Below are 55,684 nucleotides of genomic sequence, written 5' to 3'. Positions count from 1 at the left end.
CGCCAGGGCGCCATCGGAAAGCAGCCGGCCGGTCAGATCGTCCTCATCGAGCTGACGCCGCACCTCGGCATCGAAGGCCGCGGCAAAGGCCCCGAAGTTCTCCTGCGGCAGCGACAGGCCAGCCGCCATCGCATGCCCGCCGAACTTGCTGATCAACCCCGGATGCTTGGCCGCCACCGCGTCCAGCGCATCGCGCACATGGAAGCCCGGCACCGAACGGGCCGAGCCTTTCAGCACGCCGTCACCGGCATCGGCGAAGGCGATGGTCGGGCGGTGGTAGCGCTCCTTCATCCGTGAAGCGAGGATGCCGATCACGCCCTGGTGCCAGTCCGGCTCGAACAGACAGAGGCCGAACGGCATGGCCTCGAGCGGCAAATCTTTGAGCTGGGCCAGCGCTTCGCGCTGCATGCCTTGCTCGATGGCCTTGCGATCCTGATTCAGTTGATCGAGCTGCACCGCCATCTCGCGCGCCAGCACTTCGTCGTCACAGAGCAGGCACTCGATGCCGAGACTCATGTCGTCCAGCCGCCCGGCCGCGTTCAAGCGTGGGCCGAGGATGAAGCCAAGGTCGGTGGCGGTGATGCGCTCGGGCTGGCGCCCCGCCACTTCCAGGATCGCCCGCAAACCCGGCCGCGCTCGCCCAGCACGAATACGCGCCAAGCCCTGATGCACCAAGATGCGGTTGTTGGCATCCAGCGGCACCACGTCGGCAACGCTGCCGAGCGCGACCAGATCGAGCAGCTCGGCCAGGTTCGGCTCTTGCAGCTGAGTCCGCTTGAACCAGTCCAGCTCACGCAGCCGCGCGCGCAGCGCCAGCAGCACATAGAAGATCACCCCGACACCGGCCAGCGCCTTACTCGGGAAGTCGCAGCCAGGCTGGTTGGGGTTGACTATGGCATCCGCCGCAGGCAGCTCATGGCCGGGCAAGTGGTGATCGGTGACCAGCACGCTCAGGCCTGCGGCTTTTGCCGCCGCGACTCCTTCGACGCTGGAAATACCGTTGTCCACGGTCACCAGCAGTTGCGGCTGGCGCTCCAGCGCCACCGCGACGATCTCCGGGGTCAGGCCGTAGCCGTACTCGAAACGATTCGGCACCAGGTAGTCGACATGCGCCGCACCGAGCTGGCGCAGGCCGAGCAGGCCGACCGTGCTGGCGGTGGCACCATCGGCATCGAAGTCGCCGACGATCAAGATGCGCTGACCCTGCTCCAGCGCCAGCACCAGCAAGTCGATGGCAGCGTCGATGCCTTTGAGCTGCCGATAGGGAATCAGCCGCGCCAGGCCTTTATCCAGCTCAGCGGCCGACTGCACGCCCCGGGCGGCGTAGAGGCGGGTCAACAAGGGCGGCAGATCGCCAAGGTTGGGCAAGATTTGCGGCAGCTGGCGAGGTTCTATACGCATTGTTTTCCTAATAGACAGCTATTCACAGATCACTGAAAGCGTAGCGAGCGAAGGGAAGACAAGGCAAAAACAGGCGAGGAAGCGGAGTTGACTGCAGTCAATGAGCATGACTCGCTTCGCTCACCCCTGCGGGGCCGCGCTAAAGCGCGTTGGCCGCAAGCGGCCTGCCGACCTTGGCTGTGCAGTATTACGCGCGCAGCCCGCAGTAGCTTTCAGCCGCGATCACCCATCAGCCATTCGAGTTGCACTTCATGCTGGCCACGATCGTCGGTGACGAAAATCGTGCCTTCGCTGATCATCACCGCCCAGCTGATGCTGCGCGGCATGTCTTTGGCCAGCGCCTCCAGGGCTTCCTGCGGCACGGTGGCGATATTGACGTTTTTCAGCGTCTTGACCGCATCGACCACCTTGCTCTGCCACACGCGCACGCTGCCATAGGCCAGCAGGCTGGTGCGCTCGGTGCGGCGCGAGCACCAGGTCAGGCGGTCGACATCCGGCAGGCCGACTTCGATCCAGTGCAGCACGCGCCCATCCAGGCTCTTTTCCCACAGCGCCGGCTCATCCACGTCGGACAGGCCGCGGCCGAACGCCAGTTGCTCGTTGTACCAAAGCGCATAGGCCAGCAGGCGCACGGTCATACGCTCTTCGGTTTCGGACGGGTGGCGGGCGATGGTCAGACGCGACGTCGCATACACCCCGCGGTCCAGGTCGGTGAGATTGAGGTCGACTTTATAGGTCGTGGAAGGCTGGGCCATGAACGGGCTTCTAGATGCGGGGAAAGGCGGCAAGTCTACCCCAAGCGACCCGTGCAGGTTAGAGTCGCGGCCACTGTCTGATGCACGGGTACACCCATGAACCTTGCCACCAAACCCCTCGCCGGCCTGAAAGTCATCGAGCTCGGCACCCTGATCGCCGGCCCGTTTGCCTCGCGCATCTGTGCCGAATTCGGCGCCGAGGTGATCAAAGTCGAATCGCCGGATGGCGGCGACCCGCTGCGCAAATGGCGCAAGCTCTACGAGGGCACCTCGCTGTGGTGGTTCGTGCAGGCGCGCAACAAGAAGTCGCTGACCCTGAACCTCAAGCACCCGGCCGGCCAGGCCATCCTCAAACAGCTGCTGAGCGAAGCGGACATCCTGATCGAAAACTTCCGCCCCGGCGTGCTGGAAAAGCTCGGCCTCGGCTGGGATGTGCTCCACGCCCTGAACCCGAAACTGGTGATGGTGCGCCTTTCCGGCTTCGGCCAAACCGGCCCGATGAAGGATCAACCCGGCTTCGGTGCGGTCGGCGAAGCCATGGGCGGACTGCGCTATATCACCGGTTTCGAGGATAGGCCGCCGGTGCGCACCGGCATCTCCATCGGCGACTCGATTGCCGCCCTCTGGGGCGTGATAGGTGCTTTGATGGCGCTGCGCCACCGCGAAGTGAATGGCGGCCAGGGCCAGGTGGTCGATGTCGCGCTGTACGAGGCGATCTTCGCCATGATGGAAAGCCTGGTGCCGGAGTTCGACGTGTTCGGCTTCGTGCGGGAGAGGACGGGCAATATCATGCCCGGCATTACCCCCTCCTCGATCCACACCAGCTTGGATGGCAAGCATGTGCAGATCGGCGCCAACGGTGACGCGATCTTCAAACGCTTTATGCTCGCCATCGGTCGCCAGGACCTGGCGGATGACCCGACCCTCGCCAGCAACGACGGCCGCGATGCGCGCCGCGATGAGCTGTACGGAGTGATCGACCGCTGGGTCGGCTCGCTGCCGTTGGACGCGGTGTTGAGCACGCTGAGCACCGCTGAGGTCCCGGCCAGTCGCATCTACTCAGCGGAAGATATGTTCGCCGACCCGCAGTTTCTCGCTCGCGAGATGTTTCTGTCCGCCAAGCTGCCGGATGGCAAGCCCTTCAAGATGCCGGGGATAGTGCCCAAACTGTCGGAGACACCGGGCTCGGCCGACTGGGTGGGGCCGGAATTGGGTGAGCACAATGCCGAGGTGCTGGAGGCACTGGGTTACAATACAGAACGAATCGCCGCCCTGCGCAGCGAAGGCGCCATCTAACAGCCGATCCGCGTTTTCTTGGGAAGCGAATAACCCGTAGGCTGGGTAGAACGCAGTGACAAAACGGCAGGAAAGCCGTTTTGCACAGCTTTAGCTGCCCGCAGGGCGAGGTGCATGGATGCACCTCATGAAACCCAGCTGGGTTTCGCCAGAAAAACGGCTCTACCCAGCCTACGCACTGAACCACAAAAAAGGCCGGCACCTTTCGGCAGCCGGCCTTTTTTGTGGTTCAGGTACTGCTACTTACAACGGCTTGCCGCGGTTGCCATGCTGGCTGACGAAGGCCTGAATCGCCTTCAGGTCATTGGCCAATACGGTGCAACGCTCTGCCCGCTCGAACAGGTCGGTCAGGTGCGCCGGCAGTACCGGGGCCTGGCCGACGCCGGCCTTAACCACCGCTTCGGGGAATTTCACCGGGTGGGCGGTGCCGAGCACCACCATCGGGGTGGCCAGGCTGCGGCGGCAATCGCGCGCGGCTTTGACGCCGATGGCGGTGTGCGGGTCGAGCAGCTCGCCGCACTCGGCATAGACCTGGGCGATGGTTTCGCAGGTTTCTGCGTCGTTGACCGCCAGGGAATCGAACAGCTTGCGCGCCTCGACCCAGCGATCTTCCTCGACACTGAAACCACCGCCCTGTTTGAACGTCGCCATCAGCTCAGCGATAGCGGCGCCGTTGCGGCCGTGCAGGTCGAACAGCAGGCGCTCGAAGTTCGACGACACCATGATGTCCATCGACGGCGACAGGGTCGGGTGCAGGGTGTCCTTCACGTACTGATTGCCGCTCATGAAGCGGTGCAGGATGTCGTTGCGGTTGGTCGCGACTATCAGCTGGCTGATCGGCAGGCCCATGTTGCGTGCCAGGTAGCCGGCGAAAATGTCGCCGAAGTTGCCGGTCGGCACCGAGAACGCAATGGAGCGCGCCGGACCGCCGAGCTGCAAGGCGGCATGGAAGTAGTAGACGATCTGGGCCATGATCCGCGCCCAGTTGATCGAGTTCACCGCCACCAGCCGCGTGCCTTTGAGGAAGCCTTGGTCGGCGAAGCTGTCCTTGACCATCTCCTGGCAGTCGTCGAAGTTGCCTTCGACGGCGATGTTGTGGATGTTCTCGCCGAGGATGGTGGTCATCTGCCGGCGCTGCACGTCCGAGACCCGGTTGTGCGGGTGGAGGATGAAGATGTCAACGTTGTCGCAACGACGGCAACCTTCGATGGCCGCCGAGCCGGTATCACCGGAGGTGGCGCCGAGGATCACCACGCGCTCGCCGCGCTTCTCCAGCACGTAATCGAGCAGGCGGCCGAGCAGCTGCAGGGCGAAGTCCTTGAACGCCAGGGTCGGGCCATGGAACAGCTCCAGCACCCATTCGTTGCCATTCAACTGGCGCAGCGGCGCCACGGCGTTGTGGGCGAACACGCCCCCGCCTGAAGAATAGGTTTCTTCCAGGATCTTCTTGAAGTCGGCATCCGGGATGCTGCCGGTGACGAACGGGCGCATCACCCGGAACGCCAGTTCGTGGTACGGCAGACCGGCCCACGAGGCGATCTCTTCAACGCTGAAGCGCGGCAGGTTCTCCGGCACATACAGGCCGCCGTCGCTGGCCAAGCCAGCGAGCAACACATCTTCGAAATTCAGGGCCGGAGCCTGGCCGCGGGTACTGATATAACGCATGACCTTTCCTCTTAAACAGAGCGTCTCTTAAATCAAGTGCCGCTTAATTCAACTGCTCGACACGGATCCGTACCACGCTGCCGACCACATCGCTGAGGGCTTCCAGGGCGGCGATGGCATCGTTCATGCGTTGTTCTTGCACGCGATGCGTGACCAGGATCATCGGCACCAGGCCGTCGTGCTCTTCGACCTCCTTCTGCATGATCGATTCGATGTTGATCCCGCGCTCGGAGAGGATGGTCGCCACCTGGGCCAGCACACCCGGGTGATCCTTGGCCTGGATGCGCAGGTAGTAGGCGCTTTCGCAGGCCTCGATCGGCAGGATCGGGTGGTCGGACAGCGAATCCGGCTGGAAGGCCAGGTGCGGTACGCGGTTTTCCGGGTCGGTGGTCAGCGCCCGCACCACGTCGACCAGATCGGCCACCACCGACGAAGCGGTCGGCTCCATGCCGGCGCCGGCGCCGTAGAACAGGGTGCTGCCGGCGGCGTCGCCATTGACCATCACCGCGTTCATCACGCCGTTGACGTTGGCGATCAGGCGGTCGGCCGGAATCAGGGTCGGGTGCACGCGCAGCTCGATGCCGGCGGCGGTGCTACGCGCCACGCCCAGGTGCTTGATGCGGTAGCCCAAGGCTTCGGCGTAGTTGACGTCGGCGGTGGTCAGCTGGGTGATGCCTTCGGTGTAGGCCTTGTCGAACTGCAGCGGGATACCAAAGGCAATCGAGGCGAGGATGGTCAGCTTGTGCGCGGCATCGATACCTTCGACGTCGAAGGTCGGGTCGGCTTCGGCATAGCCAAGTTCCTGAGCTTCTTTCAGCACGTCTTCGAAGGCGCGGCCCTTCTCGCGCATTTCGGTGAGGATGAAGTTGCCGGTACCGTTGATGATCCCAGCCACCCAGTTGATGCGGTTGCCGGCCAGGCCCTCGCGAATCGCCTTGATCACCGGGATGCCGCCGGCCACCGCGGCTTCGAAGGCGACTATGACGCCCTTCTCGCGGGCCTTGGCGAAGATTTCGTTGCCGTGTACGGCGATCAGCGCCTTGTTCGCGGTGACCACGTGCTTGCCGTTTTCGATGGCCTTGAGCACCAGTTCGCGAGCGATGGTGTAGCCACCGATCAGCTCGATGACCACCTCGATCTCGGGGTTGCTGGCGACCTCGAAGACATCGTGGGTAATGGGTGTACCGGTAATGTCGCACTGGGGGTTCTGCGAGCGCAGGGCAATCTGCGCCACTTCGATGCCACGCCCAGCACGCCGTGCGATTTCCTCGGCGTTACGCTTGAGCACGTTGAAAGTACCGCCACCGACGGTACCCAGCCCACAGATGCCTACTTTGACCGGTTTCACACTGAACTCCCCATCTGCACTGCGTAAAACGGCCGGAGCAAGCTCCGGCCGTAGAAAAGAGCCGCACCTTACGAAGCGGCTCTCTATTAGTCAATCCAGCGCCTAGTCAATCCAGCGCCAGGCGCGGATCACTTAGCCTCTAGCGCTATTTTGGCCAGTTGCGGGGCTGGCTGATAGCCCGGAATCAGTTGGCCGTTAGCCAGGACGATGGCCGGAGTGCCATTCACCCCGATCGTCTGCCCGAGCTGGAACTGCTTGGCCACCGGGTTTTCACACTGCGCGGCAGGCAGCTCGTTGCGCCCCTTGGCCAGGTTCATCGCCGCTTGGCGATCCTTCGAGCACCAGACGCTCACCAGGGTGTTGTAACCGTGGCTACCCAGCCCCTGACGCGGGAAGGCGACATAACGCACTTCGATACCCAGACGGTTCAGCTCCGGCACTTCGCTATGCAGCTTCTGGCAGTAGCCGCAGTCGGTATCGGTGAACACGGTGATATGGGTTTTCGGAGCTTTCGGCGCAAACACCACCATCTCGCTCAACGGAATCGCATTGACTTCCTTGGCGATGGAGCGGCTTTCGGCTTTTTCCGTCAGGTTGACCGCCTCACCGTCCTTGAACTGGAACAGATAGCCTTGAATGATGAACTGGCCATCGGCACTGGCATACAGCAAACGCCCGCCCTTCAGTTGAATCTGAAAGAGACCGGGCATGGTGCTTTCCGCAATCGCCTCGATTGCCATGTCAGGTTGCAGCGACTGCAGGGTCTTGCGGATGGCCTGATCGGGATCGGCAGCCAGAGTAAAGGTGCTGGCCAAGCCGAGGGCTACGGCGGCGAAAATTCGGGTCACGCGCATGGGTACTCCTGTCGAGCGGCGGACGGTACAGCAGTGGACGAAGCCTACCATAGAAGCCTTTGCAGGCCGACCGCAGCAGGTCGGACGGGCGTCTCAGCCGCGTGGGTGGTGTTGCGCGTGCAACTCCTGCAGGCGTGCCCGGGCGACGTGGGTGTAGATCTGCGTGGTCGACAGATCGCTGTGGCCGAGCAGCATCTGCACCACGCGCAAGTCGGCGCCATGATTGAGCAGGTGCGTGGCGAAGGCATGCCGTAAGGTGTGCGGCGACAGCGATTTAGCGATCCCGGCGACCTTGGCCTGATGCTTGATCCGATACCAGAAAGTCTGTCGGGTCATCTGCTCGCCTCGCTGGCTGGGGAACAGCACATCGCTCGGCTTGCCATCCAGCAGAAAGGGCCGCGCCTCGCGCACATAGCGCTCGACCCAGACGATCGCCTCTTCGCCCAGCGGCACCAGCCGCTCCTTGCTGCCCTTGCCAAACACCCGCAGCACCCCTTGGCGCAAGTTGACCTGCTCCAGAGTCAGACTGATCAGCTCAGTCACCCGCAAGCCGCAGGCGTAAAGCACTTCGAGCATGGCACGGTCGCGTAGACCGATCGGCTCGCCCCAGTCCGGCGCCGCCAGCAGCGCTTCGACATCGGCCTCGGATAAGGATTTAGGCAGCGGCCGCCCCAGTTGCGGCATTTCCACCTGCAAGGTCGGATCGCTCGCGATCAGGTTTTCCCGCAGGAGAAAACGGTAGAAGCCGCGCAACCCGGAGAGAAAGCGCGCAGTAGAACGCGCCACATAGCCGGCATTCAGACGCCAGGCCAGGTGATCGAGGATCACTTCGCGGCCGGCAGCCGGCAATTGCAGGCCACGCTCCTGCAACCAGCCGTTGAAGTGCGCGAGGTCGCTGCGATAGGCCGAACGGGTATGTTCTGACAGACCCTTCTCCAGCCATAGGGCATCGAGAAAGTGGTCGATCAGGGGATGGTCGATAACAGGCATGCGAACCAGACGGCGGCATTCGGTTTGCTAGTCTTTCATACCCCGCTAGCCTTATGCCAGGGCGCCGAGTGGAATGGAAACAACCTGGGTAACAGCGCTCAGCCCCAAACGTGGCAAGGCTCGTCACCCTACCCCTGGGTGGGTGACAGCCATCTGCCGCGGGATCGTGACTGCATCACGCCACTACAACTGGATGGACCCATCCCATGCCCAATCAACAGCGCTCACGTCTTGGTCAGATCCTGCTCAACAAGGGACTGATCAGCCCCGCCCAACTGGAGGGGGCCATTCAACTGCAACTCACCAGCCACAAGCGCCTCGGTGAGATTCTGCTCGAACAAGGTCTGCTGACCGAGCGGCAGCTGACTAAAGCCCTGAAGAAACAAAGCAATCTACGCATCGCCGCCACGCTAGTCGCCGCCCTGCTCAGCCCTTTCCAAATGGCCAGCGCGGATATTCATCGCCAACCACCCAGCAGCATCAGCCGCCAGGAGATCCCGCGCGGTTTGCAACCCTTGAGCGACCTGGAGATGAGTGATGTCAGCGCCCAAGGCTTGGACGCTGTCTTGCCGGGCTTGTTTATGCAGGCCGAAAGCGGCGACGGACTTGGCACCGTCAGCCAATTGGCCAAGCTGGTGATGCCGGTGCTGAATAGCCTGGAAGCGGAAACCTCGATGGCTGATGTGCGCTACGACACCAGCAAACTCACGTCGATCATCAATGCGGATGGCTCGCTGAATGTGCGCCTGCCCAGCTCCATCGGTGAGTTGCGCTTCGACAATATCCGCATAGCCGGCGCCCCCCAGGGGCAGAGCTTCGGCAACCTGAGCCTGCAGGACATCGACTTGTCACAGGCCTCGCTGAAGATCAGCCTGCGGCCCTGAAGCCTGCTTTACTCCCTCTCCCTTTAGGGAGAGGGAAACCCCCTCAAGCCGCCACGCTGGGCTGCGCCGCTGGCTCCGGCAGCACCGGCACCGGCTTCTTCTCTTCATCGATGGCAACGAAGCTGAACAGACCACCGATGGCCTTTTCGCGGCCGTCACTGGACATACTCTCGACGAACACCTCGACCTCGACCTTGAGGCTGGTATTGCCGACCTTCGCCACCCGGCCAACCAGCTCGACGATGGAGCCGGCGGGGATCGGATGCTTGAAATCGATGCGGTCGGAGGACACCGTTACCAACGGCAGACGGCAAAACCGCGTGGCGGTGATAAACGACACTTCATCCATCCAGGCCAGCGCGGTGCCACCGAACAAGGTGTTGTGATGGTTGGTGGTCGGCGGGAAGACCGCCTTGGTGACGCGGGTTTCCGACAGCTCAGTACGCCGAAGGATTTCTTGCTCTCTGGAGGTCATGCCACTACTACCTGAATGAATCACTGTGGCCGCCACTGTGCTGCGGATATTGTCGTTGTTATGCGCTGCCGCCCGGGCAGGTATTACTCACTGGGAAACATGCCTTTGGCAAACCCCAGGCAAGAAAAAAGCAGCCCTTGGGCTGCTTTTTTCGCAAAGAAAACTGGGATTAAACCAGTTTTTCCTTGATACGCGCTGCCTTGCCGGACAGGTCGCGCAGGTAGTAAAGCTTGGCTTTACGTACGTCACCGCGACGCTTCACAGCCAGGCTATCGACCAGCGGGCTGTAGGTCTGGAAGGTACGTTCTACGCCAACACCGTTGGAGATTTTACGAACGGTGAAAGCACTGTTCACACCACGGTTACGCTTGGCGATTACCACGCCTTCGAACGCTTGCAGACGCGAACGATCGCCTTCTTTCACTTTAACCTGAACGACTACGGTGTCGCCCGGAGCAAAAGGAGGAATCACTTTGCTCATCTGCTCTGCTTCGAGTTGCAGAATAATTTTATTAGTCATGCTGTGCTCCTAAGACAAACCAACTGGTTTGCCATCGATACGTTAACTATCGTCCCGTTGCCGGAGATACTCCGCCAACAGCTTTTTCTCTTCTCCAGAAAGCGAGCGGCTTTCCAGAAGATCGGCGCGCCGTTCACTAGTCCGACCAAGGGACTGCTGCAAACGCCAACGCCGGATATGTGCGTGATTGCCACTCAGCAACACGTCGGGAACGCGCTTATCCGCATACACCTCCGGTCGGGTGTAGTGCGGGCAGTCGAGCAAGCCATCCATAAAGGAGTCTTCCTCGGCCGAATCCGCATGACCCAATGCACCGGGCAGCAGACGCGTCACCGCATCGATCAGAACCATCGCCGGCAGCTCGCCACCGGAAAGTACATAGTCACCAATCGACCACTCTTCATCGACATGCGCTTCAATGAAACGCTCATCGATGCCTTCATAACGCCCGGCGATGAGGATCAGAGCCTCCTCTTTCGCCAGTTCGCGGACCGCCGACTGCTTCAGTTGACGGCCTTGCGGCGACAGGTAAATCACCTTCGCCTTCTCTCCGGCGGCCTGCTTGGCATCCGCCAAAGCGCCTTCCAGAGGCTTGATCTTCATCACCATGCCCGGACCGCCACCGAAAGGCCGATCATCCACCGTCTGGTGGCGATCTTCGGTGTAGCTCCGTGGATTCCAGCAGGTCAGCTGTAATAGCCCCTGTTTCACCGCGCGGCTGGTAATGCCGTATTCGCTGATGGCAGCAAACATTTCCGGGAACAGACTGATGACTTCGACGCGCAGGCTAGCCATGATTCCTACTAACCAGTTGCTTAAAAGTCCGCATCCCAGTCAACCCGCATCTCGCCGGCCGCCAGATCAACCGTCAACACACAGTGCGCCGTGTAGGGCAGCAAGCGTTCACGATCATCCAGGCTGTCTGCGCAGGGCTTGACCACCATCACATCATTAGCGCCAGTTTCCAGCAGGTGATCGATGCGCCCGAGCAATTGCCCGGTCTGGTCGATGACCTTCAAACCTTTCAGCTGGTACCAGTAGTACTCGCCGTCGGTCAGATCTGGGAGCAAGCTGCGGAGCACACAAATTTCGAAACCCGCGAGAAGGCGTGCCTCTTCACGGTCATCGAGCCCCTTCAGCTTTGCCACGAGGACCTTGTTCTGCAAGCGTCCACTGGCCAGCTCAACCTGTCGAACCTCGCCGTCACGCCTAAGCGTCCAGCGCTGGTAATCCAGCAGGTTGTCAATCGGATCGGTAAAGGAAAAGACCTTCACCTCGCCGCGAACACCGTGCACCGAAACAATCTTACCGATGACGATCAAATCATCGGCGGGAGCTGGCGTCGCGTTCATGCTGCTTAGGCTGCTGCCTTAGCGGCATCCTTGAGCAGCTGAGCAACGCGCTCAGACGGCTGTGCGCCCTGGCCGAGCCAGTAGGTAGCGCGCTCTTGATCAACGGACAGACGCACTTCACCACCAGCGGCAACCGGGTTGAAGAAGCCAATACGCTCAACGAAACGACCGTCGCGCGCATTGCGGCTGTCGGTCACGGTCAGGTGGTAAAACGGGCGCTTCTTGGAGCCGCCACGGGCAAGACGGATGGTTACCATGTGAACATCGTTCCTGTAGTCGGTGCTGCAAAACTAAAAATGCATGCTGGGCACTAGGCCCGAAAGGCCGCATATTCTAAGGATTATCAGGCTTTTTGCAAATCTCTTTTTCAGCCGCGTATCGACAGCCCCCCTTAGAACCTGATCAAGATCGTCGCGAGCGCAGGTCAGGCAAGGCGAAAACAGGCGAGGACGCGGAGTTTACGAGTTGTAAATGAGCAGTCCGAGCCTGTTTTCAACGCAGCATGGCCAAGCGCAGCAGATATTGAACAGGTTCTTACATCTTCGGCATGCCGCCAGGAAGCATCCCGCCCATGCCGCGCATCATCTTGGCCATACCGCCCTTGGCGGTGACCTTTTTCATCATTTTCTGCATCTGTTTGTGCTGCTTGATCAGCCGCCCAATGTCTTGCACTTGAGTACCGGAACCCATGGCGATGCGGCGCTTACGCGAACCGCTGATCACATCCGGGTCACGCCGCTCGCCAGGGGTCATCGAGTTGATGATGGCCTCCATCTGCTTGAACTGCTTCTCCGCCGCGCCCTGGGCATTACCCATTTGCGCCAGGTTGACCCCACCGATATTCGGCAGCTTGTCCATCAGTCCACCGAGGCCGCCCATGCTTTTCATCTGCTGCAGCTGATCGCGGAAGTCTTCCAGATCGAAGCCTTTGCCTTTCTTCAGCTTCTTCGCCAGCTTGTCGGCTTTTTCACGATCGAGGTTCTGCTCGGCCTGCTCGATCAGGCTGAGCACATCGCCCATGCCGAGGATGCGCGAAGCGATACGATCGGGATGGAAGGGTTCAAGCGCGTCGCTCTTCTCGCCCATACCGATGAATTTGATCGGCTTGCCGGTAATCGCCCGCACCGACAGGGCTGCGCCGCCACGAGCATCACCGTCGACCTTGGTCAGCACTACGCCGGTCAGCGGCAGTGCATCGCCGAAGGCTTTGGCGGTGTTGGCCGCGTCCTGCCCGGTCATGGCGTCCACCACGAACAAGGTCTCGATCGGCTTGATCGCGGCGTGAACCGCCTGAATTTCGGCCATCATTTCGGCATCGATATGCAGACGACCGGCGGTATCGACGAGCACCACATCGATGAACTTGAGCTTGGCTTCCCTGATCGCCGCCTCGGCGATAGCCACCGGCTTCTGGCTAAGATCCGAGGGGAAGAAGGTCACGCCAATATCGGCAGCCAAGGTTTCCAGCTGCTTGATCGCCGCCGGGCGGTAAACGTCCGCCGAGACCACCATCACCGTCTTTTTTTTGCGCTCTTTCAGAAAGCGCGCCAGCTTGCCGACCGTGGTGGTCTTACCCGCACCCTGCAGGCCCGCCATCAGCACGACCGCAGGTGGCGTTGTGTTCAGCAGCAGATCTTCGTTGGCCGCACCCATCAGCTCTTCGAGCTCGGCGCGGACGATCTTCACGAAGGCCTGCCCCGGCGTCAGGCTTTTCGATACTTCTGTGCCGACTGCGCGGTCTTTGACCTTATTGACGAAGTCTTTGACCACCGGCAACGCGACGTCGGCTTCGAGCAAGGCCATGCGCACTTCGCGCAAGGTGTCCTTGATATTGTCCTCAGTCAGCTTGGCCTTGCCAGTGACATGGCGCAGGGTCTGGGAGAGGCGGTCGGTAAGATTTTCGAACATGCGCGTTCCTTTCAGGCTCTCTAGAGCCGAGGTTGAGCTTGTGGCAAGCGGCAGATTATAACCAAGACTCAGCAACGCCGACACCGCCAGCGGTCTTTCGTGAAATGGCGGTTTTATGCCACACTCACGCCCTTTCGGGCTCGCCTTACAAGGATTTATGCACCCTCTGCTGCCCAGCCTCGCTGCCGCCTGCCTATATGCCGGCGCCACGGCCTACCAAGGTCTTCGCCTGTCTCAGCGCGTAGCGCCGGACAAACGTTTGCTGACCCTGCTCGGCGTCCTCGCCCTGCTCGCCCATGGCTTCAGCCTGTTTATCCAGCTGATCACCCCGGCAGGTCTCAACCTCGATTTCTTCAGTGCCGCTAGCCTGATCACCGCCGCGGTGATCCTCTTGACGCTGCTGGCGTGCACGCGGATTCCAGTGGAAAACCTGCTCCTGCTTCTGTTCCCGCTGGGCTGTTTAACCGTTTTGCTAGCGCTCTTCGTTCCAGCCGGCACGGTGCAAGTGATCGACGAGGAGCCCGGCATCCTCGCGCATATCCTCTTGTCGATCCTGGCTTACGGCATGCTCACCATCGCCGCGTTCCAGTCGTTGCTGTTGCTGCTGCAGGATCACCAACTGAAAAATAAACACCCGTCTGGCCTGAGCAAAAACTTCCCGCCGCTGCAAACCATGGAAAGCCTGCTGTTCGGCTTTCTCTGGGCCGGCTGGGGGCTGCTGTCGCTGTCGCTGCTGTCCGGCTGGCTATTCCTCGAAGACCTGTTCGCCCAGCATCTGGCACACAAAACCTTGCTCGCCTGCGTGGCCTGGGTGATTTTTGCCGTGCTGCTGTGGGGCCGGCATCAGCGCGGCTGGCGCGGACACCAGGCCATTCGCTGGACGCTGGCCGGCTTCTGCCTGCTGATGCTGGCGTATTTCGGCAGCAAGCTAGTACGCGAATTCATTCTGCACATCTAGGCTCTGTTGACGTAAGCGAGCATGCCGCGACGGAGGCCGTTTTGCCGCAGGGCAAGGCGCGAGGAGAGAAGTTTGGTTATTCCAAATGAACGACGAGTAACGCAGCCCTGCGGCAAAACGGCACCGTCCCTTCGGGTTGCGCATCAAAGCTCGCCATGTGTCGTTGCAGGCCTTGCCAAGGGAGTGACCATTGCCGGCGGCCCGCGCCTAGCCTGGCGAGCTTTGATGCGGCAACGCGGCGCGTTCGCTTACGTCAACAGAGCCTAGTAGCCGCCTGTGTACGATTTAAATCCTGCGTTCCTGATTGGCTTGCTGGTCTTCCTGATTGCCTGTTCGGCGTTTTTCTCCAGCGCCGAAACCGGCATGCTCAGCCTCAACCGCTACCGCCTGCGGAGTTTGGCCAAGCAAGGGCATCGCGGCGCCAAGCGTGCCAGCACCTTGCTGAATCGCCCGGATCGCCTGCTCGGGATCATTTTGGTCGGCAACACCTTCGTCAACATTTCCGCCGCTGCGATCGCCACCGCGCTGGCCATGCAGTTGTGGGGCGAAGTCGGTATCGCGATTGCTACGGTGGCGCTCACTATCGTCCTGCTGATCTTCGGTGAGATCGCCCCGAAAACGCTGGCCATCCTGCGCCCGGAAGCGGTCGCCTATCCTTCCAGCCTGCCGCTGATGCTGCTCTTGAAGATCCTTTCGCCGCTGGTGTGGCTACTCAATGGCGTGAGTATTGGCCTGCTCAAGCTATTGGGTGTCGACACGACCAGCAAACCTAATGACGGCCTGAGCACCGAGGAGTTGCGCAGCGTGGTGCGCGAATCCAGTCAGGAGTTGCCGCAGAGCCGCCAGAGCATGCTGCTCGGCATTCTCGACCTGGAAACCGTCACGGTGAACGACATCATGATCCCGCGCAACGAAGTCGCCGGGATCGACCTGGAAGACCCCCTGGAAGACATCATTACCCAGCTGCGCACCACGCCCCACACGCGCTTGCCGGTGTTTCGCAACGACATCAACCAGATCGAAGGCGTGGTCCATATGCGCCAGATCGCCCGCCTCCTGACCCACGACCAGTTGACTAAAGAAGCGCTCAGCCAAGCCAGCCACGAGCCCTATTTCGTCCCGGAAAGCACGCCGCTGTCGACCCAGTTGGTCAATTTCCAGAAGCACAAGCGGCGCATCGGCATAGTCGTCGACGAGTATGGCGACGTACTCGGCATCGTCACCCTGGAGGATATCCTCGAAGAGATCGTCGGCGACTTCAGCAATCAGGACGCCCTGCGCAGCCCGGATATTCATCCGCAGGACGACGGTACCCAGGTCATCGACGGCGCCGCCTATATCCGCGAAGTGAACAAGGCGCTGGGCTGGAGCCTGCCCTGTGACGGCCCCAAGACCCTCAACGGCCTGATCACCGAGGCCCTGGAAAGCATTCCGGACAGTGCCGTGTGCCTGAAGATCGGCCCTTACCGCTTGGAAATCCTGCAGTCCACGGACAATAGGGTGAAGAGCGTGCGGGTCTGGCGGCCCACGCCAATCGCCCAGTCCCGACCGCACAGCGAATCAGACTGAAATCGGGCTTGCCGAGCCTGACGCGCACAGCCTCATAGTCGTGTCGCGCTTACCCCGCCGCTCAGCCAGAGCGCTCGCCAGCTGCCCCGCCAAGGCAAAGTCCAGACAAGAAGCGCCACCCCCCGCTACCGTCGACTCGCCGAACAGCAACAGACGCAACGGCGCAGCTGGGAACGCGACCGCCCACCAGGCCCAGCCGCGCCAAGGCCTCAAAACGCAACTGCCACCGCCTGCGCCGCGCGAGTCGCCTTGGCCCGGGCGGCCTCGATCGACTCATCACGCGCGAGGGCTACGCCCATGCGGCGCTGGCCGTTGACCTCGGGCTTACCGAACAGACGCAGCGCGGTATCCGGCTCGCTCAGGGCGGCGCCCAGGTTGGCGAAACTGGTTTGCCTCGATTGGCCTTCGACCAGCACCACCGCAGAAGCCGAGGGCCCGAGCTGACGAATCGCCGGAATCGGCAGGCCCAGAATGGCTCGGGCATGCAGGGCAAATTCGGAGAGATCCTGGGAAATCAGCGTCACCAGCCCGGTATCGTGCGGGCGGGGCGAAATTTCGCAGAACCACACCCGATCACCCTTAACGAACAGTTCGACGCCGAACAAGCCTCGCCCACCCAGCGACCCGGTGACGGCCAGGGCAATCCGCTCGGCCTCGGCCCGCGCCTTCGGACTCATCGCCTGCGGCTGCCAGGACTCCTGATAATCGCCCTTGGCCTGGCGATGGCCGACCGGCTGACAGAAGGTGGTACCGCCGACATGCCGCACGGTGAGCAAGGCAATCTCGTAGTCGAAGTCGATAAAACCCTCGACTATCACCCGCCCCTTGCCCGCGCGACCACCGGCCTGGGCGTAATCCCAAGCGGTTTGCAGATCATCCAGGCTTTTCAGCAGCGACTGGCCCTTGCCCGAGGAGCTCATGATCGGCTTGATCAGGCACGGAAAGCCCAGCGCCTCAACCGCCGCCTGACACTCTTGGAACGAGTCGGCAAAGCGGTAAGGCGAAGTCGGCAGGCCCAGCTCTTCCGCCGCCAGCCGGCGAATACCTTCACGATTCATGGTCAATTGCGCCGCACGCGCCGTGGGAATCACGGTGAAACCTTCGGCCTCCAGCTCGGCCAGGGTGGCGGTGGCAATGGCTTCGATTTCCGGAACTATGTAGTGCGGCTGCTCCAGCTCGATCACCGCACGCAGCGCCGCCCCGTCGAGCATGTCGATGACATGGCTGCGGTGCGCCACCTGCATGGCCGGCGCATTGGCATAACGGTCGACGGCAATCACTTCAACGCCCAGGCGCTGCAACTCGATCACCACTTCCTTGCCCAACTCGCCAGAGCCACAGAGCAAGACGCGCGTCGCACTCGGCGACAAAGGGGTTCCGATACGGGGCATGGGAGCATCCTTAGACATGAAAGGGGTCGGCAATCAAAGAGGTTTTGTCGGCTCAAGCAACAACTGGCCATTGGCGCGGGCGCGCTCCAGGCAGCGGCTTAGCACGTGACGCCGCTCGCGGTTATCCATGCGGTTCCAGCGGGTGATTTCATCCACGTTGCGCTGGCAGCCGATACAAATATCCGCCTCGTCCAGCGCACAGACACTCACGCAAGGCGAGGCCACTGGGCGCTCGACGGCCATCAAGCGTCCTGCTCGGCCAGATCGCGGGCGTAGCGCTGGGCGTTATGCACGTAGTGCGTGGCGCTGGCTTCGAGCATTTTTTTCTGCGCCTCGGTCAGCTCGCGTACCACCTTACCCGGCGAGCCCATCACCAGAGAGCCGTCCGGGATCTCCTTGCCTTCGCCAATCAAGGCGTTAGCACCGATGATGCAGTACTTGCCGATCTTGGCGCCGTTGAGCACCACGGCGTTGATCCCAATCAGGCTGTAATCGCCGACCGAGCAACCATGCAGCATGGCGTTATGGCCGATGGTCACACCCTTGCCGATGGACAGCGGATAGCCCATGTCGGTGTGCATCACCGCCCCGTCCTGCACGTTGCTGTTCTCGCCGATATGGATCAGTTCGTTATCGCCACGCAGCACCGCGCCGAACCAGACGCTAGCCCCCGGCTCCAGCTTGACCTTGCCAACCAGGGTGGCATTCGGCGCAGCCCAGCTGTCCGGATGTACCTCGACACTCGACTGCCCCAGGCGATATTTCATGCTGTCGTCCTCAAAACTGCGACCCTTCAGCCCAACTTGATAAAGGATTCGGAAGGCTGATGCAGGGCGATCCCGGCGTCGTAAAGCAGATTGACCAGCTCCACCACCATGATCGCGGTCAGCCCCCAGATTTTATATTCACCGTAACGATAACTCGGCACATACCAACTGTGTCCGAGGTAGTCGATGCGGTGGGTCATCTCCCGCGGATCGTCGCGAAAGAACGCCAGCGGCACAGTGAAGACCGAGGCGATCTCGCCATCGTTGGCCTGGTACTCGACGTAATCGGGGACGACGCCGACATAAGGCGTGACCCGAATGCCGTGCCGCGACACCAGGCTACTGAGCGGACCAATCACTTCGACCAACCCCGCCGGCAGACCGATCTCCTCCTGCGCCTCACGCAGCGCGGTGTGGATCAGATCGCGATCTTCCGGGTCACGCCGCCCACCCGGAAAGGCGACTTCGCCACCGTGGGTCGACAGACCACTGGCGCGCAAAGTCAGCACCAGTTCCGGCGCATCGCTGCGGGTGATGGGCACCAGCACCGCCGCCTCTGGGAAGCTATGGTCGGTCTCCAGAACGCGCGGCGTATAGCTGCGCACCCGTTGGAGTAGCTCATCGAGCATGGGCATTCTCGGTCTCTTGTTCTGCCCGGCATCATGGCATGAAAGAACCGGCACGCCCAAGCCCTGCGCCACCCGGTCGCAGCATTCAAGCGCTTGACTTTGCCCCCTCGACAACTTGCCGCCAAGGCCACGCGCGCGCCAAGATAAGCGATGAACACAGAGGATCCGGCATGAAATTTTGTAGCCAGTGCGGCAGCCCCGTGACGCAGCGCATTCCGGAGGGCGATGACCGCCCACGCTTCGTCTGTGCAGAGTGCCAGACCATCCATTACCAGAATCCGCGAATCGTCGCCGGCTGCGTGCCGGTGTGGGGCGAGCAAGTACTACTCTGCCGCCGCGCGATTGAGCCGCGCCGGGGCTACTGGACGCTCCCCGCCGGGTTTATGGAGAACGGCGAAACCATGCAGCAAGCTGCCGCCCGGGAAACGCTGGAAGAGGCCTGCGCCCGCGTGCAAGGGCTGAGCCTCTACACCCTGTTCGATCTGCCACATATCAGCCAGGTGTATGTGTTTTTCCGCGCCGAGCTGGTCGACCTGGACTTTGCCGTCGGCGCTGAAAGTTTGGAGGTGAAATTGTTCCACGAACGCGACATCCCTTGGTCAGAGCTGGCTTTCCCGACGGTGGGCCGTACCTTAGAATGCTTCTTTGCCGACCGGGTAGCGCAGACCTACCCCGTGCGCAATGAGCCTATTGAGGCCTTGCGCGCGCACTACAAGAAAACCTGACCGCCATGGCGGCTCCGAAGACCTGGGATATAGCTCCGATGCGCTGGTTGTTAGCGGTTCTCTGTTTATCTTTTGCTGCTTTATCTCACGCCAATGCCGCGCCGACCCTCGATGGCAAAGCCGTGGACAAGGTTTTAGTGGTGAAGTCCGAGCGCAAACTGCTGCTGCTGGGCCGCGGCGAAGTACTGAAGGCCTATCGCGTGTCTCTCGGCAAACAACCCGAAGGCGCCAAACGGCGCGAGGGCGATCGCCGCACTCCGGAAGGCTTCTATTGGATCGACTGGCGCAAGAACAGTGACAAATACAACCTGGCCATGCACATCTCCTACCCCAATATCCGCGACCAGGCTAACGCGCGCAAAGAAGGGGTTCCGCCTGGCGGCATGATCATGATCCACGGCACACCACTGGATGAAGAATACCCGGAGTGGTATTTCCATACCCTGGATTGGACCGAAGGCTGTATCGCCATGAAGAACAGCGACATGCGGGAAATCTGGAGTCTGGTCAAAGATGGCACCCTGATCGAGATCCGCCCCTAGGGTGGGTGAAACCCACCATCCAGCACCATTGGTGGGTTCCCCCCTACATCGAACAGCAAAAAAGGCGCCCTCGAGCGCCTTTTTTTGCCTGCACCTAGTTCAGAAAACCAAGTCCGACAAGCGCCACACCTCGAATGCCGGCGTCTCGTAGGGATGCGCCATGCGCAACGCCTTCACCGCGCCGTGGATCAGCTCGTCAGCCACCACCAACTCGACTTTCCACTCCGCCACGTGCTCGACCAGACCGGCCTGACCGAGGAACGGCTGACTGCCCGCCAGCGGCCGGAACTGCCCTTGCCCAAGGGTCTGCCAACAGCAACTGTCATAGGCGCCGATATGCCCCGCGCCAGCGGCAAAAACAGCATTCTTAACAACGTCCAGATGGGTTTCCGGAACATAAAAACACAGTTTGTACATCAGGGTCTCCGCAGGGTAATGGCAGGGTGAACGGCAACCGACAAATAATGCTGCCTTGCCTTAATCCTACCAAGCGGCGCAGTTCACAAGTCTGCAATTGGACTCACCGACAGCCGCAGCGTTCAGCCAAGCATAGAGCGCTTAGCCATAAGCCGCCACGACCTAATACCCTTTTAGCCAGGGGCCAGCGGGTTGTGACTGCCATCGCAATACGGCAGACGCTTGGATTGGCCGCAGCGACAGGGCCATAGATGCTGCTCACGCACGCTCGGCAGGCTCAACCCCTGCGGGCAATCGGCAGAACAGTCCGGCAATTGCAGCAAGCGGCCGCGGGTAGACAGCCGTAAGGTCGCGCCCGGCTGAACCAGGCGCACCTCAGGAAGGATAGGGAGAACGGCGGGCGCTACAGACCGGCGGCTTGCGCCTGCCGGCGCCTGTTAACGGCTTAGTTCACCCAGACGCGAGCGTTGCGGAACATCCGCAGCCAGCCGCCATCTTCCTGCCACTCTTCCGGGCGCCAGGAGTTCTGTGCGGCGCGGAACACCCGCTCCGGGTGCGGCATCATGATGGTGACGCGGCCGTCGCGACTGGTCAGGCCGGTAATCCCGCGCGGCGAGCCGTTCGGGTTGGCCGGGTAGGTTTCGGTAACCTTGCCGTGGTTATCGATGAAGCGCAGGGACACGCAGCCGGACAGATCGGCCTCAAGCAAGGCCTCCTCGCTTTCAAACTCGGCATGCCCCTCGCCGTGAGCGATGGCGATCGGCATCCGCGAACCGGCCATACCGCGCAGGAAGATCGAGGCCGACTCCTGCACCTGCACCATCGCCACCCGCGCCTCGAACTGCTCGGAACGGTTACGCACGAAGTGCGGCCAGAACTCGCTGCCCGGGATCAGTTCGTGCAGATTGGAGAGCATCTGGCAGCCGTTGCACACCCCGAGGGTGAAGCTGTCTTTGCGCTCGAAAAACGCGCTGAACGCATCACGGGCGCGGCTATTGAACAGGATCGACTTGGCCCAGCCCTCACCGGCACCGAGCACGTCGCCGTAGGAGAAACCACCGCAGGCAACCAGGCCCTTGAACTCTTCCAGGCTCACCCGACCCGACAGAATGTCGCTCATGTGCACATCGATCGCGTTGAAGCCGGCGCGGTCGAAAGCCGCCGCCATTTCCACCTGGCCGTTAACACCTTGCTCACGCAAGACCGCAATCTGCGGACGGAGGTTTTTCTTGATAAAGGGCGCCGAGATGTCCTGGTTAACGTCGAAGCCAAGTTTGATGCTCAGGCCAGGATTGTCTTCGTCCAGCAGCCCATCGAACTCCTGCTCGGCACACTCGACGTTATCGCGCAGGCGCTGGATCTGGTAGCTGGTCTCAGCCCACTGACGCTGCAACAGACGACGCTGACCGGCGAATACCGGCTGGCCGTTGAAGCTGATAGCGACCTCAGCGTTATTCACCGGCTGACCGATCACCGCAACGCAATCACCCAGACCCGCCGCGCTGAATTGCGCCAGCACTTCCGGGGTCGAGTCCTGACGCACCTGAATCACCGCGCCGAGCTCTTCGTTGAACAGCACGGCAGCCAGCGCTTCGCGGTTGTCAGCCAACGCATCGAGATAGATGTTCAAACCGCAATGCCCGGCGAAGGCCATTTCCAGCACGCTGACCAGCAAGCCACCGTCGGAACGGTCATGGTAGGACAGCAGGTGGCCATCGGCATTCAAGCCCTGGATCACGGCGAAGAAGGCCTTGAGGTCTTCGGCATCGTCGACGTCCGGCGCCTGGCGGCCCAGTTGACCATGCACCTGAGCGAGGATCGAAGCGCCCATGCGGTTCTGCCCACGGCCCAGGTCGATCAGGATCAGATCCGTCACGCCCTTGTCCATTCGCAGTTGCGGGGTCAGGGTCTGGCGCACGTCGAGCACCGGGGCGAAGCCGGACACGATCAGCGACAACGGCGAGGTCACGCTCTTCTCCGTGCCGGCATCCGTCCAACGGGTCTTCATCGACATCGAGTCTTTGCCGACCGGGATGGTGATGCCCAGCTCCGGGCACAGCTGCATGCCGACCGCTTTGACGGTGTCGTAAAGACGTGCGTCTTCACCGGGGTGACCGGCGGCAGACATCCAGTTGGCCGACAGTTTGATGTCGGAAATCTTGCCGATTCGCGCCGCCGCGATATTGGTCAGCGTCTCGCCTATCGCCATGCGTCCGGACGCCGGGGCATCCAGCAGCGCCAGCGGCGTGCGCTCGCCCATGGCCATCGCCTCACCGCTATACACGTCGAAGCTGGTGGCGGTCACGGCGCAGTCGGCCACCGGCACCTGCCAGGGGCCGACCATCTGATCGCGCGCGACCAGACCGGTGATGGTGCGGTCGCCGATGGTGATCAGGAAGCTCTTGCTGGCCACGGCCGGGTGGCGCAGCACGCGCTCCACGGCCGTGTCGATGTCCAGGGTCGCGGCATCGAAGTCATCGCCCAACTCGGCTTCGCGGTTCGCCGACCGGTGCATGCGCGGCGCCTTGCCGAGCAGCACTTCGAGCGGCATGTCCACGGCGTTGTTGCCGAAATGGCTGTCGGCCACGGTCAGCTGCGGCTCTGCGAGGGCCTCGCCGACCACGGCAAACGGGCAACGCTCGCGCTCGCAGATCGCCTTGAAGCGCTCGAAGTCCGCCGCATCGACCGCCAACACGTAGCGTTCCTGGGATTCGTTGCACCAGATTTCCAGCGGGGCCATGCCCGGCTCGTCGTTGGGCACCGCGCGCAGCTCGAAGCGACCGCCACGGCCGGCATCGTTGACCAGCTCCGGGAAGGCGTTGGACAGACCACCGGCGCCGACGTCATGGATAAAGCTGATGGGGTTGTGCTCGCCGAGCTGCCAGCAACGGTCGATCACCTCCTGGCAGCGGCGCTCCATCTCCGGGTTCTCGCGCTGTACCGAGGCGAAGTCCAAGTCTGCCGAGCTGGTGCCGGTGGCCATCGAGGAGGCCGCACCGCCACCCAGGCCGATCAACATCGCCGGGCCGCCGAGCACGATCAGCTTGGAGCCCACGGTGATCTCGGCTTTCTGCACGTGTTCGGCGCGGATGTTGCCCATGCCGCCGGCCAGCATGATCGGCTTGTGGTAACCACGGACTTCTTCGCCGCGCGGGGTCGTGATCGCCTGTTCGAAGGTACGGAAGTAGCCGGTCAGTGCCGGGCGACCGAATTCGTTGTTGAACGCCGCGCCGCCGAGCGGGCCTTCGAGCATGATGTCCAGCGCCGTGACGATGCGCTCGGGCTTGCCGTACGGAGTTTCCCACGGCTGTTCGAAACCCGGAATCTGCAGGTTGGAGACGGTGAACCCGGTCAGGCCGGCTTTCGGCTTGGCCCCGCGCCCGGTGGCGCCCTCGTCGCGAATCTCACCACCGGAGCCGGTCGAGGCACCGGGGAACGGCGCGATGGCGGTCGGGTGGTTATGGGTTTCCACCTTCATCAGAATATGTACCGGCTCCTCGACCGCGCCGTACTGGCGAGTCTCTGGATTCGGGAAGAAACGTCCGGCGACCGAGCCTTCGATCACCGCAGCGTTGTCCTTATAAGCCGACAAGACCCCTTCACCGTGCATCTGGAAGGTGTTCTTGATCATGCCGAACAGGCTTTTTTCCTGATTCTCGCCGTCGATATCCCAGCTGGCATTGAAGATCTTGTGCCGGCAATGCTCGGAGTTGGCCTGGGCAAACATCATCAGTTCGATGTCGTGGGGGTTGCGCCCCAGGCCGGTGAAGCTGGTCACCAGATAGTCGATCTCGTCTTCCGCCAGGGCCAGGCCCAGCTCGACGTTGGCTTGCTCCAGCGCCGCGCGGCCGCCGCCGAGCACGTCGACCAGGGTCAACGGCTTGGGCTGGGCATGGCTGAACAGACCAGCCGCCTGTTCCAGGTTGCCCAGTACCAGCTGGGTCATGCGGTCATGCAGGCCGGCGGCGATCAGTTCGGCTTCAGCCTCGCTGAATTCACCGGTGACGTAGTAGGCGATCCCGCGCTCAAGCCGCTGAATCTTCGCCAGGCCGCAGTTGCGGGCGATATCGCTGGCCTTGCTCGACCAGGGCGAGATGGTGCCGAAACGCGGCAGCACCAAAAACAGTCGGCCGCTCGGCTCTTGTACCGGCACGCTGGGGCCGTACTTGAGCAGGCGGGCGAGCACTTTCTCTTCTTCACCGGTCAATACGCCGGTGACCTCGGCAAAGTGGGCAAATTCGGCATATACACCGCTAACAGCGGGGACCTTCTGGGTCAGTTGCTCGAGTAACTTGCCGTGGCGGAAGGCAGAAAGGGCAGGAGCGCCGCGCAGGATCAACATCTTCGGGACAGCCTCGGGAAGGGGGATGCTTTGAGGCCGTGCATTCTAGCGCAAACCGCCCGCCAAGGCACTCGCGACGGGCGCTCCGCCGGCACTTCAGCGCTAACAGAGAAGCACCCCGGCTGTCGAGATATGGTGACCTCGGTCCTTTGCGTATACTGCGCCGATGTTTGCACAAACTAAGCTCCGCAGGCGCGGCCCGAAATGGCTGCTGGCGACCGGAATCCTTCTGCTGCTCTGGGGCTGTAGCGAGCCACAGCCCTCGGCCCTAGAGCGCATCCAGAAGGATGGCGTGCTGCGCGTGGTTACCCGCAACAGCCCCGCCACCTATTTTCAGGATCGCAATGGCGAGACCGGTTTCGAGTACGAACTGGTCAAACGCCTTGCCGACGATCTCGGCGTCGAGTTGCAAATCGAAACCGCCGACAACCTCGACGAGCTGTTTGCCGGGCTAAACCAAGAGAACGGCCCCGTCTTAGCCGCCGCGGGCCTAGTCAGCAGCAGCGGCCGCCGGACCCAGGCGCGCTTTTCCCAGCCGTATCTGGAAGTGACCCCGCAAGTCATCTACCGCAACGGCCAGAGCCGCCCAACCCGCCCGGAAGACCTGTTCGGCAAACGCATCCTGGTACTCAAAGGCAGCAGTCACGCCGAGCAACTGGCCGCGTTCAAGGTGCAGTTTCCCAAACTGAATTACGAGCAATCCGATGCGGTGGAGGTCGTCGACCTGTTGCGCATGGTCGATGAAGGCGAAATCGACCTGACCCTGGTCGACTCCAATGAACTGGCGATGAACCAGGTGTACTTCCCTAATGTACGCGTGGCCTTCGACCTCGGTGACACCAGCAGCCTGAGCTGGGCGGTGGCGCCCGGCGTGGACGACAGCCTGCTGGTGGAGGTCAACGCCTTCCTCGAGCGGGTCAAACAGAACGGCACCCTGCAACGCCTGAAGGATCGCTATTACGGCCATGTCGACGTACTGGGTTATGTCGGCGCCTACACCTTCGCCAAGCATCTGCAGCAACGCCTACCGCGCTATGAGCGGCACTTCCGCCAGACGGCCCAGAGCCATGAAGTGGACTGGCGCCTGCTCGCCGCGATTGGCTACCAGGAATCGCTCTGGCAACCCAACGCCACCTCCAAGACCGGCGTACGCGGTCTGATGATGCTGACCCAGCGCACCGCCCAGGCGATGGGCGTGGCCAACCGCCTGGACGCTAAACAAAGCATCAACGGCGGCAGCAAGTACTTCACCCTAATCAAGCAGGACCTGGCCCCCGAGCTGGAAGAGCCGGATCGCACCTGGTTTGCCCTCGCCGCCTACAACATCGGCATCGCCCATCTGGGTGACGCGCGCAAGCTGGCCGAGGCCGAAGGCCTCAATCCGAACAAGTGGCTGGACGTGAAGAAGATGCTGCCGCGCCTGGCGCAAAAGCAGTGGTACCGCAAAACCCGCTATGGCTATGCCCGTGGCGGCGAGACCGTGCACTTCGTACAGAACATCCGCCGCTACTACGACATTCTCACCTGGGTCACTCAGCCACAGCTGGAAGGCAGCCAAGTGGCCGAAAGCGGCCTGCATGTTCCGGGCATCGACAAGCGCAAGCCAGACGAAACCACGCCACCGCTGTAGGCTGGGTAGCGGCGTTTTTTTGCCGAAACCCAGCGAGGACAGCGCTGGGTTTCACGAGGTGCATCCATGCACCTCGCCCTACGGACAGCTAAAGCTGTGCAAAACGGCTTTCCTGCCGTTTTGTCACTTCGCGCTACGCCAGCCTAGCCGCGGCGCGCCTTGAAAAACTCGCTCAACATCGTGCTGCACTCCTGCGCCAGCACCCCACCCTCGACCACCACCCGGTGATTGAGAAAGTCCTGGGTGAAGAACTGGCCGCGGCTTTGCACCACGCCTGCCTTTGGCTCGGTCGCCCCGTAAACCACCCGCTTGATCCGGGCATGCACGATCAAGCCGGCGCACATGCTGCACGGCTCCAGCGTCACATACAGCGTACTGCCAAGCAGGCGGTAATTCTCCAGGCTCTGCGCCGCGGCACGGATCGCCACCATCTCGGCATGGGCGCTGGGGTCATGCCGGGAAATCGGGCAATTGAAGCCGCGCCCAATGATTTCACCGTTCTGCACCAGCAGCGCGCCGACCGGCACCTCGCCCAGGCTCGCGCCCTCGGCAGCCAACGCCAGGGCCTCGCGCATAAAGCACTGATCCTGGCTACGGTCGATGATCTGCGGCTGACGCATCAGCCAAGCCCAACACAGCTATCGAGTTGCGCAAAGTTATTCACGAGCTCACCTCGATGCTGGCCATCAGGCCGGTTTCCATATGGTCGATCACATGGCAGTGGAACATCCACACACCCGGGTTATCCGCCACCAAGGCGACGCGTGCGCGCTCGTTTTTGCCGAGCAGATAGGTGTCGGTGAAGTACGGAATGATCTTCTTGCGGTCCGAACTCAGCACCTTGAAGCTCATGCCATGCAGATGAATCGGGTGCTGGTACTGGGCCATGTTGCGCAGCTCGAAGATGTAGCTCTTACCGAGCTCCAGCTTGGCGATCGGCCGATCGGCGCAGGTCTTGTCGTTGATGTCCCAAGCCTTGCCATTGATCTGCCAGAAGCTCGGCGCCGTGCCATTGGCCACATTCACCGAGACCGCCCCGACCCACTCGAAGTTGAAGCGGAGGGTTTCGGCATTGGCCAGATCCGGCTCGGGCAGCGGGTTGGCCGGCAACGCCGGCGGCCAATCGCCCGCCGCGTCTGTGCAAGCCTGCGAGCGCAGCGTCGCCAGACGCACCGGACCATTGCGCAGCGACAGCTCCTGCCCCGCGGCCGGCACTCGCAAGGCCAGATCCATGCGCATCCCCGGCCCCAGCCAATATTCCTTGCCCAGCGGCCGTGGCGCGACCGGATTACCGTCGAGCGCATAGATCCGCGCCTGCGCGTCCGGCAGGTTGAGCCGATAGGTCAAGGTGTTATCGAGATTCAGCAGGCGCAAGCGCACGACCTGGCCGGCCGGCAGCTCCAGAGTCGGCAGATGCTGGCCGCTGACGGTGGAGAAGCTCCCCGCCGTGCCACCGCGCGCCGCCTCCCGCGGGAGGCTGAACGAGGTGAAGGCGCCCTGCTCGTCGATATGCCAGGTCTTCAGGCTGAGCGTGCGCTCATGCAGGAAACCGCTTGGCTCACGCTCTTCGACAATCAGCGGCCCGACCAGGCCGTGACCCAACTGCTGGCTACTGGAAAAATGCGGGTGATACCAGTAGCTGCCGGCATCCGGGGTCTTGAACCGGTAGTCGAAATATTCGCCCGGCAGCACCGGCAGTTGCGAGACATAGGGCACGCCATCCATCTCCAGCGGCAGACGGATGCCGTGCCAGTGAATGGTGGTCGGGTGATCGAGCTTGTTGATAAAGCGCACCCGCAACCACTCGCCCTGCTTGGCGCGCAATTCCACGCCCGGCGCCTGGCCGCCATAGGCCCAGGCCGGGGTGAGATGGCCGGGTACCAACTCGAGATCCATGGGCGCGGCGATCAGTTCGTAGTCATGGTTTTGGCCATCCAGCGAGCGGCCCAACCAATAGCGCGCGCCACCGGCGCCGAACCCGACAACGGCCAGCCCGGCCAAACCACCGAGAATCTGTCGACGGGAGAAAGACATGGGTTCAGGCACCTCAAGGAAAAGGACTTCGCTGGCCCATCAGGTAATAGCGCCAACCTCTTACGGGCGGCTCACACGGGGCGGACAAGCTACACCTGGTCGCAGACAGCGATGAGGGCGATCTGGGCCGCCCTCACTGGCTACATCATTCCCACTCGATGGTAGCCGGCGGCTTGCTCGACACATCGTAAGTCACGCGGGAGATACCTTCGATTTCGTTGATGATCCGACCGCTCACCGTTTCCAGCAGCTCGTAGGGCAGGTGCGCCCAACGGGCGGTCATGAAGTCGATGGTCTCCACCGCACGCAAGGCCACGACCCAGGCGTAACGACGGCCATCGCCGACCACGCCCACCGATTTCACCGGCTGGAACACCACGAAGGCCTGGCTGACCTTGTGATACCAGTCGGCCTTGCGCAGCTCTTCGATAAAGATGTGGTCGGCACGCCGCAGTAGGTCGGCGTACTCCTTCTTCACCTCGCCGAGGATGCGCACGCCCAGGCCCGGGCCCGGGAACGGGTGGCGGTAGACCATGTCGTAAGGCAGGCCGAGCTCGAGGCCGAGACGACGGACTTCGTCCTTGAACAGCTCACGCAGCGGCTCGACCAGCTTGAGATTCATCTCCTCCGGCAGGCCACCGACGTTGTGGTGCGACTTGATCACGTGGGCCTTGCCGCTCTTGGCGCCGGCCGATTCGATCACATCCGGGTAGATGGTGCCCTGGGCGAGGAACTTGATGTTGTCCAGCTTGCAGGACTCGGCATCGAACACATCGATAAAGGTGCGGCCGATGATTTTGCGTTTCTTCTCCGGGTCGGCTTCGCCGGCCAGGTTGCCGAGGAACTGCTCTTCGGCATTGGCGCGAATCACTTTGACGCCCATGTTCTCGGCGAACATGGCCATCACCTGCTCACCTTCGTGCAGGCGCAGCAGGCCATTGTCGACGAACACGCAGGTCAGCTGATCGCCAATCGCCTTGTGCAACAAGGCCGCCACCACCGAGGAATCCACCCCGCCGGACAGGCCGAGCAACACATTGGCGCTGCCGACTTGGGCACGCACGCTGGCGATGGCGTCATCGACGATATTCGACGGCGTCCACAGCGCTTCGCAGCCACAGATCTCGAGGATGAAGCGCGACAGAATGCGCCCGCCCTGCTTGGTGTGGGTCACTTCCGGGTGGAACTGCACGCCGTAATAACCGCGGTGATCGTCGGCCATGGCGGCGATCGGGCAGCTCGGAGTGCTGGCGAGGATATGGAAACCTTCCGGCAGCACGGTGACCTTGTCGCCATGGCTCATCCACACGTCGAGACCGAGCACGCCATCGTCGTCCACATGATCTTCGATGCCATTCAGCAGGCGGGCCTTGCCGACCACATCGACGCGGGCATAGCCGAACTCCCGCAGCTGGGAACCTTCGACCTTGCCGCCCAGCTGCTCGGCCATGGTCTGCATGCCGTAGCAGATGCCGAACACCGGCACACCGAGGTCGAACACCGCTTTCGGTGCGCGCGGGCTGTTCGCCTCGTGTACCGACTCAGGACCGCCGGCGAGAATGATGCCGCGCGGGGCGAAGGCGCGAATGTCGTCATCGCTCATATCGAACGGATGCAGCTCGCAATACACGCCGATTTCGCGCACACGACGGGCGATCAGCTGGGTGTACTGGGAACCGAAATCGAGGATCAGGATGCGGTGGGCGTGGATATCGTGGACCATGGCCGTCTCTCGTAGCGGAATTCACAAACAACGCGGGGCTGCCCTGTCAAATAACAGCCACAGCCCCGGATCGAATTTCAGCGGTGGGGATTAGCCCACCCGGTAGTTCGGTGATTCTTTGGTGATCTGCACATCATGGACGTGCGACTCGGCCATGCCAGCGCCAGTGATGCGGACGAACTCGGGAGTCGTGCGCATTGCTTCAATAGTGGCGCAACCGGTGTAGCCCATGGAGGCGCGCAGGCCACCCATCAGCTGGTGGACGATGGCACTCATCGCGCCCTTGTACGGCACGCGACCTTCGATGCCTTCCGGCACCAGTTTCTCGGCACCGGCCGAGGAGTCCTGGAAGTAGCGGTCGGAGGAGCCTTGCGCCTGCGCCATGGCGCCCAGCGAGCCCATGCCGCGGTAAGCCTTATAGGAACGGCCCTGGAACAGTTCGACCTCGCCCGGTGCCTCTTCGGTACCGGCCAGCATGGAGCCGATCATCACACAGGACGCACCGGCGACTATGGCCTTGGACAGGTCACCGGAGAAGCGGATGCCGCCATCGGCGATCAGCGGCACGCCGGTGCCTTGCAGCGCGGCGGCAACGTTGGCGATCGCGGAGATTTGCGGTACGCCAACCCCGGCGACGATGCGCGTGGTGCAGATCGAGCCTGGACCGATACCGACTTTCACCGCATCCGCGCCGGCTTCGGCGAGAGCCTTGGCGGCGGCGCCAGTGGCGATGTTGCCACCAATGACCTGCACGTCCGGGAAGTTCTGTTTGACCCAGCGCACGCGCTCGATCACGCCCTTGGAGTGACCGTGGGCGGTGTCGACCACCACCACATCCACGCCGGCAGCAACCAACGCCGCGACACGATCACCGGTATCGGCACCGGTGCCCACCGCCGCGCCGACCCGCAGACGACCTTGGTCATCCTTGCTGGCGAACGGATAAGCCTTGGCTTTTTCGATGTCCTTGACGGTCATCATGCCTTTCAGCGCGAATGCCTCATCGACGATCAGGACTTTCTCGATGCGGTGCTTGTGCAGCAGCTCGCGCACCACATTCTTATCGGCACCTTCACGCACGGTGACCAGACGCTCTTTCGGCGTCATCACTTCGCGCACCTTGGCATCCAGGCGGTTTTCGAAACGGACGTCGCGGGAGGTTACGATGCCGACCAGGTCGCCATCGGACAGCACCGGTACACCGGAGATGTTGTTCTGCCGGGTCAGTTCGAACAGGTCACGCACCGTGGCGTCAGCTTCGATGGTGATCGGGTCCTTGACCACGCCCGCCTCGAATTTCTTGACCTTGCGCACTTCGGTGGCTTGCTGCTCGACGGTCATGTTCTTGTGGATGATGCCGATGCCGCCTTCCTGAGCCATGGCAATGGCCAGACGGGCTTCGGTCACGGTATCCATCGCCGCGGAAAGCAGCGGGATGTTCAGCTCGATGCCGCGGGTCAGTCGAGTCTTAAGGCTGACGTCTTTAGGCAGAACTTCGGAATAACCTGGAATAAGAAGGACGTCGTCGAAGGTTAGAGCTTCTTGACTGATACGCAGCATGGCGGGGGCTCCCGGGCGGGAAAATGGAAGCGCGCCATTATACCCACGCAGCCCCCGTGGCTCAATGCAAACCGTTAATTAGATAGCCGCCTCACCATTTAATGCGCCAACCAAGACGCTCAGCCCTGGCATAGCAGGAAAAGCCCCGGAGTGATTTGCCTAGTTACGCACCTGCACCACAGCCATCGGATAACCCAGGCGCTCGGCAAATTCCTTCAAGAAGCTTTGCTTGAAATAAGCGCCGGCCCAATTGTTGAAGATGAAACCCAGATCGGAAAAGCCGCAGGCCTGCTGGAACGGGAACGCATTGATATCGTCCTCGTATTCGCACGCTGGGCAGATGAAATTATCCGTCTCGGCCGGCATCCAGTTTTCCAGATGCTCCAGCAACACCTCGCCCACCTCCGCCCGGCATGCGGAGCAGCTCGCCAACCCGTTGAAACCCTGCATGGGCGTGAAGATGCAGCGCTTGGTGACAATCTCCAAGCCATTCACCGGGAGGCCAAACGGCAGATACTGCTCAACCGCAGCCCCGGCGGGAATATCCATGACCTGAATAGCCCCGGCGGCCACGGCATAGCCCAGCTCGCCAGGGCCCAAGCCGCATTTCGACAGTTGCCACTCGACAATATTGTTGCTCGCCAGCCAGCGCAGCACTTCCCGCGCCTTGGCCTCATGCCCGGGATAGCTGGAGATTTGCGGAACGATGATGGTCTGTTGATCACTCATGGCACAGCCTTGCTTTATCCGAAGAGAGGGCGGCGAAAAAACCAGCAGCTTAATCGCCCGCGCGGTCGGGTCAAGCTATTGCGGCCATGAGTGGCTCGCAAGCAGCCTGTCCACGCGCCGACGACCACTACGCAACGCAGCGACCTTTGGCCTGGCGCACAAAGCCTTTATGATGCCTTCCATGATTAAAGACCCCTTCCAGCGTCTCGGCCTCGATCGCGAAGTACTTACTGTCAGCCAACTCAACGGCCGCGCCCGCGTGTTGCTGGAGGACGTGTTCGCCAATATCTGGGTCGAGGGCGAAATTTCCAACCTGGCCAAACCCGCGTCTGGCCACATTTACTTCACCCTGAAAGACAGCCAGGCGCAGGTACGCTGCGCCCTGTTTCGGCAGAACGCCGCGCGCGTGCGCCAGGCATTGCGTGATGGGTTGGCGGTCAAGGTGCACGGCAAGGTCTCGTTGTTCGAAGGCCGTGGCGATTACCAGCTGATTCTCGACAGCGTCGAACCCGCCGGCGATGGCGCCTTGCGCCTGGCGTTCGAAGCGCTGAAGGAGAAGCTCAGCGCCGAAGGCCTGTTCGCCGCCGCACAGAAGATCCCGCTGCCTGCCCACCCGCAAAGGATCGGTATCATCAGCTCGCCGACCGGTGCGGTGATTCGCGACATCATCAGCGTGTTCCGCCGTCGCGCACCGCACGTCCAGCTGACCCTGATCCCCACCGCCGTGCAGGGCCGCGAAGCCACCGCGCAGATTGTCCGCGCCCTCGAACTGGCCGATGCCCGCGGCTTCGATGCACTGATCCTGGCCCGCGGCGGCGGCTCGCTGGAAGACCTCTGGTGCTTCAACGAAGAAGCCGTCGCCCGTGCGGTAGCTGCCTGCCAGACGCCGATCGTCAGCGCCGTCGGCCACGAGACGGATGTTTCGATCAGCGATTTCGTCGCCGATGTTCGTGCGCCCACCCCCTCCGCCGCCGCCGAGCTGCTGGCACCCGACTCCAGCGACCTGCAGCAGCGTCTGAACAGCCTGCAGCGCCGGTTGATCTTGCGCATTCAGGATCGTCTCGGCCGCGAACGCCTGCGCCTGGAGGGTATCACCCGTCGCCTGCGCCATCCCGGCGAGCGCCTGCGCCAGCAAGCGCAGCGCCTCGATGATCTGGACATGCGCCTGCGCCGAGCCTTCGAACGGCAGCTGAGTAATCGCCGCGAACGCCTGACCCAGCTCGATACGCGCTTGGCGGCGCAGCACCCGGGACGCGTCCTGACCCTGCTGCGCCAACGCCTGGACAGCCTGGCCGAACGCCTGCCGCGGGCGATTCGTGAAAGCCTGAAAGAGCGCCGCCTGCAGTTGCAAAGTCAGGTGCAAACGCTGCAGGCGATCAGCCCGCTGGCCACCCTTGGCCGTGGTTACAGCATCCTCCTCGACGAACGCGGCCAGGCGATCCGCAGCGCCGGGCAAACCCGCCCCGGCCAACGCCTGAAAGCCCGTCTGGGCGAAGGTGAACTGGACGTGCGCGTCGAGGACAATCATCTGACGCCGGTGACCCTTTCCCTGCTCGATTGATACGCCGTCGGCGGATGAGAAAAGCCTCATCCGCCCGACCCAGGCCTGAATTCAAGAAGAAATCCATGCGCTTACTCATCGCCCTGCTGCTCTGCCTTGCCCTGCCGGTTCACGCCGAAGGCTTCATCGGCCGCCTGCTGAACAAGCCGGTGCCCGGCGGCGTCGCCGTGGTCGATCTCGGCACCGGCAGCAGCGCCCCTACCGCCACTTATCAAGGCAAACCGGTGCTGGTGGTGCACGAGCAAGCCAGGCGCTGGATTGCCATAGTCGGCCTGCCGCTAACGGTCAAACCCGGCAGCCAGCAACTCAGCGCCAAAGATGCCAGCGGCACACGCAACCTGAGTTTCAAGGTCGGCAGCAAGCATTACGCCGAACAGCGCATCACCCTGAAAAACCAACGCCAGGTCAACCCGAACCCCGCCGACCTGAAGCGCATCGAACGCGAACTGAGCGAGCAGACCCGCGCCTACCAGAGTTTCAGCCCCGGCACGCCGAGCAACCTGCTGCTGGACAAACCGGTCAACGGCCCGCTCTCCAGCCGCTTCGGCCTACGCCGCTTCTTCAATGGCGAGGAACGTAACCCCCACGCCGGCCTGGATTTCGCCGTAGCCGCCGGTACCCCCATCAAGTCCCCGGCGGCGGGCAAAGTGATCTTGATCGGCAATTACTTCTTCAATGGCAACACGGTGTTCGTCGACCACGGCCAAGGCTTTATCAGCATGTTCTGCCACCTGTCGAAAATCGACGTGAAGCTCAGCCAGCAACTGAGCCGTGGCGGCGTGATCGGACGCGTCGGCGCAACCGGCCGGGCGACCGGCCCGCATATGCACTGGAACATCAGCCTGAACGACGCCCGCGTCGACCCGGCAATCTTTATCGGCGCCTTCCAGCCCTGAAGGCCGCATGGATAAACCCGCTATCCAGACTGCGTGAAAACTACTGCGGGCTTCGCGCGTTATACGGCGTTGAAATCAGGCTCAGACTGCTCATTTACAGCTCGTAAACTCCGCCTCCTCGCCTGCTTGACTCGCTACGCTCGCCCTGCGGGCCAGCCTTTGGCTGTTACTCCGCTTCGCTGCGTTGCGCCTTGTGACCCACATGGATGTGGGGAATGCCGTTACCCGTAGGGAACGGGTGCGGCCCTGACCTGCGCTCGCGACGATCTTGCACAGGTTCTGACGGCCGCATGGGCAAACCCGCTATCGAGCACTGAAAGACCGCGCAATTTGCGCGGCCTTTTGCGTGCCCCTCCAGAATAAAATCTCAATAAACTCACAGAAACGAACACTTATTCCATTTTTACAGCAATGCTTGCCAGCTTTAACCTAGATCGCTAGGGTTGGCAGCATGAATCTAGCCCACCGCCTCATTCTGCTGCGCCCGCGACTGCAGTGCTAAACAGCACGGCTCGCCCCTCTCTCGTTGCATAGGCAGGCCGCCGTTATCCGGCCACGACTAAAAGGATTGCCCCATGAGCATGCTCAAAGACCCGTCGAAGAAATACCGCGCCTTCCCGGCCATCGACTTGCCCGACCGCACCTGGCCGGCGAAGACCATCAGCGCGGTGCCGATCTGGTGCAGCTCCGACCTGCGCGACGGCAACCAGTCGCTGATCGAACCTATGGATGCGGTGAAAAAACTGCGCTTCTGGAAGACCCTGGTGAAAGTCGGCGTGAAGGAAATCGAAGCGTCTTTCCCGTCCGCGTCGCAGACCGATTTCGACTTCGTGCGCAGCCTGATCGAAGACGGCCATATCCCGGACGACACCAGCATCCAGGTTCTCACCCAGGCCCGCGAGGACTTGATCCAGCGCACCTTCGAGTCCCTGCGCGGCGCGAAAAAGGCCATAGTCCATCTGTACAACGCCACCTCGCCGTCCTTCCGCAAGATCGTCTTCAATCAAGACAAGCAGGGTGTGATCGACATCGCCGTGAACGCCGCCAAGTTGTTCAACCAACTGGCCGCACAGCAGCCGGAAACCCAGTGGACCTTCCAGTACTCACCGGAAACCTTCAGCGCCACCGAGCTGCCGTTCGCCGTGGAAGTCTGCAACGCGGTGCTCGACGTCTGGCAGCCGACGCCTGAGCGCAAGGTGATTCTCAACCTGCCGGCCACAGTGGAAGTCGCCACGCCGAATATCTATGCCGACCAGATCGAGTGGTTCGGCCGCAACATCAGCCGCCGCGACAGCGTGCTGATCAGCCTGCACACCCACAATGACCGTGGCACCGGTGTGGCCGCCACCGAGCTGGGGCTGATGGCCGGTGCGGATCGCGTGGAAGGCTGCCTGTTCGGCAACGGCGAACGCACCGGCAACGTCGACCTGGTCACCGTGGCGCTGAACATGTACACCCAGGGCCTCGATCCACAACTGGATTTCTCCGACATCGACGCCGTGCGCAAGGTGGTCGAAGAGTGCAACCAGATTCCGGTGCACCCGCGCCACCCCTATGTGGGCGACCTGGTGCATACCGCGTTCTCCGGCTCGCACCAGGATGCGATCCGCAAGGGCTTCAGCCAGCAGCAGGCCGATGCGGTGTGGGAAGTGCCCTACTTGCCGATCGACCCGGCGGATATCGGCCGCAGCTACGAGGCGGTGATCCGCGTCAACAGCCAGTCCGGCAAAGGTGGCATCGCCTATCTGCTGGAGCAGGAATACGGCATCAACCTGCCGCGGCGCATGCAGATCGAGTTCAGCCAGGTGGTGCAGCGGGAAACCGATCGCCTGGGCCTGGAGATGAGCGCCCAGCAGATCTACCACCTGCTCGACCGCGAATACCTGCAAGCCACGGCGCCTTACGCGCTGAAGAGCCATCGCCTGCAGGAAGAGAACGGCACCAGTGCGGTGGATCTGGAAGTCAGCGCCCATGGCGAAACCCAGCACTGGCGCGGTATCGGCAAAGGCCCGCTGGAAGCCATGGTGGCCGGCCTGCCGGTTAGCGTGGAGATCATGGACTACTCCGAGCACGCCATCGGCGCCGGCACCAACGCCAAGGCCGCGGCCTACCTCGAACTGCGCGTCAACGGCGGCCGCGCCCTGCATGGCGTCGGTATCGACGAGAACCTCACCACCGCGAGCTTCCGCGCGCTGTTCAGCGCACTGAACCGAGCCTTGAGCCAGGCCGAAGCGCAAGCCGCCTGAAGCTGACAGCGCTATAAAGCAAAACGCCGGGCAATGCCCGGCGTTTTGCTTTATAGCGCGCGTCAAGGCCTCAGATCGAAGCCATCGGCATCCAGATTGGCCGGGAAACGCTGACGGTAAGCCGCCAGCTCGGCAGCCGACAGGTTGACCTGAAAGACCCCATCGCCCTGCGCCACATCCAGCAGCGTCTCGCCCTGGAAATCCAGCACCTGGCTGTCGCCGCTATAGGCGAAACCCTTGCCGTCGGTGCCGACCCGATTGACCGCGGCCACATAACAGAGATTCTCGATCGCCCGCGCCGGCAACAGCCGGTTCCAATGCTGGCGGCGCGCGGCCGGCCAGTTGGCGGTGTAGAGCAACAAGTCGGTGTCATGCGGATCACGGCTCCACACCGGGAAGCGCAGGTCGTAGCAAATCAGCGGGCGAATCCGCCAGCCTTTCAGCTCCAACTGCACCTGCCGTTCGCCCGGGCTGTAATGCTTGTGCTCGCCGGCCATGCGAAACAGATGACGTTTGTCGTAGTGCAGCACCTCGCCATCCGGTCGCGCCCACAGCAGGCGGTTGCGATGGCTGCCGTCCGCCGCCCGGATGATCACGCTGCCGGTCAGCACGGCGTTCAAGCGCTGCGCCTGCTTACGCAACCAGGCGTAGGCGGCGCCCTCTTCCGGCTCGGCCAGGGTGGCCGAATCCATGGAGAAACCGGTGGTGAACATCTCCGGCAGGATGATCAGGTCCGCGCCACGCGCCTGCTCCAGCAAGCGCTCGAAATGCGCAAAGTTCGCCGCCGGGTCATGCCAGGCCAGCGTGGTCTGGATCAGCGCCAGTTTCAGATCGGGCAAAGCACTCAGATCGCGCATAGTTTTTCTGCCGCCTGACCCAGAGTCTCTTCGCGCTTGGCAAAACAGAAGCGCACCAGGCGCAGATCCTTGGGCGCTTGTTGATAGAACACCGAGACCGGAATAGCCGCGACCCCGTGTTCGCGGGTCAGCCACTCGGCCATCGCCAGGTCATCCAAGTCTGGACGAATCAATGAATAGTCGACCAACTGGAAGAAGGTCCCCGCCGCCCGGGTAAAGCGAAACTTCGAGCCGGCCAACAGGTCGCAGAACAGGTCGCGCTTGGCCTGATAGAACGCCGGCAACTCGCTGACATGCTCGGGGTGCTCGGCCATAAAGTCCGCCAGCGCCCACTGCAGCGGGGTCACGCCACAAAAGCTGACGTATTGATGGACCTTGCGCAGCTCGGCACTCAAGGCCGGCGGCGCCACCACGTAACCGGTCTTCCAACCCGTGACGTGGTAACTCTTGCCAAACGAGCTGACCACGAAGGCGCGCCGATACAGCTCTTCATGGCTGAGCACGCTGTCGTGCTGGGCACCGTCGAACACCAGATGCTCATAGACCTCATCGCTGAGCAGGTAGATATCGCGCCCACGGATCAACTCGGCCAGGCGATCCAGATCCGCCCGACTGATCAGCACCCCACTGGGGTTGTGCGGACTGTTGAGAATGATCAGGCGTGTGCGCGGGCTCAAGGCATCGCTGAGGCGCTGCCAGTCGAGCGCGAACGCCGGCTGGCTCAGCGGCACATGCACGCAGCGCCCACCCGCCAACTCCACCGCGGGCTCGTAGCTGTCGTAGCTGGGGTCGAAAACGATCACCTCATCGCCCGGCCGAATCAGCGCCTGGATGGCGCAGAAGATCGCCTGGGTCGCTCCCGGCGTGATGGTGACCTCATGCTCGGCGCTGACGCTGCGGCCATAGCAGCGGGCAATCTTCGCCGCCACTTGCTCGCGCAGCGCCGGCAGGCCGGTCATTGGCGCGTATTGATTATGGCCGGCCGCAACATGCCGGCAGACCGCCTCACGCAGGGCCTGCGGGCCATCGAAATCGGGAAAGCCTTGAGAGAGATTCAGCGCGCCGACTTCTGCGGCGAGCTGGGACATGCGAGTAAAGATGGTGGTGCCGACATTTGGTAACTTGCTGATGATCATCGCGCCTTCCTTTTTAACCCATCGCCGCAGCGCTTCGACCCGCGACCGCAGCGCTTGGACACCGCGCCAGTCAACGACGCGGGTCTGGCAGGATAGCGGATCGTTCGCCCATGAAAAAGGGCGCCCGGGGCGCCCTGTTCAACTGCTCACGAGCCCGGCTCGCGGTCTCCACCGACTGTCAGCGCTTGTCTTTGCGCTTCTTGTCGGCTTTTTTATGGTGCGACATCAACCGGCGCTTCTTGTTGACCTGGCGATCGGTCAGGGTGTTCTTGTTGCCTTCGTACGGGTTTTCACCGCCCTTGAACTCGATACGAATCGGCGTACCGACCAGTTTCAATACGCGCCGATAGGTGTTCTCCAGGTAGCGGACGTAGGACTTGGGCACCTTCTCCACCTGGTTGCCGTGGATCACGATCAGCGGCGGGTTGGCCCCGCCCAAGTGGGCATAGCGCAGCTTGATCCGGCGGTTGTTAACCATAGGCGGCGCGTGCTCACCGACCGCATCCTCGAGGATCTGGGTCAGGCGGCTGGTCGGCCAACGGGTGATCGCCGACTTGAACGACGCCTGCACCGACTGGTACAGATTGCCGACACCGGTACCGTGCAGCGCGGAGATGAAGTGAATGTCGGCGAAGTCGACGAAGAACAACCGGCGTTGCAGCTCGGTCTTCACATAGTCGCGCTCGCCCGGCTCCATGCCGTCCCACTTGTTCAACGCGATGACCAGCGCACGGCCGGTTTCCAGCGCGAAGCCCAGCAGGTTGAGGTCGTGGTCGACCACGCCTTCGCGGGCGTCCATGACGAAAATCACCACGTTGGCATCTTTGATCGCCTGCAGGGTTTTCACCACCGAGAACTTCTCGACCTCTTCCGAGATCTTGCCGCGCTTGCGCACCCCGGCGGTGTCGATCAGCGTGTACTTCTCGCCGTTGCGCTCGAAGGGAATATAAATACTGTCGCGCGTGGTGCCGGGCTGGTCATAGACGATCACCCGGTCTTCACCGAGCATACGGTTGACCAGGGTCGACTTGCCGACGTTGGGCCGGCCGATGATGGCGATCTTGATGCCATCCTTCTCGCTCGGGCCGGGGATACGCTTGGCTTCTTCGCCTTCGGCAACCACCTCGCCCTCGAGCGGTTCATCCTCGAGCGCATCCTTGGGGAATTCGGACAAGGCCGCTTCGAGCATCTGGCTGATCCCACGGCCATGGGCGCCGGCGATCGGCAATGCATCGCCCAGGCCCAGCGGACTGAACTCGGCGCGAGCCAGGTCCGGGTCAATGCTGTCGACCTTGTTCGCCACCAGGAAGCAACGCTTGTTGCGCTTGCGCAAGTGCTCGCCAATCATCTGGTCGGCGGCCGACATGCCGGCTTTGGCATCCACCAGGAACAGCACGGCATCGGCCTCCTCGATGGCCAGCAGCGACTGCTCGGCCATTTTCGAGTCCATACCGTCTTCGTCACCGGAAATACCGCCGGTATCGATCAAGATGTAGGTTCGCCCTTGCCACTTAGCCTCACCGTACTGGCGATCACGGGTCAGACCAGACAGATCGCCGACGATAGCGTCGCGACTCCTGGTCAGGCGGTTAAACAGGGTGGACTTGCCGACGTTCGGGCGGCCCACCAGGGCGATTACGGGAACCATACGGCCCCTCCACTCAATTTCAGAAAACACAAAGGCCGCTGCCGTCAAACGGCAGCGGCCGGACACTAGATCACAGCCTAGCGGATGGTCAGTGCGACCAGATCTCCGCTATTGCCGAAGGCATACAGCCAATCACCGACTACCAGCGGACGTGCACGCAACCCGTCGCTGTCGATACGTGTGCGGCCAACGAAACGACCATCCACCTGGCTGACCAGGTGCAGATAACCTTCAAAATCGCCGAAGGCTACGTAACTGGAGAACACTTCCGGAGCCGACAGCTGGCGACGAGCCAGAGCTTCGTTACTCCACAGCGCCGAGGCGGAGCGCTCGTCGACACTTTCAATGCTACCGTTGGCCAGGCTCACGTAAACGTTGCCGAGACCCTGGGCCAGACCGACGTTACTGGAGGCCTCGCGCTGCCAAAGAATGCGCCCGCTTTCCAGATCCAGCCCGGCAACGCGGCCCTGATAACTCACGACATAAAGCGTATTGTCGGCAAGCACCAGACCGCCGTCGATATCGACCACGCGATCCAACTCGGAACGGCCTTGCGGTACAGCCACACGCTGCTCCCACACCGGCAGACCACGCTGAGTATCCAGTGCGATCACCTTGCCGCTGGACAGACCGGCAAACGCCAAGCGGCTGGTAACGATCGGCGCACCGGTGCCACGCAGGGTCAATACGGCCGGGGTATTTTCATAGATCCAGCGCTGCTTGCCGGTGGCCGCATCCAACGCGATCAAGCGGTCATCCTGGGTCTGCACGACAACCACGTCACCATTGGTAGCCGGCGGCGCCAGCACTTCACTGGTGACCCGCGCGCGCCACTTTTCCTCACCGTTGGCGGCATCCAGGGCAATTACTTCGCCCTTCAACGTGCCCAGCAGGACCAGGCCATAACCGGCACCCACGGCACCCGAGACCGGCAACTCGAGGTCTTGCTCCCAGAGCTTGTCGCCACTGAAGCGGTTGAGTGCCAGCACTTCGCCGTTTACGTCGGAGGCGAAGATATGATCGCCATCCACCGCGGGCACCAGCATATTGAAGGAGTCGCCCTGGCCGTCGCCCACCGAGCGGCTCCACTCTTTTTTCAGCTCGACTTCTTCGGTGAAGTCGGGCAGCTCGGCCGGTGGCAGTTCCTTCTTGCTATTGCTGCTGCAACCCGCGGCCAGAACGGCCAGGGCCAGCAGTGCGGCATATTTCCAGCGCATCACGTCACGCATCCCCTTTCGCCAGGTCGTCGAGCTTCATTTGTAAACCACCCACCGCAGCTTCGTCCGACAGCGCTTCCTTGGCCTTCTCGTAGGCGGCATGTGCCTCATCGCGACGGCCCAGCTTGACCAGCAGATCACCTTTCAGTTCTTCGCGACTGGCCAGGAAGGCCTTATCCGCCTCGCCTTCCAGCAGCTTGAGCGCATCTTCGGCCTTGTTTTGCGCGGCCAACACACGGGCCAAGCGTTGGCGAGCCAACTCGCCCAGGGTGTCATCGGCCGGCTTGGCGACAACCGCTTGCAGCTCAGCCGCCGCATCGTCCAGCTTGCCCGTGTCTACCGCGACTTTAGCGACAAACAGGCTGCCGTACTGGGCGTAATGGGTGCCGCCGAAGTCTTTCTTCAGTTTGTTCGCCAGCTCAGCCACTTGGCCCGCATCCGGCTGGCCACTCGGGTTAAACGCGGTTTCCAGCAGTTGCTGGTAGACCAGCGAAGCACCTTGAGCCTGGTTGCTCTGGTACTTCTGCCAAGCCTGCCAGCCAAAGACCACCACCAGCGCCAAGGCGCCCCCGGTCAGCAGGGGTTTGCCATTGCGCTCCCACCAGTCCTTGATCAGCGCCAGCTCTTCATCTTCAGTACGCGACGTCACCCCAATACTCCTTATTCGCTGAATGCTCAAACCTGTCTCAGGCAGGCTACCAGATGCTCAGACAGAGCATCCCAGGCAATATTTTGTTGTTCGCCCTGACCACGAAGGGGCTTGAAACCTATCACTTGCTGAGCCAGCTCGTCCTCGCCCAGTACCAGGGCGAACAATGCAGCGCTCTTATCGGCCTTTTTCAGCTGACTCTTGAAGCTGCCAGCCCCGGCATTCACCTGTAAACGCAGCCCCGGCAACTGATCGCGCAAACGTTCGGCCAGCGCGAGCCCCGCCAACTCGGCCGGCTCACCGAAGGCACAGAGGTACAGATCGACCTGGCGGGAAATTTCGGCGGGTACCTGCCCCAGGGTTTCCAGCAGCAAGATCAGCCGCTCGATACCCATGGCGAAACCAACACCGGCGGACGGCTTACCGCCCATCTGCTCGACCAGGCCATCGTAACGACCACCGGCGCACACCGTGCCCTGGGCGCCGAGCTGATCGGTGACCCATTCGAACACGGTCTTGCTGTAGTAATCGAGGCCGCGCACCAACTTGGGATTGAGCACATAGGGAATGCCGGCGGCATCCAGACGCGCCTTGAGGCCGTCGAAGTGGCTCCGCGACTCTTCGTCGAGATAGTCCGCCATCTTCGGCGCATCGGCCAACAGGGCCTGGGTCTCCGGCACCTTGCTGTCGAGGATCCGCAGCGGGTTGCTGACGAGACGCCGCTTGCTGTCTTCATCCAGCAGCTCGAGACGGGCCGACAAATACTGCACCAGGGCTTCACGGTAATTCGCCCGTGCAGCGCTGCTGCCGAGGCTGTTCAACTCCAGCTTCACCGCATCGCGAATGCCCAGCAGGCCCCAGAGGCGCCAGGTCAGCAGGATCAGCTCGGCATCGATGTCCGGACCGTCGAGGTTGAATACCTCCACGCCGATTTGGTGAAACTGGCGATAACGACCTTTCTGCGGCCGCTCATAGCGGAACATCGGGCCGATGTACCAGAGTTTCTGCACCTGGCCGCCGCCGGCAATACCGTGTTCCAGTACCGCGCGAACGCAACTGGCAGTGCCTTCCGGGCGCAGGGTCAAGGAGTCGCCATTACGGTCGGCGAAGGTGTACATCTCCTTCTCGACGATATCCGTGACTTCGCCGATAGAGCGCTTGAACAGCTCGGTGACCTCGACGATCGGCATGCGGATCTGCCGGTAGCCGTAGCCATCCAGCAGGTTTGCCACAGCACCTTCGAAGTAGCGCCAGAGCGGCGTCTGCTCGGGCAGGATGTCGTTCATGCCACGAATGGCTTGTAGAGACTTGCTCACACTGAATCCTTAAAAAATTCGCTATCAGCCACGGGCGATCAGCGCCGCGTCGGCCTCGACCTTTTCGGCCGCCTTCTGGCGAATCAGTTTTTCCAACTGGTCCACCAGATTGTCATTGGTCAATTTCTGCGCCGGCTTGCCGTCGATATAGATCAGGTTATTCGGGGTACCACCGGTGAGGCCGATATGCGCCTCCTTGGCTTCCCCGGGGCCGTTGACGATACAGCCGATCACGGCCACATCGAGCGGTACCAGGAGATCTTCCAGACGCCCCTCGAGCTCGTTCATGGTCTTGACCACATCGAAGTTCTGCCGCGAGCAACTCGGGCAGGCGATGAAGTTGATGCCCCGGGAACGCAAGCGCAGCGACTTGAGGATGTCGTAACCGACCTTGACCTCTTCGACCGGATCGGCGGCCAGGGAGATGCGGATGGTATCGCCAATCCCATCGGCGAGCAGCATGCCCAAACCAACAGCCGACTTCACGGTACCCGAACGCAGGCCACCCGCTTCGGTGATACCCAGGTGCAACGGCTGCTCGATCTGCTTGGCCAGCAGCCGATAAGCCGCAACCGCCATAAATACATCGGAGGCTTTGACGCTGACCTTGAAGTCCGGAAAATTCAGGCGATCCAGATGCTCAACGTGGCGTAGTGCCGACTCGACCAAGGCTTCCGGGGTCGGCTCGCCGTATTTCTTCTGCAGGTCTTTTTCCAGGGAGCCGGCGTTAACGCCGATGCGGATGGAAATGCCCCGGTCACGCGCCGCATCGACGACCGCTCTGACGCGGTCTTCGCGGCCAATATTGCCGGGGTTGATCCGCAAGCAATCGACCCCCAGCTCGGCGACGCGCAACGCAATCTTGTAGTCGAAGTGGATGTCGGCCACCAGCGGCACCTGCACCAACTGCTTGATCTTGCCAAAGGCTTCGGCAGCATCCATATCCGGCACAGACACCCGCACGATATCGGCGCCGGCTTCTTCCAAGCGACGGATCTGCGCCACAGTGGCGGCGACATCGCAGGTGTCGGTGTTGGTCATGCTCTGCACAGCGATAGGCGCATCGCCGCCCACCGGAACAGAGCCGACCCAAATCTTGCGCGATTGGCGACGGATGATTGGAGATTCGCCGTGCATAGTTTATTGCCCCAACTTCAAGCGCGCAGTTTCGCCACTGGTAAAGAGCGCGACATCCACCACCTGACCGTTGTAACGAACTTGTGCGCCGCGCGCATAACCCAGACGCAACTCCAGAGGCGCTTTACCGCTCAACGCCAGCTTCTCGCCCCTGCGCTTCAGGCCGCTGACCAGCACTTTGCCACTGGCATCCGTCAGTTGGATCCAGCAGTCGGCGCTGAACTCAAGACCCACCATGCCTTGACCCACCGCCGCTGGCGCTGGAATTGAGGCAGGAGTAGCGGCAACAAGCGCTGGAGGGGCGACAGGAGTCACAGGCGCTGGAGTTGCGGCGACGACGGCGACCGGCGCATTAGGCACAAGCAAAGGGCTGCTAGCGGCCGGAGGTGTAGCTGCCGTGCCCGGTAGTTCCGCCTCGGGCTGCGCAGCCAACTCGGGAGACACCTCAGCCAGGCCAGGTTCGCCCGCGCTCTGAGCATCGGCTACGGCCTGATCTTCCGGCTCGTCCAGCGGGTGAATCTGCGTAGTGCCGTCGGCGCTCTCTACTTCAACGTGCTCCAGGCTGACCCCGGTCGGCTCGCCTACGCGGCCTGCCGACTGACCCTGCCACCAGAGAAAACCGACACCGGCCAGCGCTAGCAGTAAGACAAAGCTGACCAAACGCAACACGCTCTGCGACAAACGCACAGGCTCTTCGATGCGCCCCAGACCATGCACGCTACTGCCAGTGGCATCGGTCCCGGTGTAGTGGTCGAACTCCTGCACCGCCAGGCTCTGATCCATCCCGAGCAGCTTGGCATAAGCGCGCACATAACCACGGGCAAAGGTATGCCCCGGCAACTGATCGAACGCACCCGTCTCGAGTTGGCTCAGACGCTGAGTAGTCAAATTGAGCTGCGCGGCCACTTCGGCTAACGACCAGTCCCTATTTTCGCGGGCCTTACGCAGAGTCTCGCCTGGATTGCTGCGAGTCACAGTTAGAGCTTCGGGATGCACCGCTTTCATCATTGCTCCGACAGGTATTGCTGATATTCCGGCGTACCGGGATAAAGGCGCTTGAGTTGCAGGCCTAGGCTGGCGGCTTTATCCCGATCTTCGAAGATGTTGGCGAGGCGCGAGCCGAGCAGCAAGCTGCGCGCATTCTGCTCGCTCAACGCACTGAAATTCTCATAATAATCACGCGCGGGCACATACTCTTTGTTCGCAAAGAACAACTCGGCCATCTCTAGCAAGGCTCGTGGCTGGCGCTTGTTCAGCCGCAGAGAGCGCTCAAAGTATTTCTTCGCATCAGCGCGCTTATTCAGCTTGAGCGCCGTCATACCCAGATTTTCAAACACCCGCGAACGCTCGGGGTAGAGGTTATCTTGGGCCGCTTGCTGGTAACGCTCAAAAGCCTCTTGGTAGCGCCCCTGCTCAAACAGGAAGCTACCGTAATTATTCAGAAACCGCGGGTCGTTGCTGCGCTGCGAAAGCGCTTTGCGGAAATGCTCGTCAGCGAGCTCAGGCTCCATCTCGATCTGGAACAGCAGCGCGAGTGCCGCGTGCGCATCGGCATTTGAAGGATCAAGCTCCAGGGCTTTCTTCAGGGGAACCTTTGCCTGCTCGGTAGAACCTTGCTGCAGGTAGCCAATCCCAAGCTGGATATAGGCATCACGCGCTTCGTCGCGGCCTTTATCGGTTTTCATCGGATCGACGTTGCCCGTGGACACGCAAGCTACCAGTAAGCTGGCGAAAAACAGAAGCAGCGCGGCGCGCAAGGTCATAGAGATACTACCTTCAGGTTCGGTTTACAGCGGTACGGGGCGCGTCAGCCTCGTTGCTCAGCTCGCGCACGGCAATGTAGCGCTCGCTACGCCGGGTACGGTCCATGACCTGACCGACCAACTGCCCGCAAGCAGCGTCAATATCTTCGCCGCGCGTAGTGCGGACTGTGACATTGTGCCCGGCTTTATACAGCAGGTCTTGGAAGCGGCGAATGGCATTGTTGCTCGGCCGCTCATAACCTGAGAAGGGGAAGGGATTGAACGGGATTAGATTGATCTTGCAAGGCACATCCTTGAGCAGTGCGATCATCTCCTCGGCATGCTCGGGCTTATCGTTCACATCCTTAAGCAAGGTGTATTCGATCGTCAGCACACGCTTCTCGCCAAGCCGCGCGACGTAACGCTTGCAGGCCGCCAGCAAGATCGCCAACGGGTACTTCTTGTTGATTGGCACCAGCTTATTGCGCAGCTCATCGTTAGGCGCGTGCAAAGACAGCGCCAGAGATACGTCAATGACTTCGCCCAGCTTGTCGATCATCGGCACCACGCCCGAGGTGGACAGGGTCACCTTGCGTTTGGAGATGCCATAACCGAGGTCGTCCATCATCAGGTGCATGGCGGCGACCACGTTATCGAAGTTCAGCAGCGGTTCGCCCATGCCCATCATCACCACGTTGGTGATGGCGCGATCGATCTTCGCCGGCACACTGCCGAACGATTTGTTGGCAATCCACACCTGACCGATCACCTCGGCGGCAGTGAGATCGCTATTGAAACCTTGTTTACCGGTGGAGCAGAAACTGCAATCCAGCGCGCAACCGGCCTGCGAGGAGACGCAGAGGGTGCCGCGATTGCCTTGCGGAATATACACGGTCTCGACACAGCTGCCAGACGCCACGCGGACCACCCACTTGCGGGTACCGTCGGTGGAAATGTCTTCGCTGACCACCTCGGGACCGCGAATCTCGGCACAGGCCTTGAGCTTCTCGCGCAAGGCCTTGCCGACATTGCTCATGGCGTCGAAATCATCGACGCCAAAATGGTGAATCCACTTCATTACTTGACCGGCACGGAAACGCTTCTCCCCGATAGAGTCGAAGAACTGTTCCATTTCAGGCTGGGTCAGACCCAGTAGATTGATTTTGCCGGTAGCTTCAGTCATGGCCTCACCCTCGCACGTTCGCCTTAGCGAATGCGCGCGCACACTTCGGTAGCGGAGAAGAAGTAAGCGATTTCACGAGCAGCAGCAGCTTCGGAATCCGAACCGTGGACAGCGTTGGCGTCAATGGATTCGGCGAAGTCGGCACGAATGGTGCCGGCAGCAGCTTCTTTAGGGTTGGTAGCGCCCATCAGTTCACGGTTCTTAGCGATTGCGTCTTCGCCTTCCAGTACCTGGACGACAACCGGGCCGGAAATCATGAAAGCAACCAGATCGCCGAAGAAGCCACGGGCGCTGTGCTCAGCGTAGAAACCTTCAGCTTCAGCCTTGGACAGCTGCTTCATCTTCGAAGCGACGACGCGCAGGCCGGCTTTTTCGAAACGGGTAGTGATTTCGCCAATGACGTTTTTAGCAACGGCATCAGGCTTGATGATGGAGAAAGTGCGTTGAACAGCCATGTGAAACTCCAGAAACAAGGATTAAAGCCAAAAATTAAACCCGCGAATTATACGCGGGTTCAGGTTAAATGCGTAGGGCTGACGCCCGAGGGTTGAACGGGCTCAGTCGGCCTCTTCGATCCAGGCCGCCTGAATCGCCTCGAGCACCTTCTCGCCGCCGTGCTGCGGGTCATCATTGAATTCTGGCAGTGCCAGCACCCAACTGTGCAGATCGACAAAATTGACGTAACGCGGATCGACCTCCGGCTTGCTTTCCGCCAGCTGGATAGCGATTTCCAGCACATCAATCCATTTCAATGTCATACCGGAACCCTCAGTGCCTTTCCGAAACCTGGTTGATGTTGTACTTGGGAATCTCGACCACCAGATCGTCTTCCGCCACTACAGCCTGACAGGAGAGACGCGACTCAGGCTCCAACCCCCAAGCCTTATCCAGCATGTCTTCTTCAAGCTCATCGCCTTCGGCCAGCGAGCGGAAACCCTCACGCACCACGACATGACAGGTAGTACAGGCACAAGACTTCTCACAGGCATGCACAATATCAATACCGTTGCGCAGCGCGGCATCGAGGATGGTCTCGCCTGGTTGCGCGTCAATCACCGCCCCTTCAGGGCAATGATCGGCATTGGGCAGAAAAACGATCTGCGGCATCAATTATTCCTCAATTTCATTCAGACGGCGTCCAGCCAGCGCAGCCTTCACCGTGGCATCCATACGGCGCGCGGCAAAAGCATCGGTAACCTGGGATAGGCGCTTGGTTTGCTGCTCGATAGCCGGACCATCGGCCCCCACCATCAACTCGCGCAACTGCTGCATGTGCAGGTCGATCACAACGCGCTCTTCCTCACTCAGCAGACGCTGACCATCGACTTCCAACGCCGCCTGCACGGCTTCGAGCAGACGCTCGGCATCCACCTGCTGCTCACGCAGAGCGCGCGCAAGCTTGTCATCACTCGCGTTACGGAAAGAGTCCTGCAGCATGCGAGCGATTTCGCCATCGGTCAGGCCATAGGACGGCTTCACCTGAATGCTCGCCTCCACACCCGAACCGAGCTCGCGCGCAGCGACACTCAGCAGTCCGTCGGCATCCACCTGGAAGGTCACGCGAATCTTCGCCGCGCCCGCCACCATTGGCGGGATTCCGCGCAATTCAAAATGCGCCAGGGAGCGACAATCACTGATCAGCTCGCGCTCGCCCTGCAGCACATGGATCTTCATGGCCGTCTGGCCGTCTTTATAGGTGGTGAAGTCTTGCGCCCGCGCCACCGGGATAGTGGTGTTGCGCGGAATGACCTTCTCCATCAGCCCGCCCATGGTCTCCAGGCCGAGCGACAGCGGAATCACATCGAGCAGCAACAGCTCTTCGCCCTCACCACGCTTATTGCCTGCCAGGGTATCCGCCTGGATCGCAGCCCCAATGGCCACCACTTGATCCGGGTCGATATCGGTCAACGGCTCGCGCGCAAATAGCTCAGCCACCGCCGAACGCACACGCGGCACGCGGGTGGAGCCACCGACCATCACCACCGCCTCGACCTCTTCAAGCTCGATCCCAGCATCGCGCACCGCTCTGCGGCAAGCCTTGAGGCTGCGTAGCAGCATCGGCTCGAGCAAGGCTTCGAAATGCTCACGCGTGAGCACGCCGCGCCATGCACCATGCGCCACCTCAACCGACGCCGCGGTGGTCAACGCCTCTTTGGCGGCACACGCACTGTGCAACAAGCTGCGCTGGGCAGCCGGCTCGATATCCGCGGAGAGCCCGGCCTCCTGCACTATCCAGCCGGCGATCGCGAGATCGAAGTCATCGCCACCCAGCGCACTATCGCCGCCAGTCGCCAACACCTCGAAGACCCCGCCCGTCAGACGCAAAATCGAAATATCGAAGGTGCCGCCGCCCAGGTCATAAATCGCCACGACGCCTTCGGCCTGCTGATCGAGACCATAAGCCACCGCCGCCGCCGTCGGCTCATTGAGCAGGCGCAGCACGTTGAGCCCGGCCAGCTTCGCCGCATCTTTGGTGGCCTGGCGCTGGGCATCGTCGAAATAGGCGGGAACCGTGATCACCGCACCGACCAACTCGCCACCCAGCGTGACTTCGGCGCGCTGACGCAACACCTTCAAAATATCGGCCGACACCTCTACCGGGCTTTTCGGCCCCTGCACGGTGTCGATAAACGGCATATGCGACTCACCACCGACGAAGCGGTAAGGCAATTGCTCGCCCAGTTGCTTGACGTCAGCCAGGCCACGCCCCATCAGGCGCTTGACCGACAACACGGTGTTGAATGGGTCACTGGCAGCTGCCGCCTTGGCGGCCTGCCCCACCTCCACGCGATCCGCGTGGTAGCGCACCGCGGACGGCATGATGACCCGACCCTCGGCGTCAGGCAAAGGCTCGGACAAGCCGCTGCGCAATGCAGCGACCAGCGAATTGGTAGTCCCCAGGTCAATCCCCACCGCCAAACGACGCTGGTGCGGCTGCGGGCTCTGTCCGGGTTCAGCGATCTGCAGTAGGGCCATGCTTGTCTGCGTATCAGGCGCGCCGCCGAAGCAGCGCGGAGGTTAATCGTCGAGGCGCTCTTCCAACTGGCGCACTTCGTAGCCGAGCTTGTCGAGGAACTGCATGCGTCGCATCAGGCGTTCGGCCTCTTCACGGCGCGCAGCGTCATCCCAACAGGCTGCAAAGCTTTCGTTGAGCTCATCCTGAGCAATCTTCAGGCGGCGCTTGAAGGTCGCCACGCCAGTCAGATCCGCGCTGTCCTGCAGGTCTTCCAACTCTTCACGCCAGTGCATCTGCTGCAAGAGAAACTCAGGGTCTTGCACCGTCACTTCTAGCGGCAGCTCACGACCGCGCAAAGCCAATAAATAGCGCGCGCGCTGCGGAGCATTTTTCAGCGTTTGATAGGCTTCATTGAGGCTGGCGGAGTGCTCCAGCGCAAGCCGTTGCTCGCGCTCGGAAGCATCCGCAAAGCGATCCGGATGAACACTGCGCGCCAGCTCGCGATAACGCGCGGCCAGCTGCTCAAGATTCAAACGGAAGCTCGGCTGCAAATCAAATAAGGCGAAATGACAAGGGGTACCCACAGCAGCCTCAGATATTGAAGCTCTCGCCGCAGCCACATTCGCCGCGCACGTTGGGGTTATTGAACTTGAAGCCTTCGTTCAAACCTTCCTTGACGAAGTCGAGCTCAGTACCGTCGAGGTAGACCAGGCTTTTCGGGTCGATGATCACCTTGACACCGTGACTCTCGAACACCTGATCTTCACTCTGAGCCTCATCAACGAACTCCAGCACGTAGGCCAGGCCAGAGCAGCCCGTGGTACGAACACCCAAACGAATGCCCTCGCCCTTGCCCCGCCCGTCAAGGGAACGACGCACGTGCTGAGCAGCTGCTTCGGTCATGCTGATAGCCATCGGAACTCCTTATTCGTAGAGCGGTTATGCATAGAACCCTTTACTTAGAGCAAACCTTTCTTCTGCTTGTAGTCATGCACGGCCGCCTTGATGGCGTCCTCGGCGAGTACAGAGCAGTGGATCTTCACCGGCGGCAGCGCCAGTTCTTCGGCCAGCTGGGTGTTTTTGATGGTCTCAGCCTCATCCAGCGTCTTACCCTTCATCCACTCGGTGGCGAGGGAGCTGGAAGCGATCGCCGAACCGCAGCCGTAGGTCTTGAACTTGGCATCTTCGATCACGCCGTGCTCGTTGACCTTGATCTGCAGACGCATCACGTCGCCGCAGGCCGGCGCACCGACCATGCCGGTGCCGACATTGGGGTCTTCCGCATCCATCTTGCCGACGTTGCGCGGGTTTTCGTAGTGGTCAATGACCTTTTCACTGTATGCCATGGTGCTATTCCTCTCTCATCAGGTGCCGCTCATCGGCAGCGTTAGTGTGCCGCCCATTCGACCTTGGACAGATCGACACCCTCTTTGAACATGTCCCACAACGGCGACAATTCGCGCAACTTGGTAACCGCCTCGCGAACCTTCTGCGCGGCGTAATCGACCTCTTCCTCAGTGGTGAAGCGGCCGAAAGAGAAACGGATCGAGCTGTGCGCCAGCTCATCGTTGCGGCCCAAGGCGCGCAGCACGTAAGACGGCTCCAGCGAGGCCGAGGTGCAGGCCGAACCGGACGATACCGCCAGATCCTTGAGCGCCATGATCAGCGACTCGCCTTCGACGTAGTTGAAGCTCAGGTTGAGGTTGTGCGGCACACGGGCAGTGGTACTGCCGTTCACATACAACTCTTCAAGGCCATCAACCTGCTTGAAGAAACGATCACTCAGAGCACGAATCCGCTGGTTTTCCTGCACCATGTCTTCCTTGGCAATCCGGAAAGCTTCACCCATGCCGACAATCTGGTGAGTCGCCAGGGTGCCGGAGCGCATACCACGCTCATGACCACCACCGTGAGTCTGGGCTTCCAGGCGCACACGCGGCTTGCGACTCACATAAAGTGCGCCAATGCCTTTCGGGCCGTAGGTTTTATGGGCGGAGAAGGACATCAGATCGACCTTGAGCTTTGCCAGGTCGATCTCCACTTTGCCAGTGGATTGAGCCGCATCGACATGGAACAGCACGCCACGGGAGCGCGTCAGCTCACCAATGGCCGCGATGTCGTTGATGGTGCCGATTTCGTTGTTGACGTGCATAACCGACACCAGAATGGTGTCTTCCCGCAGGGCCGCCCCGACCATCGCCGGCGTGATCAAACCATCTTCGCCCGGCTCGAGGTAGGTAACCTCGAAACCTTCGCGCTCGAGCTGCCGGGTAGTGTCCAACACGGCCTTGTGCTCGATCTTCGAGGTGACCAGGTGCTTGCCCTTAGTCGAGTAGAAGTGCGCAACCCCCTTGATCGCCAGGTTGTCGGACTCGGTAGCACCGGAGGTCCAGACGATCTCGCGCGGATCGGCGTTGACCAACTCAGCCACCTGACGACGCGCATTCTCCACCGACTCTTCAGCCTTCCAGCCAAACACGTGGGAGCGCGACGCGGGATTACCGAAGTTGCCATCGACTAACAGGCACTCGCTCATCTTCTGCGCAACACGCGGATCGACCGGTGTCGTCGCGGAATAATCGAGATAAATCGGCAATTTCATTGATGCTCTCCTATCAGGTATAGGCCTATCAGCCAGGCGCCCTACTCAGTCAACGGCGGACGCTTCAATCTTATCTAGGCGCGGCGCCCTGCCATGGCAGTGCCGCTGATCCTGGCGCTGGGCGACTTCTTGCACCTCATGACGGGTAACAAGGTCAGCCAAGCTAATGCCACTCAGAAACTCATGAATCTGCTGGCTGAGGTCGAACCACAGGTGGTGAGTCAAGCAGGTGTCACCGGCATGGCAATCGCCCAACCCCTGGCAACGCGTGGCATCGACCGACTCATTGACAGCATCAATGACCTGCGCAACCTGGATACTCTGCATGCCTCGCGACAGCTGATAACCGCCACCAGGCCCGCGCACGCTAGAGACCAAATTGCCGCGGCGCAGCTTGGCGAACAACTGCTCCAGATAGGACAGGGAAATGCCTTGGCGTTCGGAAATATCAGCCAAGGACACCGGTCCATGCTGCGCGTGCAGCGCCAAATCGAGCATGGCGGTAACGGCGTAACGGCCTTTGGTAGTCAGTCGCATGGCTTGTACCGCGAGGTCACTGGTTGGGCGCGAGTATGCTATTTCCGAGTATTTAGGTCAACTATAAGACCCATCAAGACACTCGGGATTAGCCACAACGGGGTCGCGCAGCATAGCAAAACGGGCATAGCGCCGCATTAAGCCGCCGGCTTGTCGCCCGACTCCTTAACGTCCGCGAAATCCTCGTCACGCAAGGCCGGCAACTCTTTTGCACAGTAGTCACTGCCCAACGCTTTGAGGGCCGCGCACATTCCCTCCAGACGGCCATCTACGGCTTGCAGATGATCGAGCAACTGACCAATGGCCTTAGCTATAGGATCCGGCATGTCCTGACTGACGCCATAGGCATCGAAACCTAGCTTTTCGGCGATAGCCTGGCGCTTAGCCTCCAGCTCATCATCGACCTTAGCAATGATCCGCCCCGGAATCCCGACCACGGTCGCGCCGGCCGGCACCGCCTTGGTCACCACCGCATTGGAGCCAACCTTAGCCCCCGCACCGACAGTGAACGGCCCCAGCACCTTGGCTCCCGCCCCCACCACTACGCCGTCCTCCAGCGTGGGGTGGCGCTTGCCTTTATTCCAGCTGGTACCGCCAAGCGTCACGCCCTGATAGAGCGTGACGTCATCACCGATTTCCGCAGTCTCGCCAATCACAATGCCCATACCGTGATCGATGAAAAACCGCCGGCCGATCTTCGCCCCCGGATGAATCTCAATCCCGGTCAGCCAACGCGCAAAGTTAGAGACCAGTCGCGCCAGCCATTTCCAACCCGCCAGCCAAAGCCAGCCGGACAGGCGATGAAACCAGATCGCATGCAAACCGGGATAGCAAGTCAGCACCTCGAAAGCATTACGCGCAGCTGGATCGCGATGGAATACGCTCTGAATATCTTCTCGCACGCGCTCAAACATCATCATCTCTCCGCTTATGGGGCTCACCGCGGGCAGTCTTCTGGGTTTCAGTCAAAATGCCGCGCAGGATGTTCATTTCCGACTTATTAACCGCACTGCGACCAAACAAGCGACGCAGGCGAGACATCAAATGCCGCGGCTTCTCCGGATCCAGAAAGCCAATATCCACCAGGGTACTCTCGAGGTGCCCGTAGAACAGCTCCATCTCATCCATGGTAGCCAACTGCCCACTGCGCACCGAGGTCACCTCGAACTTCTCCACCTTCGTCGGCCGCCCCTGCGCAGCCAACCAGGCCATGCGCACCTCATAGCCCAACACCTGCACCGCAGCAGCAAGATTGAGCGAGCTGAACTCAGGGTCAGAAGGAATGTGCACATGGAAATGACAGCGCTGCAGCTCGTCATTGGTCAACCCGGCATACTCACGGCCGAACACCAGCGCCACCTCGGCGCCCTGCCCAGCATGCTCACAGGCAGCCGCCCCGCACTCACGCGGATCCAGTAGCGGCCAGGGAATACGCCGGTCCCGCGCACTGGTACCCAACACCAAACTACAGCCGACCAAAGCCTCTTCCAGCGTGGCGACCACCTGGGCGCCATCCAGAATATCGTTGGCACCGGAA

At 61.5% G+C, this 55,684-nt stretch carries 55 protein-coding genes and 1 pseudogene (2 of these 56 cut by a window edge); 10 read left to right on the top strand and 46 right to left on the bottom strand.

What is annotated here, in order from left to right; all coding sequences use genetic code 11:
• Positions 1-1,401: the 5' portion of a single-stranded-DNA-specific exonuclease RecJ gene (recJ, locus tag FFS12_RS00555; protein WP_137885056.1), read on the bottom strand. 315 nt of this gene lie to the left of the window's left edge; the window shows 1,401 of its 1,716 coding nt (coding positions 1-1,401); its start codon is at positions 1,399-1,401; its stop codon lies beyond the left edge, outside the window.
• Positions 1,402-1,613: 212 nt separating this feature from the next.
• Positions 1,614-2,156 carry a YaeQ family protein gene (locus tag FFS12_RS00550; RefSeq protein ID WP_137819495.1) on the bottom strand — a complete coding sequence of 181 codons (543 nt, stop codon included), beginning with the start codon at positions 2,154-2,156 and terminating at the stop codon, positions 1,614-1,616.
• A gap of 96 nt (positions 2,157-2,252) precedes the next feature.
• On the opposite strand from FFS12_RS00550, the gene FFS12_RS00545 reads away from it, so the two are divergent.
• Positions 2,253-3,452, top strand: a complete 1,200-nt coding sequence (locus FFS12_RS00545) for a CaiB/BaiF CoA-transferase family protein (protein ID WP_137885055.1) — start codon at positions 2,253-2,255, stop codon at positions 3,450-3,452.
• A gap of 243 nt (positions 3,453-3,695) precedes the next feature.
• Here FFS12_RS00545 and thrC read toward each other — a convergent pair whose 3' ends face one another.
• The 4 genes from thrC to xerD all read right to left on the bottom strand — a co-directional run bounded on the left by thrC (position 3,696) and on the right by xerD (position 8,309).
• Positions 3,696-5,117, bottom strand: coding sequence for a threonine synthase (gene thrC, locus FFS12_RS00540; RefSeq protein WP_137885054.1), 1,422 nt, complete (start codon positions 5,115-5,117; stop codon positions 3,696-3,698).
• A gap of 43 nt (positions 5,118-5,160) precedes the next feature.
• Positions 5,161-6,465 carry a homoserine dehydrogenase gene (locus FFS12_RS00535; RefSeq protein WP_137885053.1) on the bottom strand — a complete coding sequence of 435 codons (1,305 nt, stop codon included), beginning with the start codon at positions 6,463-6,465 and terminating at the stop codon, positions 5,161-5,163.
• A gap of 128 nt (positions 6,466-6,593) precedes the next feature.
• Positions 6,594-7,319: a thioredoxin fold domain-containing protein gene (locus FFS12_RS00530; RefSeq protein WP_137885052.1), complete on the bottom strand. Its 726-nt coding sequence runs from the start codon at positions 7,317-7,319 to the stop codon at positions 6,594-6,596.
• A 93-nt stretch (positions 7,320-7,412) separates the two neighbouring features.
• The gene (xerD, locus tag FFS12_RS00525; RefSeq protein WP_137885051.1) at positions 7,413-8,309 is read right to left on the bottom strand and encodes a site-specific tyrosine recombinase XerD; all 897 of its coding nucleotides are present in this window, start codon (positions 8,307-8,309) and stop codon (positions 7,413-7,415) included.
• Positions 8,310-8,515: 206 nt separating this feature from the next.
• Here xerD and FFS12_RS00520 point away from each other — a divergent pair, with 206 nt between their 5' ends.
• Positions 8,516-9,193 (top strand): hypothetical protein, encoded by a 678-nt coding sequence (locus FFS12_RS00520; RefSeq protein ID WP_137885050.1) that lies wholly within the window; start codon positions 8,516-8,518, stop codon positions 9,191-9,193.
• A gap of 43 nt (positions 9,194-9,236) precedes the next feature.
• On the opposite strand, the gene FFS12_RS00515 is transcribed toward FFS12_RS00520, so the two are convergent.
• The 6 genes from FFS12_RS00515 to ffh all read right to left on the bottom strand — a co-directional run bounded on the left by FFS12_RS00515 (position 9,237) and on the right by ffh (position 13,448).
• On the bottom strand, positions 9,237-9,668 hold the full coding sequence (locus FFS12_RS00515; RefSeq protein ID WP_137885049.1) for an acyl-CoA thioesterase: 432 nt from the start codon (positions 9,666-9,668) through the stop codon (positions 9,237-9,239).
• A gap of 169 nt (positions 9,669-9,837) precedes the next feature.
• Positions 9,838-10,188 (bottom strand): 50S ribosomal protein L19, encoded by a 351-nt coding sequence (rplS, locus tag FFS12_RS00510; protein WP_137885048.1) that lies wholly within the window; start codon positions 10,186-10,188, stop codon positions 9,838-9,840.
• 42 nt (positions 10,189-10,230) lie between these two features.
• Positions 10,231-10,983, bottom strand: coding sequence for a tRNA (guanosine(37)-N1)-methyltransferase TrmD (gene trmD, locus FFS12_RS00505; protein WP_137885047.1), 753 nt, complete (start codon positions 10,981-10,983; stop codon positions 10,231-10,233).
• A gap of 20 nt (positions 10,984-11,003) precedes the next feature.
• Entirely contained in the window at positions 11,004-11,540 is a 537-nt protein-coding gene (gene rimM / locus FFS12_RS00500) for a ribosome maturation factor RimM (protein ID WP_137885046.1), read from the bottom strand.
• 5 nt (positions 11,541-11,545) lie between these two features.
• On the bottom strand, positions 11,546-11,797 hold the full coding sequence (rpsP, locus tag FFS12_RS00495) for a 30S ribosomal protein S16 (RefSeq protein WP_119955922.1): 252 nt from the start codon (positions 11,795-11,797) through the stop codon (positions 11,546-11,548).
• A gap of 277 nt (positions 11,798-12,074) precedes the next feature.
• A complete protein-coding gene (gene ffh / locus FFS12_RS00490; protein ID WP_137885045.1) occupies positions 12,075-13,448 on the bottom strand; it encodes a signal recognition particle protein in 1,374 nt (457 codons plus the stop codon).
• 157 nt (positions 13,449-13,605) lie between these two features.
• On the opposite strand from ffh, the gene FFS12_RS00485 reads away from it, so the two are divergent.
• Positions 13,606-14,406 (top strand): inner membrane protein YpjD, encoded by an 801-nt coding sequence (locus tag FFS12_RS00485; RefSeq protein ID WP_137885044.1) that lies wholly within the window; start codon positions 13,606-13,608, stop codon positions 14,404-14,406.
• Positions 14,407-14,682: 276 nt separating this feature from the next.
• A complete protein-coding gene (locus FFS12_RS00480) occupies positions 14,683-15,975 on the top strand; it encodes an HlyC/CorC family transporter (RefSeq protein WP_137885043.1) in 1,293 nt (430 codons plus the stop codon).
• Between the two features lie 57 nt (positions 15,976-16,032).
• Here the strand turns inward: FFS12_RS00480 and FFS12_RS20400 are convergent.
• From FFS12_RS20400 to FFS12_RS00455, 5 genes and pseudogenes are all read right to left on the bottom strand, one after another.
• Positions 16,033-16,252: pseudogene (locus FFS12_RS20400) on the bottom strand (hypothetical protein); the annotation flags it as partial.
• Positions 16,185-17,366 (bottom strand): formate-dependent phosphoribosylglycinamide formyltransferase, encoded by a 1,182-nt coding sequence (gene purT / locus FFS12_RS00470; RefSeq protein WP_137885042.1) that lies wholly within the window; start codon positions 17,364-17,366, stop codon positions 16,185-16,187. The gene purT and the pseudogene FFS12_RS20400, both read right to left, overlap by 68 nt.
• Positions 17,367-17,399: 33 nt before the next feature.
• On the bottom strand, positions 17,400-17,609 hold the full coding sequence (locus FFS12_RS00465; RefSeq protein ID WP_171011786.1) for a DUF1289 domain-containing protein: 210 nt from the start codon (positions 17,607-17,609) through the stop codon (positions 17,400-17,402).
• Positions 17,609-18,133: a gamma carbonic anhydrase family protein gene (locus FFS12_RS00460; RefSeq protein ID WP_137885040.1), complete on the bottom strand. Its 525-nt coding sequence runs from the start codon at positions 18,131-18,133 to the stop codon at positions 17,609-17,611. The genes FFS12_RS00465 and FFS12_RS00460 overlap by 1 nt, the downstream gene beginning before the upstream one ends.
• A gap of 26 nt (positions 18,134-18,159) precedes the next feature.
• Positions 18,160-18,762 carry a CoA pyrophosphatase gene (locus tag FFS12_RS00455; protein WP_137819581.1) on the bottom strand — a complete coding sequence of 201 codons (603 nt, stop codon included), beginning with the start codon at positions 18,760-18,762 and terminating at the stop codon, positions 18,160-18,162.
• A gap of 170 nt (positions 18,763-18,932) precedes the next feature.
• On the opposite strand from FFS12_RS00455, the gene FFS12_RS00450 reads away from it, so the two are divergent.
• Entirely contained in the window at positions 18,933-19,487 is a 555-nt protein-coding gene (locus FFS12_RS00450) for an NUDIX hydrolase (RefSeq protein WP_137819513.1), read from the top strand.
• A gap of 38 nt (positions 19,488-19,525) precedes the next feature.
• On the top strand, positions 19,526-20,029 hold the full coding sequence (locus FFS12_RS00445) for a murein L,D-transpeptidase family protein (protein WP_137885039.1): 504 nt from the start codon (positions 19,526-19,528) through the stop codon (positions 20,027-20,029).
• A 99-nt stretch (positions 20,030-20,128) separates the two neighbouring features.
• Here the strand turns inward: FFS12_RS00445 and FFS12_RS00440 are convergent, their stop codons facing one another.
• The 3 genes from FFS12_RS00440 to purL all read right to left on the bottom strand — a co-directional run bounded on the left by FFS12_RS00440 (position 20,129) and on the right by purL (position 24,788).
• The gene (locus tag FFS12_RS00440) at positions 20,129-20,446 is read right to left on the bottom strand and encodes a YqfO family protein (protein WP_137819515.1); all 318 of its coding nucleotides are present in this window, start codon (positions 20,444-20,446) and stop codon (positions 20,129-20,131) included.
• A 173-nt stretch (positions 20,447-20,619) separates the two neighbouring features.
• Positions 20,620-20,712 (bottom strand): CDGSH iron-sulfur domain-containing protein, encoded by a 93-nt coding sequence (locus FFS12_RS20065; protein ID WP_256657271.1) that lies wholly within the window; start codon positions 20,710-20,712, stop codon positions 20,620-20,622.
• A gap of 179 nt (positions 20,713-20,891) precedes the next feature.
• Complete coding sequence (gene purL, locus FFS12_RS00430; protein WP_137885038.1) at positions 20,892-24,788, bottom strand: phosphoribosylformylglycinamidine synthase; 3,897 nt, start codon at positions 24,786-24,788, stop codon at positions 20,892-20,894.
• Positions 24,789-24,954: 166 nt separating this feature from the next.
• Between purL and mltF the strand changes: the two genes are divergently transcribed.
• Positions 24,955-26,418, top strand: coding sequence for a membrane-bound lytic murein transglycosylase MltF (mltF, locus tag FFS12_RS00425; protein ID WP_137885037.1), 1,464 nt, complete (start codon positions 24,955-24,957; stop codon positions 26,416-26,418).
• 143 nt (positions 26,419-26,561) lie between these two features.
• Here the strand turns inward: mltF and tadA are convergent, their stop codons facing one another.
• The 5 genes from tadA to FFS12_RS00400 all read right to left on the bottom strand — a co-directional run bounded on the left by tadA (position 26,562) and on the right by FFS12_RS00400 (position 32,464).
• The gene (tadA, locus tag FFS12_RS00420; RefSeq protein ID WP_137885036.1) at positions 26,562-27,038 is read right to left on the bottom strand and encodes a tRNA adenosine(34) deaminase TadA; all 477 of its coding nucleotides are present in this window, start codon (positions 27,036-27,038) and stop codon (positions 26,562-26,564) included.
• Between the two features lie 40 nt (positions 27,039-27,078).
• Positions 27,079-28,452: a multicopper oxidase family protein gene (locus tag FFS12_RS00415; protein ID WP_137885035.1), complete on the bottom strand. Its 1,374-nt coding sequence runs from the start codon at positions 28,450-28,452 to the stop codon at positions 27,079-27,081.
• 145 nt (positions 28,453-28,597) lie between these two features.
• Positions 28,598-30,175: a glutamine-hydrolyzing GMP synthase gene (gene guaA, locus FFS12_RS00410; RefSeq protein ID WP_137885034.1), complete on the bottom strand. Its 1,578-nt coding sequence runs from the start codon at positions 30,173-30,175 to the stop codon at positions 28,598-28,600.
• Between the two features lie 90 nt (positions 30,176-30,265).
• Entirely contained in the window at positions 30,266-31,735 is a 1,470-nt protein-coding gene (gene guaB / locus FFS12_RS00405; protein WP_137885033.1) for an IMP dehydrogenase, read from the bottom strand.
• A gap of 159 nt (positions 31,736-31,894) precedes the next feature.
• Positions 31,895-32,464 carry a sugar ABC transporter ATPase gene (locus tag FFS12_RS00400; protein ID WP_137885032.1) on the bottom strand — a complete coding sequence of 190 codons (570 nt, stop codon included), beginning with the start codon at positions 32,462-32,464 and terminating at the stop codon, positions 31,895-31,897.
• Between the two features lie 181 nt (positions 32,465-32,645).
• Between FFS12_RS00400 and xseA the strand changes: the two genes are divergently transcribed.
• The 3 genes from xseA (at position 32,646) to leuA (ending at position 37,167) form a co-directional block, all read left to right on the top strand.
• On the top strand, positions 32,646-34,025 hold the full coding sequence (gene xseA, locus FFS12_RS00395; protein ID WP_137885031.1) for an exodeoxyribonuclease VII large subunit: 1,380 nt from the start codon (positions 32,646-32,648) through the stop codon (positions 34,023-34,025).
• A gap of 65 nt (positions 34,026-34,090) precedes the next feature.
• Positions 34,091-34,921, top strand: a complete 831-nt coding sequence (locus tag FFS12_RS00390) for a peptidoglycan DD-metalloendopeptidase family protein (RefSeq protein WP_137885030.1) — start codon at positions 34,091-34,093, stop codon at positions 34,919-34,921.
• A 575-nt stretch (positions 34,922-35,496) separates the two neighbouring features.
• Complete coding sequence (gene leuA, locus FFS12_RS00385; protein ID WP_137885029.1) at positions 35,497-37,167, top strand: 2-isopropylmalate synthase; 1,671 nt, start codon at positions 35,497-35,499, stop codon at positions 37,165-37,167.
• A gap of 62 nt (positions 37,168-37,229) precedes the next feature.
• Here leuA and FFS12_RS00380 read toward each other — a convergent pair whose 3' ends face one another.
• The 21 genes from FFS12_RS00380 to trmJ all read right to left on the bottom strand — a co-directional run.
• Positions 37,230-38,024: an amidohydrolase gene (locus FFS12_RS00380; RefSeq protein ID WP_137885028.1), complete on the bottom strand. Its 795-nt coding sequence runs from the start codon at positions 38,022-38,024 to the stop codon at positions 37,230-37,232.
• A complete protein-coding gene (locus tag FFS12_RS00375; RefSeq protein ID WP_137885027.1) occupies positions 38,012-39,160 on the bottom strand; it encodes a pyridoxal phosphate-dependent aminotransferase in 1,149 nt (382 codons plus the stop codon). The genes FFS12_RS00380 and FFS12_RS00375 overlap by 13 nt, the downstream gene beginning before the upstream one ends.
• Before the next feature lie 178 nt (positions 39,161-39,338).
• The gene (gene der, locus FFS12_RS00370; protein WP_137819527.1) at positions 39,339-40,808 is read right to left on the bottom strand and encodes a ribosome biogenesis GTPase Der; all 1,470 of its coding nucleotides are present in this window, start codon (positions 40,806-40,808) and stop codon (positions 39,339-39,341) included.
• A gap of 77 nt (positions 40,809-40,885) precedes the next feature.
• Positions 40,886-42,037, bottom strand: a complete 1,152-nt coding sequence (gene bamB / locus FFS12_RS00365) for an outer membrane protein assembly factor BamB (RefSeq protein ID WP_137885026.1) — start codon at positions 42,035-42,037, stop codon at positions 40,886-40,888.
• Positions 42,030-42,674: a tetratricopeptide repeat protein gene (locus FFS12_RS00360; protein ID WP_137885025.1), complete on the bottom strand. Its 645-nt coding sequence runs from the start codon at positions 42,672-42,674 to the stop codon at positions 42,030-42,032. The genes bamB and FFS12_RS00360 overlap by 8 nt, the downstream gene beginning before the upstream one ends.
• Before the next feature lie 26 nt (positions 42,675-42,700).
• Positions 42,701-43,990 carry a histidine--tRNA ligase gene (hisS, locus tag FFS12_RS00355; RefSeq protein ID WP_137885024.1) on the bottom strand — a complete coding sequence of 430 codons (1,290 nt, stop codon included), beginning with the start codon at positions 43,988-43,990 and terminating at the stop codon, positions 42,701-42,703.
• Positions 43,991-44,014: 24 nt separating this feature from the next.
• Positions 44,015-45,127 carry a flavodoxin-dependent (E)-4-hydroxy-3-methylbut-2-enyl-diphosphate synthase gene (gene ispG / locus FFS12_RS00350; protein ID WP_137885023.1) on the bottom strand — a complete coding sequence of 371 codons (1,113 nt, stop codon included), beginning with the start codon at positions 45,125-45,127 and terminating at the stop codon, positions 44,015-44,017.
• 3 nt (positions 45,128-45,130) lie between these two features.
• A complete protein-coding gene (locus tag FFS12_RS00345; RefSeq protein ID WP_137885022.1) occupies positions 45,131-46,132 on the bottom strand; it encodes a RodZ family helix-turn-helix domain-containing protein in 1,002 nt (333 codons plus the stop codon).
• Positions 46,132-46,890, bottom strand: coding sequence for a type IV pilus biogenesis/stability protein PilW (gene pilW / locus FFS12_RS00340; RefSeq protein ID WP_137885021.1), 759 nt, complete (start codon positions 46,888-46,890; stop codon positions 46,132-46,134). The genes FFS12_RS00345 and pilW overlap by 1 nt, the downstream gene beginning before the upstream one ends.
• A 13-nt stretch (positions 46,891-46,903) precedes the next feature.
• On the bottom strand, positions 46,904-48,052 hold the full coding sequence (gene rlmN / locus FFS12_RS00335; RefSeq protein WP_137885020.1) for a 23S rRNA (adenine(2503)-C(2))-methyltransferase RlmN: 1,149 nt from the start codon (positions 48,050-48,052) through the stop codon (positions 46,904-46,906).
• A 23-nt stretch (positions 48,053-48,075) separates the two neighbouring features.
• Positions 48,076-48,507, bottom strand: a complete 432-nt coding sequence (gene ndk, locus FFS12_RS00330) for a nucleoside-diphosphate kinase (protein ID WP_137819535.1) — start codon at positions 48,505-48,507, stop codon at positions 48,076-48,078.
• Between the two features lie 102 nt (positions 48,508-48,609).
• Positions 48,610-48,810: a Fe-S cluster assembly protein IscX gene (gene iscX / locus FFS12_RS00325; protein WP_137819536.1), complete on the bottom strand. Its 201-nt coding sequence runs from the start codon at positions 48,808-48,810 to the stop codon at positions 48,610-48,612.
• A gap of 10 nt (positions 48,811-48,820) precedes the next feature.
• Positions 48,821-49,159: an ISC system 2Fe-2S type ferredoxin gene (gene fdx / locus FFS12_RS00320; protein WP_137819537.1), complete on the bottom strand. Its 339-nt coding sequence runs from the start codon at positions 49,157-49,159 to the stop codon at positions 48,821-48,823.
• Between the two features lie 3 nt (positions 49,160-49,162).
• Positions 49,163-51,028, bottom strand: a complete 1,866-nt coding sequence (gene hscA / locus FFS12_RS00315; RefSeq protein WP_137885019.1) for a Fe-S protein assembly chaperone HscA — start codon at positions 51,026-51,028, stop codon at positions 49,163-49,165.
• 42 nt (positions 51,029-51,070) lie between these two features.
• Positions 51,071-51,592, bottom strand: a complete 522-nt coding sequence (gene hscB / locus FFS12_RS00310; RefSeq protein WP_137885018.1) for a co-chaperone HscB — start codon at positions 51,590-51,592, stop codon at positions 51,071-51,073.
• A 7-nt stretch (positions 51,593-51,599) separates the two neighbouring features.
• Positions 51,600-51,923, bottom strand: a complete 324-nt coding sequence (gene iscA / locus FFS12_RS00305) for an iron-sulfur cluster assembly protein IscA (RefSeq protein ID WP_119955965.1) — start codon at positions 51,921-51,923, stop codon at positions 51,600-51,602.
• 44 nt (positions 51,924-51,967) lie between these two features.
• Positions 51,968-52,354 carry a Fe-S cluster assembly scaffold IscU gene (iscU, locus tag FFS12_RS00300; RefSeq protein ID WP_137819540.1) on the bottom strand — a complete coding sequence of 129 codons (387 nt, stop codon included), beginning with the start codon at positions 52,352-52,354 and terminating at the stop codon, positions 51,968-51,970.
• 41 nt (positions 52,355-52,395) lie between these two features.
• Positions 52,396-53,610: an IscS subfamily cysteine desulfurase gene (locus FFS12_RS00295; RefSeq protein WP_137885017.1), complete on the bottom strand. Its 1,215-nt coding sequence runs from the start codon at positions 53,608-53,610 to the stop codon at positions 52,396-52,398.
• 45 nt (positions 53,611-53,655) lie between these two features.
• The gene (gene iscR / locus FFS12_RS00290) at positions 53,656-54,147 is read right to left on the bottom strand and encodes a Fe-S cluster assembly transcriptional regulator IscR (RefSeq protein WP_137819542.1); all 492 of its coding nucleotides are present in this window, start codon (positions 54,145-54,147) and stop codon (positions 53,656-53,658) included.
• A gap of 137 nt (positions 54,148-54,284) precedes the next feature.
• Positions 54,285-55,061: a serine O-acetyltransferase gene (gene cysE, locus FFS12_RS00285; RefSeq protein WP_137885016.1), complete on the bottom strand. Its 777-nt coding sequence runs from the start codon at positions 55,059-55,061 to the stop codon at positions 54,285-54,287.
• Positions 55,054-55,684, bottom strand: the 3' portion of a protein-coding gene (trmJ, locus tag FFS12_RS00280; RefSeq protein ID WP_137885015.1) for a tRNA (cytosine(32)/uridine(32)-2'-O)-methyltransferase TrmJ. Its footprint extends 149 nt past the window's final position; the window shows 631 of its 780 coding nt (coding positions 150-780); its start codon lies beyond the right edge, outside the window — the gene reads right to left on this strand; its stop codon occupies positions 55,054-55,056. Before trmJ ends, cysE begins: the two co-directional genes overlap by 8 nt.

The sequence above is a fragment of the Pseudomonas sp. 2FE genome (genome assembly GCF_005503735.1).
GTDB lineage: Bacteria > Pseudomonadota > Gammaproteobacteria > Pseudomonadales > Pseudomonadaceae > Aquipseudomonas.
Note: the sequence above shows the minus strand (reverse complement) of the source record. Positions and strands in the feature narration are given on the sequence as shown.

What these genes read in the sequence shown, in the direction of transcription:
- FFS12_RS00550 (WP_137819495.1), bottom strand. Translation starts at nt 2,156, where the DNA reads ATGGCCCAGCCTTCCACGACCTATAAAGTCGACCTCAATCTCACCGAC.
- FFS12_RS00545 (WP_137885055.1), top strand. Translation starts at nt 2,253, where the DNA reads ATGAACCTTGCCACCAAACCCCTCGCCGGCCTGAAAGTCATCGAGCTC.
- thrC (WP_137885054.1), bottom strand. Translation starts at nt 5,117, where the DNA reads ATGCGTTATATCAGTACCCGCGGCCAGGCTCCGGCCCTGAATTTCGAA.
- FFS12_RS00530 (WP_137885052.1), bottom strand. Translation starts at nt 7,319, where the DNA reads ATGCGCGTGACCCGAATTTTCGCCGCCGTAGCCCTCGGCTTGGCCAGC.
- xerD (WP_137885051.1), bottom strand. Translation starts at nt 8,309, where the DNA reads ATGCCTGTTATCGACCATCCCCTGATCGACCACTTTCTCGATGCCCTA.
- FFS12_RS00520 (WP_137885050.1), top strand. Translation starts at nt 8,516, where the DNA reads ATGCCCAATCAACAGCGCTCACGTCTTGGTCAGATCCTGCTCAACAAG.
- FFS12_RS00515 (WP_137885049.1), bottom strand. Translation starts at nt 9,668, where the DNA reads ATGACCTCCAGAGAGCAAGAAATCCTTCGGCGTACTGAGCTGTCGGAA.
- rplS (WP_137885048.1), bottom strand. Translation starts at nt 10,188, where the DNA reads ATGACTAATAAAATTATTCTGCAACTCGAAGCAGAGCAGATGAGCAAA.
- trmD (WP_137885047.1), bottom strand. Translation starts at nt 10,983, where the DNA reads ATGGCTAGCCTGCGCGTCGAAGTCATCAGTCTGTTCCCGGAAATGTTT.
- rimM (WP_137885046.1), bottom strand. Translation starts at nt 11,540, where the DNA reads ATGAACGCGACGCCAGCTCCCGCCGATGATTTGATCGTCATCGGTAAG.
- rpsP (WP_119955922.1), bottom strand. Translation starts at nt 11,797, where the DNA reads ATGGTAACCATCCGTCTTGCCCGTGGCGGCTCCAAGAAGCGCCCGTTT.
- ffh (WP_137885045.1), bottom strand. Translation starts at nt 13,448, where the DNA reads ATGTTCGAAAATCTTACCGACCGCCTCTCCCAGACCCTGCGCCATGTC.
- FFS12_RS00485 (WP_137885044.1), top strand. Translation starts at nt 13,606, where the DNA reads ATGCACCCTCTGCTGCCCAGCCTCGCTGCCGCCTGCCTATATGCCGGC.
- purT (WP_137885042.1), bottom strand. Translation starts at nt 17,366, where the DNA reads ATGCCCCGTATCGGAACCCCTTTGTCGCCGAGTGCGACGCGCGTCTTG.
- FFS12_RS00465 (WP_171011786.1), bottom strand. Translation starts at nt 17,609, where the DNA reads ATGGCCGTCGAGCGCCCAGTGGCCTCGCCTTGCGTGAGTGTCTGTGCG.
- FFS12_RS00460 (WP_137885040.1), bottom strand. Translation starts at nt 18,133, where the DNA reads ATGAAATATCGCCTGGGGCAGTCGAGTGTCGAGGTACATCCGGACAGC.
- FFS12_RS00455 (WP_137819581.1), bottom strand. Translation starts at nt 18,762, where the DNA reads ATGCTCGATGAGCTACTCCAACGGGTGCGCAGCTATACGCCGCGCGTT.
- FFS12_RS00450 (WP_137819513.1), top strand. Translation starts at nt 18,933, where the DNA reads ATGAAATTTTGTAGCCAGTGCGGCAGCCCCGTGACGCAGCGCATTCCG.
- FFS12_RS00445 (WP_137885039.1), top strand. Translation starts at nt 19,526, where the DNA reads ATGCGCTGGTTGTTAGCGGTTCTCTGTTTATCTTTTGCTGCTTTATCT.
- FFS12_RS00440 (WP_137819515.1), bottom strand. Translation starts at nt 20,446, where the DNA reads ATGTACAAACTGTGTTTTTATGTTCCGGAAACCCATCTGGACGTTGTT.
- purL (WP_137885038.1), bottom strand. Translation starts at nt 24,788, where the DNA reads ATGTTGATCCTGCGCGGCGCTCCTGCCCTTTCTGCCTTCCGCCACGGC.
- mltF (WP_137885037.1), top strand. Translation starts at nt 24,955, where the DNA reads ATGTTTGCACAAACTAAGCTCCGCAGGCGCGGCCCGAAATGGCTGCTG.
- tadA (WP_137885036.1), bottom strand. Translation starts at nt 27,038, where the DNA reads ATGCGTCAGCCGCAGATCATCGACCGTAGCCAGGATCAGTGCTTTATG.
- FFS12_RS00415 (WP_137885035.1), bottom strand. Translation starts at nt 28,452, where the DNA reads ATGTCTTTCTCCCGTCGACAGATTCTCGGTGGTTTGGCCGGGCTGGCC.
- guaA (WP_137885034.1), bottom strand. Translation starts at nt 30,175, where the DNA reads ATGGTCCACGATATCCACGCCCACCGCATCCTGATCCTCGATTTCGGT.
- guaB (WP_137885033.1), bottom strand. Translation starts at nt 31,735, where the DNA reads ATGCTGCGTATCAGTCAAGAAGCTCTAACCTTCGACGACGTCCTTCTT.
- FFS12_RS00400 (WP_137885032.1), bottom strand. Translation starts at nt 32,464, where the DNA reads ATGAGTGATCAACAGACCATCATCGTTCCGCAAATCTCCAGCTATCCC.
- xseA (WP_137885031.1), top strand. Translation starts at nt 32,646, where the DNA reads ATGATTAAAGACCCCTTCCAGCGTCTCGGCCTCGATCGCGAAGTACTT.
- FFS12_RS00390 (WP_137885030.1), top strand. Translation starts at nt 34,091, where the DNA reads ATGCGCTTACTCATCGCCCTGCTGCTCTGCCTTGCCCTGCCGGTTCAC.
- leuA (WP_137885029.1), top strand. Translation starts at nt 35,497, where the DNA reads ATGAGCATGCTCAAAGACCCGTCGAAGAAATACCGCGCCTTCCCGGCC.
- FFS12_RS00380 (WP_137885028.1), bottom strand. Translation starts at nt 38,024, where the DNA reads ATGCGCGATCTGAGTGCTTTGCCCGATCTGAAACTGGCGCTGATCCAG.
- FFS12_RS00375 (WP_137885027.1), bottom strand. Translation starts at nt 39,160, where the DNA reads ATGATCATCAGCAAGTTACCAAATGTCGGCACCACCATCTTTACTCGC.
- der (WP_137819527.1), bottom strand. Translation starts at nt 40,808, where the DNA reads ATGGTTCCCGTAATCGCCCTGGTGGGCCGCCCGAACGTCGGCAAGTCC.
- bamB (WP_137885026.1), bottom strand. Translation starts at nt 42,037, where the DNA reads ATGCGTGACGTGATGCGCTGGAAATATGCCGCACTGCTGGCCCTGGCC.
- ispG (WP_137885023.1), bottom strand. Translation starts at nt 45,127, where the DNA reads ATGCACGGCGAATCTCCAATCATCCGTCGCCAATCGCGCAAGATTTGG.
- FFS12_RS00345 (WP_137885022.1), bottom strand. Translation starts at nt 46,132, where the DNA reads ATGAAAGCGGTGCATCCCGAAGCTCTAACTGTGACTCGCAGCAATCCA.
- pilW (WP_137885021.1), bottom strand. Translation starts at nt 46,890, where the DNA reads ATGACCTTGCGCGCCGCGCTGCTTCTGTTTTTCGCCAGCTTACTGGTA.
- rlmN (WP_137885020.1), bottom strand. Translation starts at nt 48,052, where the DNA reads ATGACTGAAGCTACCGGCAAAATCAATCTACTGGGTCTGACCCAGCCT.
- ndk (WP_137819535.1), bottom strand. Translation starts at nt 48,507, where the DNA reads ATGGCTGTTCAACGCACTTTCTCCATCATCAAGCCTGATGCCGTTGCT.
- iscX (WP_137819536.1), bottom strand. Translation starts at nt 48,810, where the DNA reads ATGACATTGAAATGGATTGATGTGCTGGAAATCGCTATCCAGCTGGCG.
- fdx (WP_137819537.1), bottom strand. Translation starts at nt 49,159, where the DNA reads ATGCCGCAGATCGTTTTTCTGCCCAATGCCGATCATTGCCCTGAAGGG.
- hscA (WP_137885019.1), bottom strand. Translation starts at nt 51,028, where the DNA reads ATGGCCCTACTGCAGATCGCTGAACCCGGACAGAGCCCGCAGCCGCAC.
- iscA (WP_119955965.1), bottom strand. Translation starts at nt 51,923, where the DNA reads ATGGCTATCAGCATGACCGAAGCAGCTGCTCAGCACGTGCGTCGTTCC.
- iscU (WP_137819540.1), bottom strand. Translation starts at nt 52,354, where the DNA reads ATGGCATACAGTGAAAAGGTCATTGACCACTACGAAAACCCGCGCAAC.
- FFS12_RS00295 (WP_137885017.1), bottom strand. Translation starts at nt 53,610, where the DNA reads ATGAAATTGCCGATTTATCTCGATTATTCCGCGACGACACCGGTCGAT.
- iscR (WP_137819542.1), bottom strand. Translation starts at nt 54,147, where the DNA reads ATGCGACTGACTACCAAAGGCCGTTACGCCGTTACCGCCATGCTCGAT.
- cysE (WP_137885016.1), bottom strand. Translation starts at nt 55,061, where the DNA reads ATGTTTGAGCGCGTGCGAGAAGATATTCAGAGCGTATTCCATCGCGAT.